53 protein-coding genes (1 of these 53 only partly in view) are annotated in these 55371 nt (G+C 68.0%); 18 read left to right on the forward strand and 35 right to left on the reverse strand.

The window, feature by feature from the left end; all coding sequences use genetic code 11:
* Positions 1 to 331: 331 nt before the first annotated feature.
* Together WMK75_RS04710 and WMK75_RS04715 are read left to right on the forward strand one after the other, a co-directional pair.
* Positions 332 to 1462 (forward strand): HlyD family secretion protein, encoded by a 1131-nt coding sequence (locus tag WMK75_RS04710; protein WP_347266502.1) that lies wholly within the window; start codon positions 332 to 334, stop codon positions 1460 to 1462.
* On the forward strand, positions 1452 to 2513 hold the full coding sequence (locus WMK75_RS04715) for a DUF2955 domain-containing protein (protein WP_347266503.1): 1062 nt from the start codon (positions 1452 to 1454) through the stop codon (positions 2511 to 2513). Before WMK75_RS04710 ends, WMK75_RS04715 begins: the two co-directional genes overlap by 11 nt.
* A gap of 743 nt (positions 2514 to 3256) precedes the next feature.
* Here WMK75_RS04715 and WMK75_RS04720 read toward each other — a convergent pair.
* From WMK75_RS04720 to xdhA, 6 genes are all read right to left on the reverse strand, one after another.
* On the reverse strand, positions 3257 to 4957 hold the full coding sequence (locus WMK75_RS04720; RefSeq protein ID WP_347266586.1) for a Calx-beta domain-containing protein: 1701 nt from the start codon (positions 4955 to 4957) through the stop codon (positions 3257 to 3259).
* On the reverse strand, positions 4908 to 5438 hold the full coding sequence (locus WMK75_RS04725) for a Calx-beta domain-containing protein (protein ID WP_347266504.1): 531 nt from the start codon (positions 5436 to 5438) through the stop codon (positions 4908 to 4910). Before WMK75_RS04725 ends, WMK75_RS04720 begins: the two co-directional genes overlap by 50 nt.
* A gap of 210 nt (positions 5439 to 5648) precedes the next feature.
* The gene (gene guaD / locus WMK75_RS04730) at positions 5649 to 6926 is read right to left on the reverse strand and encodes a guanine deaminase (protein WP_347266505.1); all 1278 of its coding nucleotides are present in this window, start codon (positions 6924 to 6926) and stop codon (positions 5649 to 5651) included.
* Positions 6914 to 7657 carry a xanthine dehydrogenase accessory protein XdhC gene (gene xdhC / locus WMK75_RS04735; protein ID WP_347266506.1) on the reverse strand — a complete coding sequence of 248 codons (744 nt, stop codon included), beginning with the start codon at positions 7655 to 7657 and terminating at the stop codon, positions 6914 to 6916. The genes guaD and xdhC overlap by 13 nt, the downstream gene beginning before the upstream one ends.
* On the reverse strand, positions 7654 to 9948 hold the full coding sequence (xdhB, locus tag WMK75_RS04740) for a xanthine dehydrogenase molybdopterin binding subunit (protein WP_347266507.1): 2295 nt from the start codon (positions 9946 to 9948) through the stop codon (positions 7654 to 7656). The genes xdhC and xdhB overlap by 4 nt, the downstream gene beginning before the upstream one ends.
* Positions 9945 to 11390 carry a xanthine dehydrogenase small subunit gene (gene xdhA / locus WMK75_RS04745; RefSeq protein ID WP_347266508.1) on the reverse strand — a complete coding sequence of 482 codons (1446 nt, stop codon included), beginning with the start codon at positions 11388 to 11390 and terminating at the stop codon, positions 9945 to 9947. Before xdhA ends, xdhB begins: the two co-directional genes overlap by 4 nt.
* A gap of 119 nt (positions 11391 to 11509) precedes the next feature.
* Between xdhA and WMK75_RS04750 the strand changes: the two genes are divergently transcribed.
* Complete coding sequence (locus WMK75_RS04750) at positions 11510 to 12406, forward strand: LysR family transcriptional regulator (RefSeq protein ID WP_347266509.1); 897 nt, start codon at positions 11510 to 11512, stop codon at positions 12404 to 12406.
* 65 nt (positions 12407 to 12471) lie between these two features.
* Here WMK75_RS04750 and WMK75_RS04755 read toward each other — a convergent pair whose 3' ends face one another.
* From WMK75_RS04755 to bhcA, 8 genes are all read right to left on the reverse strand, one after another.
* Complete coding sequence (locus tag WMK75_RS04755; RefSeq protein WP_347266510.1) at positions 12472 to 13719, reverse strand: urate hydroxylase PuuD; 1248 nt, start codon at positions 13717 to 13719, stop codon at positions 12472 to 12474.
* Positions 13720 to 13921: 202 nt separating this feature from the next.
* A complete protein-coding gene (uraH, locus tag WMK75_RS04760) occupies positions 13922 to 14272 on the reverse strand; it encodes a hydroxyisourate hydrolase (RefSeq protein WP_347266511.1) in 351 nt (116 codons plus the stop codon).
* Between the two features lie 20 nt (positions 14273 to 14292).
* Positions 14293 to 15636, reverse strand: a complete 1344-nt coding sequence (locus WMK75_RS04765) for an 8-oxoguanine deaminase (RefSeq protein WP_347266512.1) — start codon at positions 15634 to 15636, stop codon at positions 14293 to 14295.
* Positions 15636 to 17117: a nucleobase:cation symporter-2 family protein gene (locus WMK75_RS04770; protein ID WP_347266513.1), complete on the reverse strand. Its 1482-nt coding sequence runs from the start codon at positions 17115 to 17117 to the stop codon at positions 15636 to 15638. The genes WMK75_RS04765 and WMK75_RS04770 overlap by 1 nt, the downstream gene beginning before the upstream one ends.
* A 40-nt stretch (positions 17118 to 17157) precedes the next feature.
* On the reverse strand, positions 17158 to 18120 hold the full coding sequence (bhcD, locus tag WMK75_RS04775; RefSeq protein ID WP_347266514.1) for an iminosuccinate reductase BhcD: 963 nt from the start codon (positions 18118 to 18120) through the stop codon (positions 17158 to 17160).
* Complete coding sequence (bhcC, locus tag WMK75_RS04780; RefSeq protein ID WP_347266515.1) at positions 18120 to 19283, reverse strand: 3-hydroxy-D-aspartate aldolase BhcC; 1164 nt, start codon at positions 19281 to 19283, stop codon at positions 18120 to 18122. Before bhcC ends, bhcD begins: the two co-directional genes overlap by 1 nt.
* Before the next feature lie 11 nt (positions 19284 to 19294).
* Positions 19295 to 20254 (reverse strand): beta-hydroxyaspartate dehydratase BhcB, encoded by a 960-nt coding sequence (gene bhcB, locus WMK75_RS04785; protein WP_347266516.1) that lies wholly within the window; start codon positions 20252 to 20254, stop codon positions 19295 to 19297.
* Between the two features lies 1 nt (position 20255).
* On the reverse strand, positions 20256 to 21446 hold the full coding sequence (gene bhcA, locus WMK75_RS04790; RefSeq protein ID WP_347266517.1) for an L-aspartate--glyoxylate aminotransferase BhcA: 1191 nt from the start codon (positions 21444 to 21446) through the stop codon (positions 20256 to 20258).
* Between the two features lie 185 nt (positions 21447 to 21631).
* Between bhcA and bhcR the strand changes: the two genes are divergently transcribed.
* The 3 genes from bhcR (at position 21632) to WMK75_RS04805 (ending at position 25102) form a co-directional block, all read left to right on the forward strand.
* Positions 21632 to 22486 carry an HTH-type transcriptional regulator BhcR gene (gene bhcR, locus WMK75_RS04795; protein ID WP_347266518.1) on the forward strand — a complete coding sequence of 285 codons (855 nt, stop codon included), beginning with the start codon at positions 21632 to 21634 and terminating at the stop codon, positions 22484 to 22486.
* A 168-nt stretch (positions 22487 to 22654) separates the two neighbouring features.
* A complete protein-coding gene (locus WMK75_RS04800; RefSeq protein WP_347266519.1) occupies positions 22655 to 24310 on the forward strand; it encodes a DUF6345 domain-containing protein in 1656 nt (551 codons plus the stop codon).
* Between the two features lie 78 nt (positions 24311 to 24388).
* Complete coding sequence (locus WMK75_RS04805; RefSeq protein WP_347266520.1) at positions 24389 to 25102, forward strand: pentapeptide repeat-containing protein; 714 nt, start codon at positions 24389 to 24391, stop codon at positions 25100 to 25102.
* A gap of 5 nt (positions 25103 to 25107) precedes the next feature.
* Here the strand turns inward: WMK75_RS04805 and WMK75_RS04810 are convergent, their stop codons facing one another.
* Positions 25108 to 26685, reverse strand: a complete 1578-nt coding sequence (locus tag WMK75_RS04810; RefSeq protein WP_347266521.1) for an SARP family transcriptional regulator — start codon at positions 26683 to 26685, stop codon at positions 25108 to 25110.
* A 92-nt stretch (positions 26686 to 26777) separates the two neighbouring features.
* Here WMK75_RS04810 and WMK75_RS04815 point away from each other — a divergent pair, with 92 nt between their 5' ends.
* From WMK75_RS04815 to purN, 4 genes are read left to right on the forward strand one after another with little or no spacing between them, the layout of a single operon-like run.
* Positions 26778 to 27851, forward strand: coding sequence for a phosphatase PAP2 family protein (locus tag WMK75_RS04815; RefSeq protein WP_347266522.1), 1074 nt, complete (start codon positions 26778 to 26780; stop codon positions 27849 to 27851).
* On the forward strand, positions 27842 to 29845 hold the full coding sequence (locus tag WMK75_RS04820) for a hypothetical protein (protein ID WP_347266523.1): 2004 nt from the start codon (positions 27842 to 27844) through the stop codon (positions 29843 to 29845). Before WMK75_RS04815 ends, WMK75_RS04820 begins: the two co-directional genes overlap by 10 nt.
* 1 nt (position 29846) lies before the next feature.
* The gene (gene purM, locus WMK75_RS04825; RefSeq protein WP_347266524.1) at positions 29847 to 30893 is read left to right on the forward strand and encodes a phosphoribosylformylglycinamidine cyclo-ligase; all 1047 of its coding nucleotides are present in this window, start codon (positions 29847 to 29849) and stop codon (positions 30891 to 30893) included.
* Complete coding sequence (gene purN / locus WMK75_RS04830; protein ID WP_347266525.1) at positions 30890 to 31486, forward strand: phosphoribosylglycinamide formyltransferase; 597 nt, start codon at positions 30890 to 30892, stop codon at positions 31484 to 31486. Before purM ends, purN begins: the two co-directional genes overlap by 4 nt.
* 27 nt (positions 31487 to 31513) lie before the next feature.
* Here purN and WMK75_RS04835 read toward each other — a convergent pair whose 3' ends face one another.
* From WMK75_RS04835 to WMK75_RS04860, 6 genes are all read right to left on the reverse strand, one after another.
* Positions 31514 to 32854 carry a branched-chain amino acid ABC transporter permease gene (locus WMK75_RS04835; protein WP_347266526.1) on the reverse strand — a complete coding sequence of 447 codons (1341 nt, stop codon included), beginning with the start codon at positions 32852 to 32854 and terminating at the stop codon, positions 31514 to 31516.
* A 14-nt stretch (positions 32855 to 32868) separates the two neighbouring features.
* A complete protein-coding gene (locus WMK75_RS04840) occupies positions 32869 to 33870 on the reverse strand; it encodes a branched-chain amino acid ABC transporter permease (RefSeq protein WP_347266527.1) in 1002 nt (333 codons plus the stop codon).
* A gap of 2 nt (positions 33871 to 33872) precedes the next feature.
* The gene (locus tag WMK75_RS04845) at positions 33873 to 34577 is read right to left on the reverse strand and encodes an ABC transporter ATP-binding protein (RefSeq protein ID WP_347266528.1); all 705 of its coding nucleotides are present in this window, start codon (positions 34575 to 34577) and stop codon (positions 33873 to 33875) included.
* On the reverse strand, positions 34577 to 35455 hold the full coding sequence (locus WMK75_RS04850) for an ABC transporter ATP-binding protein (protein WP_347266529.1): 879 nt from the start codon (positions 35453 to 35455) through the stop codon (positions 34577 to 34579). Before WMK75_RS04850 ends, WMK75_RS04845 begins: the two co-directional genes overlap by 1 nt.
* Before the next feature lie 105 nt (positions 35456 to 35560).
* The gene (locus WMK75_RS04855) at positions 35561 to 36745 is read right to left on the reverse strand and encodes an ABC transporter substrate-binding protein (RefSeq protein ID WP_347266530.1); all 1185 of its coding nucleotides are present in this window, start codon (positions 36743 to 36745) and stop codon (positions 35561 to 35563) included.
* 135 nt (positions 36746 to 36880) lie between these two features.
* On the reverse strand, positions 36881 to 37879 hold the full coding sequence (locus tag WMK75_RS04860) for a GlxA family transcriptional regulator (RefSeq protein WP_347266531.1): 999 nt from the start codon (positions 37877 to 37879) through the stop codon (positions 36881 to 36883).
* Between the two features lie 118 nt (positions 37880 to 37997).
* On the opposite strand from WMK75_RS04860, the gene WMK75_RS04865 reads away from it, so the two are divergent.
* Positions 37998 to 39404, forward strand: coding sequence for a 3-deoxy-7-phosphoheptulonate synthase class II (locus WMK75_RS04865; RefSeq protein WP_347266532.1), 1407 nt, complete (start codon positions 37998 to 38000; stop codon positions 39402 to 39404).
* Between the two features lie 51 nt (positions 39405 to 39455).
* Here the strand turns inward: WMK75_RS04865 and WMK75_RS04870 are convergent, their stop codons facing one another.
* Positions 39456 to 40196, reverse strand: coding sequence for a PAS domain-containing protein (locus tag WMK75_RS04870; protein ID WP_347266533.1), 741 nt, complete (start codon positions 40194 to 40196; stop codon positions 39456 to 39458).
* A gap of 185 nt (positions 40197 to 40381) precedes the next feature.
* Between WMK75_RS04870 and gmk the strand changes: the two genes are divergently transcribed.
* Genes gmk through WMK75_RS04885 form a run of 3 tightly spaced genes read left to right on the forward strand, consistent with a single transcriptional unit; the run spans position 40382 to position 42587 of the window.
* Positions 40382 to 41014, forward strand: a complete 633-nt coding sequence (gene gmk, locus WMK75_RS04875) for a guanylate kinase (protein WP_347266534.1) — start codon at positions 40382 to 40384, stop codon at positions 41012 to 41014.
* Positions 41011 to 41538, forward strand: a complete 528-nt coding sequence (locus WMK75_RS04880; RefSeq protein ID WP_347266535.1) for a gamma carbonic anhydrase family protein — start codon at positions 41011 to 41013, stop codon at positions 41536 to 41538. Before gmk ends, WMK75_RS04880 begins: the two co-directional genes overlap by 4 nt.
* Positions 41535 to 42587 (forward strand): ATP-binding protein, encoded by a 1053-nt coding sequence (locus tag WMK75_RS04885; RefSeq protein WP_347266536.1) that lies wholly within the window; start codon positions 41535 to 41537, stop codon positions 42585 to 42587. The genes WMK75_RS04880 and WMK75_RS04885 overlap by 4 nt, the downstream gene beginning before the upstream one ends.
* 67 nt (positions 42588 to 42654) lie before the next feature.
* Here the strand turns inward: WMK75_RS04885 and purF are convergent, their stop codons facing one another.
* From purF to WMK75_RS04915, 6 genes are all read right to left on the reverse strand, one after another.
* The gene (purF, locus tag WMK75_RS04890) at positions 42655 to 44154 is read right to left on the reverse strand and encodes an amidophosphoribosyltransferase (protein ID WP_347266537.1); all 1500 of its coding nucleotides are present in this window, start codon (positions 44152 to 44154) and stop codon (positions 42655 to 42657) included.
* Positions 44155 to 44287: 133 nt separating this feature from the next.
* Positions 44288 to 44893 (reverse strand): CvpA family protein, encoded by a 606-nt coding sequence (locus WMK75_RS04895; protein ID WP_347266538.1) that lies wholly within the window; start codon positions 44891 to 44893, stop codon positions 44288 to 44290.
* A gap of 53 nt (positions 44894 to 44946) precedes the next feature.
* Positions 44947 to 46311 carry a DNA repair protein RadA gene (gene radA / locus WMK75_RS04900; protein WP_347266539.1) on the reverse strand — a complete coding sequence of 455 codons (1365 nt, stop codon included), beginning with the start codon at positions 46309 to 46311 and terminating at the stop codon, positions 44947 to 44949.
* A gap of 96 nt (positions 46312 to 46407) precedes the next feature.
* Complete coding sequence (locus WMK75_RS04905) at positions 46408 to 47592, reverse strand: UbiH/UbiF family hydroxylase (protein WP_347266540.1); 1185 nt, start codon at positions 47590 to 47592, stop codon at positions 46408 to 46410.
* 15 nt (positions 47593 to 47607) lie between these two features.
* Positions 47608 to 47805, reverse strand: coding sequence for a hypothetical protein (locus tag WMK75_RS04910; protein ID WP_347266541.1), 198 nt, complete (start codon positions 47803 to 47805; stop codon positions 47608 to 47610).
* A 28-nt stretch (positions 47806 to 47833) separates the two neighbouring features.
* Positions 47834 to 48520, reverse strand: coding sequence for a pyrimidine 5'-nucleotidase (locus WMK75_RS04915; RefSeq protein ID WP_347266542.1), 687 nt, complete (start codon positions 48518 to 48520; stop codon positions 47834 to 47836).
* A 65-nt stretch (positions 48521 to 48585) separates the two neighbouring features.
* Here WMK75_RS04915 and WMK75_RS04920 point away from each other — a divergent pair, with 65 nt between their 5' ends.
* Genes WMK75_RS04920 through WMK75_RS04930 form a run of 3 tightly spaced genes read left to right on the forward strand, consistent with a single transcriptional unit; the run spans position 48586 to position 50514 of the window.
* The gene (locus tag WMK75_RS04920; protein ID WP_347266543.1) at positions 48586 to 49221 is read left to right on the forward strand and encodes a GntR family transcriptional regulator; all 636 of its coding nucleotides are present in this window, start codon (positions 48586 to 48588) and stop codon (positions 49219 to 49221) included.
* Entirely contained in the window at positions 49221 to 49877 is a 657-nt protein-coding gene (locus WMK75_RS04925; RefSeq protein WP_347266544.1) for a DNA-3-methyladenine glycosylase 2 family protein, read from the forward strand. Before WMK75_RS04920 ends, WMK75_RS04925 begins: the two co-directional genes overlap by 1 nt.
* Entirely contained in the window at positions 49855 to 50514 is a 660-nt protein-coding gene (locus tag WMK75_RS04930; protein WP_347266545.1) for an alpha/beta fold hydrolase, read from the forward strand. The genes WMK75_RS04925 and WMK75_RS04930 overlap by 23 nt, the downstream gene beginning before the upstream one ends.
* 178 nt (positions 50515 to 50692) lie before the next feature.
* Here the strand turns inward: WMK75_RS04930 and WMK75_RS04935 are convergent, their stop codons facing one another.
* Positions 50693 to 51112 (reverse strand): VOC family protein, encoded by a 420-nt coding sequence (locus tag WMK75_RS04935; RefSeq protein WP_347266546.1) that lies wholly within the window; start codon positions 51110 to 51112, stop codon positions 50693 to 50695.
* 159 nt (positions 51113 to 51271) lie between these two features.
* Here WMK75_RS04935 and WMK75_RS04940 point away from each other — a divergent pair, with 159 nt between their 5' ends.
* Positions 51272 to 51868, forward strand: coding sequence for an HNH endonuclease (locus WMK75_RS04940; RefSeq protein WP_347266547.1), 597 nt, complete (start codon positions 51272 to 51274; stop codon positions 51866 to 51868).
* A 7-nt stretch (positions 51869 to 51875) separates the two neighbouring features.
* On the opposite strand, the gene mnhG is transcribed toward WMK75_RS04940, so the two are convergent.
* The 6 genes in view from mnhG to WMK75_RS04970 are tightly spaced (each overlapping or abutting the next) and all read right to left on the reverse strand, a layout consistent with a single transcriptional unit that may run on beyond the window.
* Complete coding sequence (gene mnhG, locus WMK75_RS04945; RefSeq protein WP_347266548.1) at positions 51876 to 52241, reverse strand: monovalent cation/H(+) antiporter subunit G; 366 nt, start codon at positions 52239 to 52241, stop codon at positions 51876 to 51878.
* On the reverse strand, positions 52238 to 52519 hold the full coding sequence (locus tag WMK75_RS04950) for a K+/H+ antiporter subunit F (RefSeq protein ID WP_347266549.1): 282 nt from the start codon (positions 52517 to 52519) through the stop codon (positions 52238 to 52240). Before WMK75_RS04950 ends, mnhG begins: the two co-directional genes overlap by 4 nt.
* Positions 52516 to 53004, reverse strand: coding sequence for a Na+/H+ antiporter subunit E (locus WMK75_RS04955; protein WP_347266550.1), 489 nt, complete (start codon positions 53002 to 53004; stop codon positions 52516 to 52518). The genes WMK75_RS04950 and WMK75_RS04955 overlap by 4 nt, the downstream gene beginning before the upstream one ends.
* Positions 53001 to 54707: a monovalent cation/H+ antiporter subunit D gene (locus WMK75_RS04960; RefSeq protein ID WP_347266551.1), complete on the reverse strand. Its 1707-nt coding sequence runs from the start codon at positions 54705 to 54707 to the stop codon at positions 53001 to 53003. The genes WMK75_RS04955 and WMK75_RS04960 overlap by 4 nt, the downstream gene beginning before the upstream one ends.
* On the reverse strand, positions 54704 to 55048 hold the full coding sequence (locus tag WMK75_RS04965; RefSeq protein ID WP_347266552.1) for a Na+/H+ antiporter subunit C: 345 nt from the start codon (positions 55046 to 55048) through the stop codon (positions 54704 to 54706). The genes WMK75_RS04960 and WMK75_RS04965 overlap by 4 nt, the downstream gene beginning before the upstream one ends.
* Positions 55048 to 55371 carry the final stretch of a monovalent cation/H+ antiporter subunit A gene (locus WMK75_RS04970; protein WP_347266553.1) on the reverse strand. It continues 2538 nt past the right edge of the window, so 324 of the gene's 2862 nt are visible here — the last part of the coding sequence; its start codon lies beyond the right edge, outside the window; the stop codon is at positions 55048 to 55050. Before WMK75_RS04970 ends, WMK75_RS04965 begins: the two co-directional genes overlap by 1 nt.

Below are 55371 nucleotides of genomic sequence, written 5' to 3' on the forward strand. Positions count from 1 at the left end.
CTCACGCCTCGCCGATCTCGTCGAAGGCGCAAGCATCGTGCAAAGCACGCCAGCATCAACTTGTGGGTAACTGCAAGCCGTTCAATCATGTCGAGGGCATCTGCGAGCTTGCGATTGCGGTGGGTCTCATGGACCTCGAATGTCAGGCTCTGGCGGGTGGTGCCCCCAGCGCCATCAAAACCCGTCTGTATGGTCCTTGCCCTCGATGGATTCAGCAAGCTATCCTCATGCTGGCCAAGTCCTGTCCTCGTTTGTCGCCAAGGGAGGAGGGATATGGCATTGCGAATTTCAGACGACGCCCGGATGGACGCCGCCATTTCAGCGGGAAAGCATGTCGAACCCACATAAAACCGAAGCGACAGCCGAAGCGGGCAACGGATCCGCACCGAAGGCTGCATCCGGCAACCCCTTGCGCCGGATCGCGCTGATCGTGGTCGTGCTGACCGCCAGTCTCTATGTCGTGTCGCTGGTGATGGAGCGGTTCACGCCGACATCATCGCAGGCGGTCGTGCAGGCTTTCGTCGTGCCGATGGCGGCAGAGGTATCGGGCCGCGTCGCCGAGGTCAGCGTCGTCGACAATGCGGCGGTAAAGGCTGGCCAGGTCCTGTTCCGCATCGATCCGCGCCCCTATGAGATCGCCGTGACAGAGGCCGAGTCCCGGCTGGAGCGCATCGGCCAGACCATCGGCGCCAATACCGCGAAGGTGGATGCCGCCCAGGCGCGTCTGGTCGAGGCGCGCGCCAGGGCCGTGAATGTGAGCGAACAGGCCAATCGCAGCTTTCAACTGGTCGAGCGCGGCATCTATGCACAGTCGAAACATGACGAGGCAAAGGCCGCGCTCGCGTCAGCGGAAGCATCCGTGGCCGGGGCCGAGGCCGAGCTCGCCAAGGCTCAGCAGGAGCTCGGGTCCTCTGGTGCGGACAACCCGCAGATCAAGGAGGCGCTGGCCGCCCTGGAGCGGGCCCGGCTGGATCTGATCCGCACCACCGTCACCGCGCCCGCCGACGGCGCCATCACCAACCTGCAGCTGGCCGCCGGTCAATTCGTCGGCGTGGGCCAGCGGGCGCTGACCTTCGTCGATTCCGGGACGATATGGATTGCCGCGGCCTTCAAGGAAAACAGCCTCGAGCACATCAGCTCGGGCGATCCCGTGGAGGTCGTCCTCGACACGCTTCCCGGGCGCATCTTCAAGGCCAGGGTGGAAAGTGTCGGCTGGGGCGCCACCTCATCAAGCCTCAGCGCAGTCGATGCCAACGGCTTGCCGGTCATCCGCAACCGGACCACCTGGGTGCGCGATCCGCAACTTTTCCCGGTGCGCCTGGTGTTCGAGGGGGACTGGCCGCGCGGCAGCCGTCTGGGTTCGCAGGCGGCTGTCGTCATCTACACGGGTGACCGCCCGGTGATGAATGCGATCGCCTCGGCCTGGGTGCGGTTTCTGTCCGTCCTGACCTATGCCACATGACGCGAACCTTTCCGGCGGGGCGCTGGAACGGCTTGCGACCCGCCGCCACGGCCTGAGGATCGCAAGCGCCAGCGCGGTCGGGTTCACGCTCGCGCTGTGGATCAACGACCCGATTCCCTTTCTTCTGCCCGTCTTTGCCTGCCAGCTGCTAACGGCCGGCCGGCGCCCGCTGTCGCTTGTGCAGGGGCTTGTCACCATCGCCCTGGTGCTGGTGGTGGCGCAGGTGCTTGTCGCGACCGTTTCCGTCCTGACCGGCCATCCGTTCGTGCTGGCTGCCCTGCTCTGGCTGCTCTATAGCGCCTGCCTTGGCCTGCAGGCCGAGGGCAAGGGCGGGGCGGCGGCCTTCATCGTCATCGTCATTGCCATCATCGTGCCCCTTCTCGGGATCGAGCAGGTCGATCTTGGCAAGCCGGTCGTGGCGATGTTTGCATGGGCGGCCATCGGCGGCAATCTGCTGGCCTGGGGGGTGCATGCGGTCTGGCCCGACCCGGCGGGCGCCACGCCCCCGTCTCCGGTGACGGCGGCGCTGCCGCCTCCGCGACGACAGGCGCTGATCAGCGGCGCGATCCTGCTGGCCAGCGTCGTTCTCTGCCTGCTCGATTCCCGGCTTTCCTTCGCGCTGCTCATTCCGATGACCGTCGCGACCCTGCTTGGCCAGGCCGATGCCGCAACGACGCGGAGGGCGGCCCTGGGCCTTGTCATCGTCAATCTCTTCGGAGGGATCGTCGCCTCGTTCGCATTCGTCTTCATTTCGTCATGGCCGAACCTGCCGGCCCTGTTTCTTGTCGTGCTGCTTGTCGCGCTCATGTTCGGCGGACAGATCGCGACCGACCCAAAGCTGGGCAAGATCGGCGCCGGGGCGCTGACCACGTTTCTGGTCCTGCTGGGACTCAGCATATCGCCCCTGCCCGGTAGTCCGTCCGAGCTTTTCTCGACGCGCATCGCCTATGTGCTGTTCGCGATCATCTTCACAGTTTGCCTCACGGCGTTGTTCTGGCCGCATGCGCATGGGCGCCGGGCCGGAGACAACCCGGACCTGCCGGCAATGTGACTGACCCCTGACGCGACAGCAGGTTGCCCCGATTTCTGGCCATCGAGCCTGCCCAGCTGGCCCGGGCGTTTCCGCAGGACCCATGACCCGGCCCGGCAGGATGCTGCGGATCGGGGATGGGGGCGGGTCCGGTCTGCAGAGCGTCCAGATGCATTCGAGCGCGCCATGCCTTGCCCAGGCGCGTCCTCCCCGACCAAGCCATTGGCACGCCATTGGTTCGAGAGACAGTGGCGCGGGGCAAGGAGTTCGACCGAGCCACTGTTCAGCCTGCGCCTCCGCGCCCCTTTGCGGGAACCACGACTTTGACCTTCTCTGTGCCGGGTTCGGCATCGAGCATCGCCTTGCGCCGCCGACGCGCCGCAGACCAACGGCCCGGTCGAACGCTTCGATGGATGCATCGAGGATATCCAGAAGCGCCACTTCTTCCTCACTCCGCGATCCGGAATCTGACCGGTGCGTATCCGCCCTCTACAGCAGGAAATCCTGCGCACTCAGACGGGAGACATCTTCCAGCAGGACCTCGAAATCAGCGCGACGGTCGCCATTCACGTCCGCACGCACCAGCACATTCTCGCCCTGCTGCACATACCAGACGGAATAGGCCGCGGATGCCGTGCCGCTGAAGCGGAAATCCTGATTTCCGGCGCCATTCGTCCGTGCATCGATGCCATGCAGGTCGATGTCATCGATGCGCGTGGCAAAATCGGCAATGCGGTCACGCGTGGAACCGGGGCGGCTATCACTTATGGAGGTGAAGACGAAGTCATCCGCCCCAGTCCCGCCATGAAGAAGATCGCTGTTGCCCCACCCGCAAGCCTGTCGGTGCCGACGCCCCCGGACAGGCTGTCGTTCCCGACCCCGCCGGATAGCACGTCATTCCCGGTCAGGCCACGCAAGTTGTTGTTTGCCCCGTTGCCGATCATCCGATTGCCCAGCGCATTGCCCGTGCCGGTCAGATTGCCCGTGCCGGTCAGAGTCAAGGCTTCGACATTGGCAGCCAGCACATGCGAGACATTGGCCCGCACCGTGTCAATCCCCTGACCGGCCAGTTCCCGCACAGTGTCGCCCGCGCCGATCACATAGATGTCGTTGCCCTTGCCGCCCGCCATCTGGTTGCGGCCGGCGTTGCCCTGAAGCACATTCGCCAGATCATTGCCGGTGGCGGTGAAATTCCCCGTCCCGAGCAGGATCAGATTCTCGACATGGGTGGTCAGCCGGTGATTCTGCCCGGCCAGGACCAGATCGATCCCGCCGCCCGCCACCTCGAGGATGCTGTCCTGCGCATCGACCCCATAGGTGTCGTTGCCCTTCCCGCCCGCAAGACGGTCGGCGCCGGTCCCGCCCACCAGCGTATCCTGCCCGGCGCCGCCGACCAGAATGTCATTCGCACCGCCGCCGCTGATGCGGTCGTTGCCGCCAAAGCCCTCGAAACGCTCGGCTGCGTCGCTGCCCTTCAGGATGTCATGTCCGGCGGTACCACGGATGGTGCCGTCATGGATGGTGGCGGTGCCCGTCACCGCCGCCGTACGCGACGAGATCACCGCCGGGAAGGGCGGGGCCACGCGCAGATAGAACTGCTCGGTCGCTTCCAGGGTCAGGTTGTCGTTGACGCGAACCATGATTTCCGTGCGCGTCTGGCCGGCGGCAAAGGTGACCTGGCCAGTCGCCGCGACATAATCGCTGCCGGCAAGGGCAGTGCCGTCAGCGGTCTGATAATTCAGCGTGACCGCCTCGGTCAGGGCGCTTGAGATTTCGACGGTAAAGACGGCCATCCGCCCGCCCGGGCCTTCGCGCAATTCGGCATGCGAGACCGCGACGCTGCGGTTGAGCGCCGGTGCGTTGTCATCGTCCAGCACCCAGCCGATACTGGTCAGGCTAGTGTTGCCGCCGCCGAAACCGGCACCGGAGGGATTGCGCAGCTCCAGAAAGAAGCTCTCGTCGATCTCGTCGCCGGTGTCAGGTTTGACCCGGATGGTAACGGTTTGCACCGTTTCTCCGGGCGCGAAGGTGACAGAGCCCGACTGCGGGTAGTTGTGGAGGTTGTAGAGGTCGAGGCCGCTGTTGGCGGTGCCGCCGCGGGTGGCGAAATCGACGGTGACCGCATCGGCGGAGGCTTCGGACAGGCGCAGGGTAAAGATCGCAAAGTCGTCCTCGAAAGCGGCCCCGCCCTCGATCGAGATGATCGGCGCGGCCGCATCCGAATCGAGGATCGCCGCCGTCCCGACCGCGCCGGTGACGCCATGGCCGCCGTTCACGACCAGGCGGAAGTTCTCGCCCGGCTCGGACAGGTTGTCATTGCCCAGATCGATCGTCACCAGTGCTTCGGTCTGACCGGCCAGGAAGGTGACGGTGCCGCTGCGGGCGGTGTAATCGCTTCCCGCGCGCGCCGACCCGTCAAGCGTCTGATAGGGGGAGCTGCGGTCGGTGTCGAAGGCTTCCGACAGGCTGACGGTGAGGGTCGCGGTTGCGGCGCCCTCTCACCACCGGGTTCGAAACGGCCAGCGCCCGATCGTCACTGGGCGGGTCATCGTCAAGCGCCCAGCCCACCGCCGACAGCGCCGCATTGCCGCCGTCGAAGCTGGCACCAACCGGGTTGCGCAGCTCCAGGAAAAAGCTCTCGTCGGTTTCAGGCGCATAGTCAGGTTTGATCCGGATGGTGACGGTTTTCACTGTCTCGCCGGGCTCGAAAATGACGGTTCCGAACTGCGGGTAAGTGCTGTTGTACAGGTCGAAGCCACGGTCGGCGGTGCGGCCAAAGATGGCGAAATCAACCGATACCGCATCCAGAGAGGACTCGGACAGGCGCAGGGTGAACGAGGCAAATCCGTTCTCGGCTGCACGGCCGCCTTCGATGCTGATGACAGGCTTGGGATTCCTCCGAACCAGAACAATGCAGCTGGGCTGCGGGAATGGTAACCATTCCATGGTCCCAGATGCCCAGGTTTGGGACAAGAAAACCCGCCGGAAGCCTTCCTGTCCTTTTGGTCAGGCAATGCCGTCGGAGGAGCTGCACCGCCAACCGGATCGTCCTCTGCGGCCGCTGATGTAAACACTTGATCTTCTTCCCGTGCCGCTCTTGGGAAGGAGGAACCGCCCATTGGGCGCTCATTTGCCTTTTTGGTACTGACGGCAAGATCACCCCAGCATGGCCTGCCCCGCGACATAGGTTTGCGCCACGGCGCGGTCGTCGCCCAGGATCTGCAGGATGAACAGCTCCTCGGCCAGCGTCTCGGCGCGGTCCATGCGCAGGTCCATTGCGGGCGTGGCGCGGCTGTTCAGGACCACCAGATCGGCATCCGTTCCCACGTCCAGCGTGCCGATCTGATCCGACATGCCAAGCGCCAGCGCATTGCCGCGCGTGGCCCAGTGGAAGGCGGCGAGAGGGTGCAGCTTCTGGCCGCGCAGTTGCAGGATCTTGTAGCCCTCATTCAGGGTCTGCAGCATGGAATAGCTGGTGCCGCCGCCGACATCGGTGGCGATGCCGCTGACCACGCCCGCGGCCCGCAGGCCCGCCTCATCGAACAGGCCCGAGCCGAGGAACAGGTTCGAGGTCGGGCAAAAGACCGCGCGGCTGCCGGTCTCGGCCATCTTCGCGATCTCGCGCTCGCGCAGATGGATGCAATGGCCCAGCAGCATCTTGTCTGAAAGAAGCCCGCAGGTCTCGTAGATATCCAGATAATCCCGAGCCTTGGGATAAAGACTTAGAGTGAATTCGATCTCGGCGAGGTTCTCCGAAAGATGCGTCTGGACATGGCAATCGGGATGTTCGCGCACCAGTTGACCGGCCATCTCCATCTGCTCGGGCGTCGAGGTGATGGCAAAGCGCGGGCTGATCGCATAGCGCTGGCGACCGCGGCCGTGCCATTTTTCGATCAGCGCCTCGCTGTCGTCATAGCCCTGTTGCGGCGTGTCCAGCACGCCCTCGGGGGCGTTGCGGTCCATCATCACCTTGCCGGCGATCATCGCCATGTTGCGCCGTTCGGCCGCCGAAAAGAGCGCCTCGGCCGAGGCCGGATGCACCGAGCAATAGGCCGCCGCCGTGGTGGTGCCGTGCGACACCAGCAGGTCGAGGAACCTCTCGGCCATGGCCGGCGCGTGGCCCTGCTGCGCGTAGCGCGATTCCTCGGGGAAGGTGTAGCTGTTCAGCCAGTCCAGAAGCTGCGCGCCCCAGCTGGCGATCACCTGCACCTGCGGGAAATGAATATGGGTGTCGATGAAGCCCGGCAGGATCAGATGCGGGTGGTGATCGACCTCGGGCAGGCCGTCCGCGCGCAGGCTGGCGTAATCGCCGATCGCAGCGATCTTGCCGTCCTCGATCAGGATCGCGCCGTCCTCATGGTAGGTATAGGCGTTCTCAACCTCGGCCGGGTCGGCGTGAAAGGAAAGGGTGCGTCCCCGGATCAGCTTTCGCATGCATGTTTCCTGTGGCTGGGCGCGGATTGGGTGAGCCGACCGATGATCTCGGCGGCGGTGAAGGCGGCGATGATCTCGGGGCGCTTGTCCGAGGAGAAACCGGCCCCGATCGGGCAGGTCAGGCGGTCGGTGTCCAGCCCCTGGGCGCGGGCAAAGCGGCGGAACTGCGCAAGCTTGGTCTGGCTGCCGATCATGCCGATATAGGGCGCGTCCATGCGCCGCAGCGCCTCGGAGGCGAGCAGGAAGTCCAGCGCGTGGTCATGCGTCAGGATGATGAAGCTGGTGCCAAAGGGGGCGCTGCGGATCTCGGCCTCGGGCAGGGGGGTGAGGCGGGTCTCGCCGCTGGCTTGCGCCAATTCATTTGCGCGCTGGTCGATCAGGATCGGGCGCAGCGGCAAGAGCGCCAGCGCCCGGGCCAGCGCCCGGCCGACATGGCCGGCGCCAAAGATCAGCACCTGCGGATGGTCTGGTGCGGCCGGGACGGCCTGGACGCGGGTCAGCGTCAGCTCCACCCGGCCGCCGCAGCATTGGCCGATTTCCGGGCCGAGCGGCACATCCATCTGGGCGCTGTCCTCGCCGCGCGCCAGCATCTGCCGGGCGCGGTCGATGGCCATGTATTCCAGCTGCCCGCCCCCGATGGTGCCCTGCAGCTGGTCCGGGGCGACGAACATCGCCGCCCCGGCCTCGCGCGGGGAAGACCCCCGCACGCGGGAGATGGTGACCCGGATCATCTGAGCTTCTCGATCGCCATCAGCACGCGCTCGGGCGTGGCGGGCGCGTCGATACGCGGGTTTTCCCGGTAACCGTTGAACGAGGCCACCGCCATGTTCAGCGCCTGAAACACCGAGATGCCGAGGCAGAAGGGCGGCTCGCCCACGGCCTTGGACTTCTTGATCGAGTTCTCGCGGTTGACCGACCATTCCGCCAGATCGACGTTGAAGACCTTGGGCCGGTCCGAGGCCAGCGGGATCTTGTAGGTCGAGGGCGCATGCGTGCGCAGCTGGCCCTTGTCGTCCCACCACAGCTCCTCGCTGGTCAGCCAGCCCGCGCCCTGCACGAAGGCGCCCTCGACCTGGCCCTTGTCCAGCGCCGGGTTCAGGCTGCGGCCCACGTCATGCAGCACGTCGGCGCGTTCGATCACATACTCCCCGGTCAGCGTATCGATCGAGACCTCGGCGCAGGCGGCGCCATAGGCAAAGTAATAGAACGGCCGTCCCCGCCCGGTGGCGCGGTCCCAGTGGATCTTGGGCGTCTTGTAGAACCCCGCCGCTGAGAGCTGCACCCGCGCCATATAGGCGGAATGGATGAAGTCGTCGAAGCCCATCTCGGCGTCGCCGATGCGCACCACCTCGCCGATGGTGACCTGATCGGCGGGCACGCCATGGGTTTCGGCGGCAAAACCGGTCAGGCGCTCCAGCAGCTGCCGGCAGCCGTCCTGCGCCGCCATGCCGTTCAGGTCGGTGCCCGAGGAAGCCGCCGTGGCCGAGGTATTCGGCACTTTCTCGGTGGTGGTCTTGGTGATCTTGATGCGGTCGATCGAGATCCCCAGCGCCTCGGCCACCACCTGCGCCACCTTGGTGTTCAGCCCCTGGCCCATCTCGGTGCCGCCGTGGTTCAGGTGAACCGAGCCGTCGGAGTAGATGTGGATCAGGGCGCCCGCCTGGTTGAACCAGGTCGCGGTAAAGCTGATGCCGAACTTGACCGGCACCATGGCGATGCCCTTGCGGATCACCCCGCCGCGGGCGTTCCAGTCCAGCACCGCCTGACGCCGGGCCTGATAGTCGCTGCTGACCTCGAGCTCGTCGAAGATGCGCGGCATGATCTGGTCCTCGACCTCCTGGTGATAGGGGGTCAGCTGGCCGTTTTCGTAAAGGTTCAGGCGCCGGATCTCCAGCGGGTCGCGGCCAAGCGCATAGGCGATGTCCTCGACGATGCGTTCGGCCATGACGATGCCCTGCGGGCCGCCAAAGCCGCGGAAGGCGGTGTTCGAACAGGTGTTGGTCTTGACCGGATGGCTGCGCAGCTCGACCGCCGGATAGTAATAGGCGTTGTCGGCATGAAACAGCGCCCGGTCCGTCACCGGCCCCGACAGGTCCGAGGAAAAGCCGCAGCGCGCATAGAAATCGGCGTCCACCGCCTGGATGCGGCCGCTGTCGTCATAGCCCACCTTGTAGTCGACGACGAAATCATGGCGCTTGCCGGTGATCTGGAAATCGTCGTCGCGGTCGGGGCGGATCTTGACCGGGCGGCCCAGCTTCTTGGCCGCCACCGCCGCGATGGTGGCGAACAGGTTCATCTGCGATTCCTTGCCGCCAAAGCCGCCGCCCATGCGCCGCACATTGACCACCACCGCGTTCGAGGGCACGCCCAGCGCATGCGAGACCATGTGCTGCACCTCGGTCGGGTGCTGGGTCGAGACATGGATCACCACCTCGTCATCTTCGCCGGGGATGGCGAAGGCGATCTGGCTTTCCAGATAAAAATGTTCCTGCCCGCCCATGGTGACGCGGCCTTCAAGCTGGCGCGGCGCGCGCGCCAGATCCGCCATGTCGCCGCGCGCCAGCTTCATCGGCTTGGTGACATAGCCCATGCCGGCCTGATGCGCGTCCATGACCTCCTTGTGAAAGGGCAGGGATTCGTAGTCGACGCGCGCCAGCTTGCAGGCGCGGCGCGCCTGGTCGCGGGTCTCGGCGATCACCACAAAGATCGGCTGGCCGTGGAACTGCACCTCGGGGAAGGCCAGCACCGGCTCGTCATCCAGGCCGTTGGGGCTGATGTCGTTATGCGCGATGTCCGCGGCGGTCAGCACCGCCTGCACGCCCGGGGCCGCGCGGACCGCATCCAGATCGAGGGTGGTGATGCGGCCGTGCGCCACCGTCGACAGGCCCAGATAGGCGTGCAGCGTGCCGATGGGTTCCAGCAGGTCGTCGGTATATTCGGCCCGGCCGGTGACGTGCTTGATCGCAGAATCGTGGATGATCGAGGTATGGGCCGCGCCCTTCACGATGACGTCCTGTTTCATTCGACTCTCCTCAGGCGATGTTCGACGCCCGACTGTTCCAGCCAGAAGCGGCGGAAGAAGTTGGCGGCAAGTTGCTGACGGTATTCCCTGGTCGCGCGCCAGTCGCTGAGCGGCTGGAAGTCGTTTGCCACGGCAAGCGCTGCGGCCTCGAAGGTCTCGGCGGTAAAGGGCTGGCCCTGCAGCGCCGCCTCGGCATTGGCGGCGCGCTTGGGCACCGCGGCCATGCCGCCAAAGGCCACGCGGGCGCCGGTGATCGTGGTGCCGTCGGTTTCCACCCGGAAGGCGGCGGCCGAGGCGGTGATGTCGGCGTGGTGGCGCTTGCTGACCTTGTAGGCGGCGATGCGCGCCTCGCCCTTCAGCGGCACGGTGATCGATTCCACGAATTCATCGGCGCGGCGATCCTGCTTGCCATAGGCGATGAAGTAATCCTCGACCGGCAGCTCGCGCGTGCCCTGGGTGCTGCGCAGCCGCAGGCTGGCGCCCAGCGCGATCAGCAGCGGCGGGGTTTCCCCGATGGGCGAGCCGTTCGCCACATTGCCGCCGATGGTGCCGGCGTTCCTGACCTGCCAGCCGCCGATGCGCAGCCAGTAATCCAGCGCCTCGGGGAAATGGCGCTGGATGAAGGGCTCGAATTCGGAATAGGTCACGCCGGCGCCGATGGTGATATGCCCGGGGGTGATCTCGATTTTTTTCAGCTCCTGCAGATGGCCGATGAAAACCGCGGGCGAGATGTCGCGCAGGAATTTCGTCACCCAGAGCCCGACATCGGTGGCGCCGGCGACGATGGTGGCCCTAGGGTTCTCGGCCAGCACCTGCGCCAGATCGGCGGCATCCGCCGGCAGGATGGCGCGGTCATCCCCGCGCGCGACATCGACGCGCCCGGCCGGAATGGCCTTCAGCGTCGCGGTGATGCGCTCGCGTTCGACCGACAGCGCGTCCATGTTCTGCCCGCCTGCCTCACTGGCGGCGAAGGCGGCCTTCACGATCGGCTCATAGCCGGTGCAGCGGCACAGGTTGCCTTGCAGCGCGGTCTCGATCGCCAGCATGTCTGGGCGCGGGTTCTGCATCCACAGCCCGTAAAGCGCCATGACAAAGCCCGGGGTGCAAAAGCCGCACTGGCTGCCGTGATGTTCGACCATGGCGGCCTGCACCGGATGCAGCCCGCCGCCCGCGCCCTGCAGATGCTCGATGGTCACCACATGGCAGCCATGGCACGAGGCCAGGAAGCGGATGCAGGCGTTGATCGGCTCATAATGCAGGCGGCCGTGATGCAGCCGCCCGACCAGCACCGTGCAGGCGCCGCAATCGCCCTCGGCGCAGCCTTCCTTGGTGCCCAGCAGGCGGCGGTTCAGCCGCAGGAAATCCAGCAGCGTGTCGCGCGACCCGGCCTCGGTCAGCCGGATCTCTGTGTCATTGAGTAGAAAGCGCAATTCTTGGCCCATGTGCTCCTCGCTCAGCCTGGCTGGGTGTGACAAAAAGCCTAATTGTGAATGAGCCTTTGCGAAATCACCGAATGAGCATAAGACTTTCAGCGATTCCTTGAAAGAGGCGGGGTGGGTCCGTGCCATATCTTGAAAGTCTGCGAGTATTCGTGCGCGTGGTCGAGCTGGGTTCGATCACCGCCGGCGGGCGCGATCTGCGCATGTCCCCGGCCGTGGCCTCGAACCGGATCAAGGACCTCGAGACGCGCTATGGCGTGCGGCTCTTGAACCGCACCACGCGCAAGCTGGTGCCGACCGAGGTGGGCCGCGCCTTCTATGACAATGCCCGCCGCGTGATCGAGACCCTGGACGAGGCCGAGGCGGTGGTCTCGGGGTTTTCCGGCATGCCGCATGGCGCCCTGCGGGTGACGGCGCCGCTGGGCTTGGGAAGGCGGCTGATCGCGCCGCTTGTGCCGCGGTTTTGCGACGAATATCCGGGGATCGAACTGCGGCTGCGGTTGTCGGATCGCAATGTGGACATCATTGCCGACGGCATCGACCTGGCGTTCTTTCTGGGCGAGCCGCAGGATTCGGCGCTGAAATGGCGGCGCATCGCGGAATGCCGGCGGGCGCTGGTGGCGACGCCGGCCTATCTTGAGCGCCACGGCCGGCCCGAACGTCCCGAAGACCTGACGGCGCATAACTGCCTCTTGCTGCGCTATCCGCGCAGCCCGGAATATTACTGGATGCTGCAGACGCCGGAAGGGCCGCAGAAGCTGCTGGTGGCCGGCAAGTTCGATGCCGACGACGGCGACGTTCTGACCGACTGGGCGCTGGAGGGCAGGGGCATCGTCAACCGTCCGCATTACGAGGTGGACGCGCATCTGAAGTCGGGCCGCCTGGTCGAGGTGCTGCCGGCCTGCCCGCCGCTGCCCTCGCAATTCGGGGTGCTGACGCCGCATCGGCGGCTGCAGGATCCCAAGGTGCGGCTGTTCGCGGATTTCGTCGCCCGCGAGACGAAAGGCCTGTTTCAATAGCCGCCCGGCCGCGGCGGCCGCAAGGTGGCAAACGGTCGGGACCCGTGCCCGGCCGTTTCGCCTGTTCAGTTCGACGCGAAGCTGCGCGGCAGGCCGTTGTACCAGTCGATGATCGCCTGGCGTTCCTGCGGTTCCATGAAGCTGACATTGGCCGGCGGCATGGCATTGGTCACCCCGGCCTGCACGAAGATCTCGCGTGCGGCGCGGGTGATGTCGTCGGGGGTCTCAAGCAGGACCCCCTTCGGCGCGGTGTGGATGCCCTCATAGCCGGGTTCGCGGGCGTGGCACATGCTGCAGCGGCCCATGACCGCTGCATATGCATCATCCCAACCGGGCGCCTCGACCATGGCCTGCTGCGTCGGCGTCAGGACACGGGCCTCGGATTCCTCGACCGTCTGGTGGAAGGCCGGCGAATACGAGAGCCACATCACCGCGAAGAACAGCGCGACGGTGACGACCCAGGTCCACCACAGCATGCCCTTGCCCGCATGCATCGAGTTGAAGAAGTGGCGGATGGTCACGCCCATCAGGAACACCAGCCCTGCGATCACCCAGTTGTATTCCGAGGCGAAGGACAGCGGGTAGTGGTTCGACAGCATCAGGAACACGACCGGCAGGGTCAGGTAGTTGTTGTGGGTCGAACGCAGCTTGGCGATCTTGCCGTATTTCGGATCGGGCGCACGGCCGGCCTTGAGGTCCGCCACCACGATGCGCTGGTTCGGCATGATGACGAAGAACACGTTGGCGGTCATGATCGTCGCGGTGAAGGCGCCCAGGTGCAGCATCACGGCGCGGCCGGTGAAGACCTGGTTATAGGCCCAGCCCATGACCAGGAGCAGCACGAACAGCAAGAGCATCAGCAGCGTCGGCGTCTCGCCCAGCTTGGACTTGCACAGGTTCGTATAGACCAACCAGCCGATCGACAGCGAGGCGGCCGAGATCAGGATCGCCTGCCAGGGCGCGAGCTCCATCTTGGCGGGATCGATCAGGAACAGCTCGGAGCCGACCCAGTAGGTGACCATCAGGAGCGCGGCCCCCGAGATCCAGGTCATGTAGCTTTCCCATTTGAACCAGATCAGGTGTTCGGGCATCGAGGCCGGGGCCACGAGGTATTTCTGGATATGGTAGAAACCACCGCCATGGACCTGCCATTCCTCGCCATGGGCACCAGCCGGCAGGCCGGCGTGCTTGCGCAGACCAAGGTCAAGCGCGACGAAATAGAAGGACGAGCCAATCCAGCAGATGGCGGTGACGACATGGGTCCATCTGATGGCAAACGAGAGCCACTCCCAGATGATGGCGAAATTGGACATATTCGGTCTCCTGTCTTGCTGGCGAAAAGTTTACTTTCTGGCGGGCCCCACGACCATTCACGCATTCCCCCTTGCTGTCTTAACGCCTGGTTGAAAATCCTTCGCCCGGCGACGGGGTGGCAAAAATGCAAAGAGGGGGCATTGCCCCCTCACGCCCCGCGGGTTGTCACCCCCGGGGTAGTTCGCAGACGTGCAAGGCGGCTCAGCTGCCGCGATAGGTCGAGAAACCGTAGGGCGAGATCAGCAGCGGCACATGGTAATGGTCCTGTTCCGACATGCCAAAGCGCAGCGGCACCAGGTCGAGGAAACGCGGCTTCGCCGCCTGATGGCCGATGGCGTCAAGCCAGGCGCCGACATGGAAGATCAGCTCGTATTCGCCCAGTTCGAACTGCGCCTCGGGCAGGATGTGGCTGTCGGTGCGGCCGTCGTGGTTGGTGACGGTCTCGGCGATCAGCCGGCGGCCGCCGTCGAGGCGGAAAAGCTCGATCCGCATGCCCTGGGCGGGCGTGCCATTGGCGGTGTCAAGCACATGGGTGGTCAGAAATCCGGGCATCTTCGTGTCCTTTCCTTTGGTCAATCAGCCAGGCGCGCAAGGGCTGCGCGCGCCTGTTCGTTCAGGCGATTCGGGTTGGCGGTCAGCAGGCGATGGTCCTGCACGATGGCGCGGCCCTCGACATAGACGGCGCGGGGGCGCAGGGGCGCGCAGAAGACCAGCGCCGCCACCGGGTCCCATTGTCCCGCCGCCGGCAGGTCCGAGACATCCCACAGCACCAGATCGGCGCGCTTGCCGGGTTCCAGCGCGCCGATATCGCTGCGCCCCAGCACGCGCGCGCCGCCCAGCGTCGCGATCTCGAGCGCCTCGCGCGCCCCCATGGCGGCGGGCCCGTCCCTGAGGCGGGCGACCAGCATGGCCTGTCGCGCCTCAAGGCCAAGATGGCTGCAGTCGTTCGAGGCCGAGCCGTCGACGCCAAGACCGACCGGCACGCCGGCATCGCGCATCCGGCGCACCGGGGCGATGCCCGAGGCGAGGCGCGCGTTCGAGCAGGGGCAATGCGCGACACCGGTGCCGCTGCGGGCGAAGAGGTCGATTTCCTTCTCGGACAGCTTGACGCAATGCGCGTGCCAGACATCCTCGCCGGTCCAGCCGAGGCTTTCGGCATAGTCTCCGGGCAGCATGCCGAAATTTTCCAGCGAATAGGCGATGTCCTCGTCATTCTCGGCCAGGTGGGTGTGCAGGCGCACGCCCTTGTCGCGCGCGAGGATGGCGGCGTCGCGCATCAGTTCGCGGCTGACCGAGAAGGGCGAGCAGGGCGCAAGCCCCACCTGCACCATGGCGCCGGGGTTCGGGTCGTGAAAGGCCGCGACGACGCGTTCGCTGTCGCGCAGGATGGCGGATTCGGATTCGGTCAGCGCGTCCGGCGGCAGGCCGCCCTTGCTTTCGCCGATCGACATGGCGCCGCGGGTGGCGTGAAAGCGGATGCCGATTTCGCTTGCCGCCTCGATGCTGTCGTCAAGCCGCGCGCCGTTCGGGAACAGGTAGAGGTGATCGGACGAGCAGGTGCAGCCCGACAGCGCCAGTTCGGCAAGGCCGATCTGCGTCGAGAGCCGGATGTCGCCTGGCCCCATGCGGCCCCAGATCGGATAGAGCGTCCTGAGCCAGCCAAACAGCGCCGCATCCTGTGCGGCAGGTACGGCGCGGGTCAGGGTCTGGAACAGGTGGTGGTGGGTGTTCACCAGGCCCGGGGTGACGACGCAGCCCCGCGCCGGAACGATTTCCGCGCCCTCGCCGGAAAGGCCCGAACCGACGGCAGAGATCACCCCGCCGTCGATCAGGACATCCCCGCCCGCGATCTCGCGCCGGGCGCCGTCCATGGTCACGACCACGTCGGCGCCCCTGACAAGCAGGCGGCTGGCCATCAATGCGCCTCGGCCGCTTCGGCGGCGACGCGGATCTCTTCCTCGCTCTGGTGCGGGGCGCCGTTGAAGAACCAGTTCAGCAGCACCGCGGCGATCGCGGCCAGAAGGATGCCCGAATGGATCAGCGTATGCACCGAATGGGGCAGCCACTGGTTGAAGTCGGGCGCGATCATCGGCACCATGCCAAGGCCCAGCGACACCGCGACGATGAACAGGTTGTGCTTGTTGCCCTTGAAATCGACGCTGGCCAGGATGCGGATGCCGGTTGCGGCCACCATGCCGAACATCACGAGGCCCGCGCCGCCCAGCACCGTGGTGGGCAGCGATTCGACCAGCGCCCCCATCTTGGGGATCAGCCCCAGCACCACCATGATCGCCCCGCCCATGACGCAGACAAAGCGCGAGCGCACGCCGGTGACACCGACCAGGCCGACGTTCTGGCTGAACGAGGTATAGGGGAAGGTGTTGAACAGCCCGCCGATGGCGGTGCCCAGCCCGTCCACGCGCAGGCCGGCGGTCAGGGTCTTCGGCGTCACCTTGCGACCGCAGATGTCGCCCAGCGCCAGGAACATGCCGGTCGATTCGATCATGGTCACGAACATCACCAGCAGCATGGTCAGCACCATCACCGGATCGAAGATCGGCGTGCCGAAATGCAGCGGCGAGATCGGCTCGAACCAGGCGGCCTTGGCGATGCTGCCGAAATGCATCATGCCCAGCGCCGCGGCCAGGACGCCGCCGATGACGATGCCCAGCAGCACCGCGATATTCGCCACGAAACCCTTGGCATAGCGCGCGATCAGCAGCACCGTGGCCAGCACGACGATGCCGATCAGGATGCGGTCCAGCGAGGCGTATTCGGGGTTCTTCACCGTGGGGGCCAGCGTCAGGCCCTCGGGGACTCCGCCGGCGGCCACGGCGGCTTCGAGCCAGGCCTTGTGCGCGGGATCGACCAGCTGCGGCGCGGTCGGGCCGACCGGCAGGCCGAAGATCCAGTTGATGCCCACCGGCATCAGGCTGACGCCGATCACCAGGATCACCGTGCCGGTGACGACGCTGGGAAAAAAGCGCAGCATCTTGCCGACCACCGGCGCGAACAGGATCGAGATCAGGCCGGCGGCCATGACGGCGCCGAACAGCATGCGCGCGCCCTCCTGGCCCGGATTGCCCGAGGCGATGGCGACCATCGGCCCGACGGCGGCAAAGGTCACGCCCATCATCACCGGCAGGCGGATGCCGAACCATTGCGTGACGCCGAAGGACTGGATGATGGTGACGATGCCGCAGACGAACAGATCGGCGGAAATCAGGAAGGCCACGTCCTTCGGCTCAAGCTGAAGGGCGCGGCCGACGATCAGCGGCACCGCGATGGCGCCGGCATACATGACCAGAACGTGTTGAAGACCCAGTGCCACGAGCCGAGGAGCGGGAATCCGCTCCTCGACCGGATCAAAGCCCGGGCTGGTATCGACTGCTTGCATGCGTCCTTATCCTCCCATGTCAGGACGTTGGCGGCGCCGGTCAGATACTGACTTCCTGCGCCACGCCTTTCTGCTTCGCCAGCTCGACCACGGCTGCCGCGACCGCAAGATCCTGCAGGCCGACGCCGGTGCCGTCAAAGATCGTGACCTCGGCATCCGCGCGGCCCGGATTGTCGCCCGCGACCACCGCGCCCAGCTCGCCGATCGCCTCCTCCGCGATCAGCCCCGCCGCGATGGCGTGCTGGCATTCGCCGATGCTGACCGCCTGCGCGATCTCGTCGGTGAAGACGCGCGCGCGCGCCACCAGCGCCGGGTCGAGCTCCTGCTTGCCTTTGGTGTCGGTGCCCATGGCGGCGATATGCGTCGGCCCCTTGACATGACCATCCATGAGCAGCGGCGCAAAGGACGAGGTGATCGAGATGATCACATCGGCCTCGGTGCCCAGCCGGTCCAGATCGACCGCCTCGAAGGGCAGGCCAAGATCGGCCGCGGTCTCGGCCAGGCGGGCCAGCATCTCGGGATGCGGGTTCCAGCCGATGACCTTTTCGAACCTGTGCACATTCGCCGCGGCGCGCATCTGGAAGGCGGACTGGTGGCCGGCGCCGATCATGCCCAGCACCCTGGCCCCTTTCGGCGCCAGATACTTGATCGACACCGCCGACGCGGCGGCGGTGCGCAGCGCGGTCAGCAGGTTGCCGCCCACCGCCGCCGAGACCCGCCCGGTGTCGGGATCGAACAGGAAGATGGTGGACTGGTGGTTGATCAGATCGTGCTTCTGGTTGTTCGGCCAGTAGCCGCCCGCCTTCAGCCCCAGCGTCAGCCCCGCGGCGTCGAACCCGCCCTTGAAGCCGTAAAGTGCGTCCTCATGGCCGAGGGCCTCGCGCACGACGGGAAAGTTCCACGCCTTGCGACGGGCCATCGAGGCGAAGACCGCCTCGATGGCCTCGAAGGCCGCCTCGGGTGTCATCAGACCGGCGATTTCACTCTCGGCGACGACCAGCATCAGTAGCCCCTTCCGCGCGCCGAGACCGGCCAGACCGATTCGACCTTGCCGTTCCTGACACCCACATACCAGTCGTGGACATTGCAGGTCGGGTCGCAATGGCCGGGAACCAGCTTCAGCTTCTCGTTGACCTTCAGCACGCCGTCCTTGTCCTCGATCACCCCGTGCTCGTCGCTGCACTTGATGTATTTCACATCGGTGCGGCCATAGACAAAGGGCAGGCCGCTGTCGACCGACTGCGCCTTGAGGCCCGCATCGACCACCGCCAGATGCGGCTTCGCGTGGCTCATCACCGAGGTCAGGATGAACAGCGCGTTTTCCCACTCGCCCTGGTCGATGCGCTTGCCGTCCTTGTCGTGGATGCGGCCGTAATCGGCATCCATGAAGGCATAGGAGCCGCATTGCAGCTCGTTGTAGACGCCCGAGTTCGATTCGAAATAATACGACCCCGTGCCGCCGCCCGAGACGAATTCCGGCGCCAGCCCCTCGGCCTTCAGCGCATCGACCGCCTCGGTCACCTGGGCGATGGCGGCGTCCAGCTTGGCCTTGCGGTCCTCGAAACTGTCCATGTGCTGCATGGCGCCCTGATAGGCCTGGATGCCCTTGAAGGTCAGGTTCGGCGCCGCGGCCGCGGCCTTGGCGATCTCGACCACGGCCGGGGCGGTGGTCACGCCGCAGCGCCCGGCGCCGCAGTCGATTTCCACGAAGACGCCCAGTTCGGTGCCGTATTTCTGCGCCGCCGCCGACAGGTCGGCGATATTGGCCACGTCATCGACGCAGACGGTGACGGTGGCGCCGGTGCGGGGCAGGCGGGCCAGGCGGTCGATCTTGGCCGGGTCACGCACCTCGTTCGTCACCAGCACGTCGCGGATGCCGCCGCGGGCAAAGACCTCGGCCTCGGACACTTTCTGGCAGCAGACGCCGACCGAGCCGCCCAGACGTTCCTGCAGCTTCTGGACATCGACGGACTTGTGCATCTTGCCGTGGCTGCGGTGGCGCATGCCATGGGCCTTGGCATAGTCGCCCATCTTCTTGATGTTGCGCTCGAGCGCGTCAAGATCGAGGACCAGACAAGGGGTCTGGATGTCGGCCTCGTCCATCCCGGGCAGGGCGGGGATGTCATAGCCGACCTCATAGCCCGAAAAGTCAGTCTTCGCGTTCATCGCAGCTCTCCTCAGTTCCAGGGCAGCTTGTCGAGATCGACATTGCCGCCGGTGATGATGACGCCGACGCGCTTGCCGGCAAAAACGTCGCGGTTCTTGATGATGGTGGCCAGCGGCACGGCGCTGGAGGGTTCCATCACGATCTTCATGCGCTTCCAGATCAGCTTCATCGCCTCGACGATCTCTTCCTCGGTGGCGGTGAGGATGTCGGTGACGTGATTGCGCACGAAATGCCAGGTCAGGTCCTTGAGCGGCACCTTCAGCCCGTCGGCCACGGTGTTCGGCGCGTCGTCGGCGATGATGTGGCCGGCGCGGAAGCTGCGGGCGGCGTCGTCGGCGTTCAGCGGTTCCGCGGCATAGATCTTGATGCCAGGCGCCAGATTCGACAGCGTCAGGCAGGTGCCCGACACCATGCCGCCGCCGCCGATCGGGGCCACCACGGCATCCAGTCCTTCAACCTGCTCGATCAGCTCGGCCGAGCAGGTGGCCTGACCCGCGATCACCCGCGGGTCGTTGTAGGGGTGCACGAATTCGGCGCCGGTCTCGGCCACGACCTCGGCAAACACCGCCTCGCGCGAGCTGGTCGAGGGTTCGCATTCGACCACGCGACCGCCATAGCCCTTGACCGCATCCTTCTTGGCCTGCGGCGCGGTCCTGGGCATGACCACGGTGCAGGGGATGCCGCGCCGGCCGGCGGCATAGCTCAGGCAGGTGCCGTGGTTGCCGCTGGAATGCGTGGCGACGCCGCGCGCCGCCTGTTCATCGGTCAGCGAGAACACCGCATTCGAGGCGCCGCGGGCCTTGAAGGCCCCGGCTTTCTGCAGGTTCTCGCATTTGAAGAACAGTTCCGCCCCGGTCAGCTCGTTGATCATGCGCGAGGTCAGCACCGGCGTGCGGTGGACATGCGGCGTGATGCGCTCGCGCGCGGCCAGCATGTCGCCCAGAGTGGGGATATACATGATGTCCGTCATCTCAGGCGGCCTTCTTCAGCGCGGTCCTGGTGGTCTGGCGGTAATGTTCCTGCGCGGCGGCGACGCCCGAGCCCAGCTTGATCGGCAGACCCAGATCGACCATGACCATTTCCACGGTGGCAAGACCGGCCAGCGCCATGGCGTCGGTCAGGCTGCCGAGGTGGCCGATGCGGAACACCTTGCCCGCAACCTCGCCCAGGCCGGTGCCAAAGGCCATGTCATAGGTCTCCAGCGCGTGGCTGACGATCAGGTTGGCGTCGAAACCTTCCGGCACGCGGATGGCGCTGACGGTGTCGGAATACAGGTCCGGGCGGACGGCGCACAGTTTCAGCCCCCAGGCATTGACCGCGGCGCGCACGCCGCTGGCGATGCGGTGGTGACGGGCAAAGACGTTCTCCAGCCCCTCGGCCTCGATGCGGGCGCAGGCGGCGTTCAACCCGTTGATCAGGCCGACCGGCGGCGTATAGGGATAGCCGTTGCGGGCATAGCCGGTGGCCATGTCGCGGATGTCGAAGAAGGTGCGCGGCAGACGGGCGCTTTCCACCGCGGCCATGGCCTTGGGCGAGAAGCCGACGATGGCCAGGCCCGGCGGCAGCATGAAGCCCTTCTGGCTGCCGGTCACGGCGATGTCGACGCCCCATTCGTCCATGCGGAAGTCCATCGAGCCGATCGAGGAAACGCCGTCGACATAAAGCAGCGCCGGGTGCTTGGCATTGTCCAGCGCGCGGCGCACGGCGGCGATGTCGGATTTCACCCCGGTCGCGGTCTCGTTATGCGTGGCCAGCACGACGCGGATCTCGTGACCCTTGTCGGCGGTCAGGATCTCTTCGAAACGGTCGGCGGGGACGCCTTCTCCCCAGGGGGTCTCGACGAAGGTGACATCCAGGCTGTGGCGCTGGCACATGTCGATCCAGCGGTGGCTGAACATGCCGTTCCTGGCCGCCAGCACCTTGTCGCCGGGCGACAGCGTATTGGTGATCGCCGTTTCCCAGCCGCCGGTGCCGGTCGAGGGGAACAGGAAGATCTGCGCCTGCGTGGACTTCAGCACCTTCTTGACGCCTTCCAGCGCCGGGTGCAGCATCCGGCCGAACACCGGCGAACGGTGGTCGATGGTGGCCATGTCGACGGCCTTGCGCATCTCCTCGGGGATGTTGGTCGGGCCGGGAATGAAGATCGGGTTCTGACTGGTCATGATAGGGTTCCTTCTCCGCTTGAGATGACATTACGCTTTCGGGTTCAACGGCGCAATTTTTCTGAAAAACATTTCGCAATAGCGGAAAAATACGGTAAAGTTACGTTGAATCAGATGGTTGATCTTTTCCATCCCGGGAAATCGATCTTCAATAAAATCAGAATTCAATCGAAAGGAACCGTTGAATGTCGCAGGAGATCCGCAAGAGGGGTCGTCCGCGCGGACGTGCCGACGGCGCGGGGGCCGAGGATTCGGGCGGGATCAAGGCGCTGGACCGGGCGCTGGACCTTCTGGACCTGATCGCCGGCGCGGGCGGGCTGACCCTGACGGAAATCGCCCATGCGCTGGATCTGGCGCCCTCGACGGTGCATCGGGTGCTGGTGACGCTGGCGGCGCGCGGCGTAGCCGAAAGCGATCCGGTGACCCAGGCCTGGCATGTCGGGCCGACGGCTTTTCGCCACGGCTCGGCCTTCATGCGCCGCTCGGGCCTGGTCGAGCGCGCACGGCCGCTGCTGCGCCGGCTGATGGAGGTCACCGGAGAGACGGCGAACCTTGGCATCCTGAACGGCGATGCGGTGCTGTTTCTGTCCCAGGCCGAAACGCATGAGACCATCCGCGCCTTTTTTCCACCGGGCACGCGCTCGGCGCTGCATGCCTCGGGGATCGGCAAGGCGCTGCTGGCGCATGCGCGGCCCGAGGATCTGCGCCAGATGCTGGCCGGGATGCAGTTGCAGCGCTTCACCGACAAGACCCTGACCGCGCCGCAGGCGCTGATCGAGGATCTGGCACAGATCCGCGCCCGCGGCTATTCGCTGGACAATGAGGAGCGCACCCCCGGCATGCGCTGCATCGCTGCGCCGATCTTCGATCTGGCGGGCGAGGCGGCGGCGGGGATCTCGGTCTCGGGACCGACGCTGCGCATGTCGGACGCGCGGCTTGCCGCCATGTCCGAGGCGGTGATTTCGGCGGCGCGCGAGCTGTCCTTCGGCATGGCGGCGCGGCGCGACACCGATGACGCGAATCAGCCCCCGCCGGGGTGATCAGGCAAGAACGTCGGGGATTCAGTTGGTTAACGCGCAAGCCGGCCGCGCCCTGGCGCCGCCCGGCCCGATTCACGTTCAATTCACGGGCGCCGCCTAGCCTGCGGGCGACATCGTCCAAGGGGGCCCGTCCTTTCCCCGCAGCCGAACCCGCCGAGGAGCCAGCCGATGGAAGATCTCGCCCGCCGTCTGCACCAGGCCCCCTCGCCGCTGCCGCAGCAGGAGTTGCGGATGCCCGACCCGGCCGAGCATGGCGCCGAGGACGAGGCCATGGCCCGGCTCTATGGCGCCTGCAGCGTCGAGACCTATCGCGCCGCCGGGGCGCTGCATGCGGCGCATCGCGATGCCGGCGGGTTCCTCGATGCCGTGGACGGCCATGCCACCCCGGCCTTCTGGCGCCGCGATGGCGCGGTCAAGTCCTGGATCTATGACCGCGGCCAGGTCGCGCATGACGCGGACCGGGACATGGATTCGGTGCGCGTCTTCTATCATGCCGGCCATGGCCGCATGGGTGGCGACGGCGTGTTCCAGTTGCCGATGGGGGCGCTCTGGGCCGGCAATGACGCCTGCCTTGGCGCCGAGCGCATGCGGCTGGGCAGTGGCGCGCTGCGCTATCTGTTCTGGTCGGCCAGCCAGTCCTTGCGCCTTGGCGCGGGCTTCAGCCCACCGCGCAGCTGGGCGGCGGTCAATCACGGGCTGCGGATGCTCTTCGGCTTTGATTCCGTGTGCTGGGATTCGGGGCGCCATGGCGCGAATTTCTGGCGGCACTGGCAGATGGGCAAGACGCTGTCGCAGGCCTGGCTCGACGGCGCCTGGGATGTGGCCCATGATCAGAGCCCGGTCGTCTGCGCCTGCGGCGAAAGCCGCGATGCGGCGCTTGCGACCCTGTTCTCGGAACGCCGCTTCCGTCAGGTCCGCGCCTCGGGCGAATGGTGGGCCTGGCGCTGGCACGCGCCGGCGGCGCTGTTCCGGCGCGAGCCGTTGCTGGTCGAGCCGCCCGCCAGCTTTGCCTCGGCGCGGCTGGTGCCGGTGGCCGAGGACGACGCCCTGGCCCGCGAGGTGCTGGCGCGGCTGGGCCTCGATCCCGGGCAGCTGGTCCGGGACGCGCATGGCGCGCTGTCGCTGCAGCGCGGGCCGGTGCATTTCCTGCGCCGGGCGGATGGCGGCATCCTGCTTGAATTCGCCCCGGACCGGCCCGGCGCCCGCGGGCGGCTGCCGTTGCAGCGGCGCGCCCTGGTCAGCCGGGCGCGCGGCGCGCTCAGGCGCCACGGCTTCATCGCGCGGGACATGGATCTGGTGTTCGACCGCGTGTCGCTGGCGATGTCGGCGACCGCGCGCCGCCGGCAGATGCACGAGCCGCCGGACGAAAGGCTGGATGCGGTGATCGTGCAGTTTCGCCAGGTCATCGACGGCATCGCGGTGCTTGACGCGGATGCCGGCGCCGTGCGGCTGACCATGGACCCCGAGGGCGCGGTGCTGCGCATCGAATCCAGCCTGCGCCGGGTGGCGCGGTTGCTGCCGGCGCGCGCCTATTGCGGCGGCCAGCCGGCGGACCCGGTGCTGGGACCCGGGGCGGTGACGGTGCCCTGCGCCGCGCCGCCGCCGGTCTCGCTGCTGCTGGCGCGGCATTCGGCGCGGCTGATGCGCGATCTGGCGGCGCGCGGCGCGGCGCCTCTTGGCCTTGGCGTCCTGCCGGGCACCACGGAAATCGGATATGGAATCCGCAGCAATACCGCACGGCTCGTCGCCCGCCAGGGCATCGAGATCGAATGCGAGCGCGGATTTCGCAAGCGTTACTGGATCCAGTCCGACCTGGGGGACTGATCCGGTAAACCCGGGGGCGGAGGCAGCCGCCCCCGGGTCCAGAACGACGAGGGGCCACGGTCAGGAGGAGATGCAGCGATGGCCGAATTCACCCGCGCCGAGATCTTGCGGCGCATCGCGACCACGGGCCGCCTGCATCTGGCCGGCGCCGATCTGGCAGGGCTGGATCTGTCGGGACTGACCATGGTCGGGGCCGACCTGTCCTATGCCGACCTGACCGAGACCGATCTCAGCGAGGCGCAGCTTGCCGGCGCCAGCCTGTGGTCGGCGCGCGCGGGGGCGGCGCATTTCGACGGCGCCAACCTGACCGGGGCCTGCCTGGGGCTGGCGGATCTTGCCGGGGCCTCGCTGCGTTCGGCGCAGCTGGAAAAGGCCGATCTGACCGGGGCGCGGCTGGACCGCGCCGATCTGACCGATGCACAGATGCGCGGCGCCTGGCTGGATGCCATGCAGCGGGCGCTGGCCATCGGCGCGCCGCCGATGCGCTACCCGGCCGGGCGGGTGCGCCAGCCCCGGACCCGCATCCTGAACGAGGACCAGCTGATCGCCCCGGTGTCCCTGCGCTGCGGTGACCGGCTTGAGCTGCATCTGCAGCGCCGGGCCGGCCACCGCCGGGGCCTGGTGCGCGTCGAGGGCGCGCCGGTGCTGTCACTGCCCGACCCGCCGGGAACGCAGCCGGGGCCGGCGCATGTGCTGGCATTCAGCGCCGTGGCGCCGGGCCGGGCGCGGCTGGTGCTGGAGCCGGGCGCGGGCGGGGCGCCGATCACGCTTGAGGTGCTGGTCACGCCATGAGGCGATCAAAGCCCCGAGCCGGTGATCCCCATCAGCCCGGCCATGCGCAGGGTCGAGACCGGGTAATCGGGCGCCGCCATCAGCTCCAGGGTGAAATCCGGCTCGATCCGGCGCAGGTGGCCGAGGGCGTCGGCGGCGCCGCTCTCGTCGCCGCGGTGATAGCGCAGCGCCGCCAGAAAGCGCAGCGAGGGGCGGTTGTCGGGCGAAAAGGCAAAGGCCGCGGCGGCCGAGTTCTCGGCATCGCCGAAACGTCCCAGCCGCACCTGCACCACGGCGCGGCGCATCAGCCAGCAGGCCGGGCCAAGCACGGCCAGCGCGCCCCGCGCCCCGCGCTCGGTCGCCTCCAGCGCCTCGGCGTCGCGGCCGACATCGGTCAGCGCCTGCGACAGCGCGTGGCAGGCCAGTTCGTTATCCGCATCCGAGCGGCAGGCGGCCTGGGCCAGTTCCAGCGCGCCAACCGCATCGCGCCGCCACGAGGCCGAAAGCGAGGCCACCGCCAGCACCGCGGGATTGTTCGGCGCCATCTGCCGAGCGCGGCGGGCGAAGGCGTCGGCCTCGTCCGAACATTTGACCGGATCGTCGGTCAGCCGCTCGATGATCAGCGTGTTGCGCAGATAGGACCGCAGCGCCAGGCTGACGGCATTCTGGCGCTCGGCCGGCAACCCCGCCAGCACCCTGTCCGCCGCCTCGAGCCGCTCGCGCGAATAGCTGAACACGTCCCAGATCGGAAAGGCCAGCCAGTCCGGCGAGGCGGTGCGCCGCGCCCGGTCCAGCAGCGCCACGGTGATCTGGGCGATGGCATGGCGCATGGTCGCGGTCTCGTCGGCGCCGCGGATGGTGAAGCGGCGCGTCCAGCTGCGGGTCTGGGTGGCAAGGTCGCGCATCACCACCATCAGCGAACAGTCGTCCCCGGCGGCATAGCAGATCGCCCCGACCTGGGTGCCGGCGCGTGCCCCGGGCGTCGCAAGGTCGTCGGCCAGCGTGGCCGGGATCATCTCGCAGGCGCGGGCGGCGGCCTCGTTGATCACCATCTCGCCGATGACATGGGCGCGGGTGTCATTGCTCTCGAGCGGGGCCAGCGCCACGACATAGCCGGCCATGGCCGCGCCCGGCGCCGCGCCGCGGCCCTGGGCCGGCGCGGGTTGCATCAGGCTGGGGCCATAGGTTTCCGGGGTCAGGCGCAGGCGCATGTCGCGCAGCCAGCTCTCGAACTCGGGGTCGGGAATGTCGATGTCGGCGGCGAATTCCATCGGCGCGCCGCCGGCGTCATAGACCGGGGTCAGGTCGATGCGCAGCCGTTCGCGATCCAGCCCGACCCAGCCCACGCCGGTCAGCAGGATGTCCTTTTCCGGCCCGAGGCTGGCGCGCAATTCCCGCAACATCTGCCGCAGGCTGTCCGAGCCCTGCTGCTTGCTGCGCTCGCTCCACAGCAGGTCCTGCAACCGGGCGCGGTTCAGGCGCAGGTCCGGCGCCGTGCCGATCAGCGCCAGGGCGCCGCGCGCCTTCTGGCTGCGGGGGGTCAGGTCGGCACCGCCGACCCCGCGCAGCAGCACGGTTCCCATCAGGCTGAGCGTGGCAGGCACGGTGATTTGCCGGATCGTTTGTTGCTGTCACATGCTAACATCTACTCCTCCGTCCGGAGGGACGCAATTGCCAGCAGAAGGAGGCGAGACAGGTGGCTTTGACGAACGCGCATAATGCGCATAACGCCCATGCCGCATCGGGCGGGCCGGACGGCGACGGGGCGCTGCTGGCGCAGGCGCTGATCATCGCCCGCGAGGGTATTGCCGATGCCGCGGATCCGGTTGCTGCGCCGCCCGCGCGGCACATTCTGGCCCCCTCAGCCCGGCTTGCCCGCATCGAGCCGGAATTCGCGCATGCGATCCTGCTTTACGAGATGCTGGAATCGCTGGGCGTGACACCCGAGCCGGGTCCCGATCCGGTGGCGCGCGTCGATGTGCTGGCGCGCCTGCCCGACGGGCCGCGGCTGCTCTTGTCGGTGGGCCTGCCCTCGGACGCGGATTTCGCCGCGGAACTGGGGCTGATGATGGGCTATGCCGAGCTGCGCGCCGAACGCCTGGCCGAGATCGAGGTGCAGACCCGCGACATCCTGACTTTTTTCGTCTCGATCCTGCCGGTCAAGCCGGGGCGGGCGCGGTCGCTGCACCGGCTGCTGGCGCTGGCGATGGATCTGTCGACCTTCGTGGTGCAGCGGCTGAAGATCGCGTTTGCCGCGCCGCGCGCCGAGATGCTGAGCGACCAGATCCAGCCGATGATCGCCACACCCTTGCATGGCAGCTATCCCAGCGGCCACGCCACCCAGGCCTTTGCCGTGGCCATGCTGCTGACCATCCTGACGCGCGCGGACCGCTCGGCCCCCGCCGCCATCCGCCCCGAAAGCCAGCTTCTGCGCATGGCGGCGCGGGTGGCGGCGAACCGCACCGTGGCGGGGGTGCATTTCCCGGTGGACAGCGCCGCCGGCGCCATGCTGGGCATCACCCTGGCGCGCTGGATCGCGGCGCGGGCCGGTGCCGCGGGCCAGGACTGCCCGATGCTGGATTTCGACGGCGGGCGCTGGGGGCTGGGCGCGGCAGGCGGCAGCCGCGATTTCCACCTGTCGCGGCTTTGCGCCGTTTTCGCCGGCGATCCCTGCCTTGACATCGGCGCGGCGGTGGCGGCGCCGGTTTCGGATCTGCTGGCAGCGGCCTGGGCCGAGGCGCAGGGCGAATGGGAGGCGAGATGGAGCTGAGCCGCAGCCTGACCTGGCAGCCGGCCCCGAAGGAGGAGGGCGCCCGCCTCGGGCCCGAGGGCTCGCTGCTGCTTGACTGCGTCTGCGGCGATGCGCGCGATGCCCGGGCCCGCCTTGCCGACGGCACGCATGAGGCCCGCTGCGCGGCCCTGCGCGCCCTGATCACGGCGGCCCCCACCCCCCCCGAGACCCTCGCGGCGCTGGAGCGGCTGGGCAGCGTCGCGCCGCCCGACCGGATGCTGCCGCCCGAACCCTGCGCCGGCGACGAGCTGCTGTCCCCCGAGGCGCTGCCGCCCGATGCCGGCGCCGCCGCCGTCGTCGGGGTGATCGACCATGCCATTCCCTTTGCCCACAGCCTGCTGACCGCGGCCGGCGGCCATTCGCGCGTGGCCGCGATCTGGCTGCAAGGGGCGCCGGTCAGCGCGCCGCGCCCCGACATCCCCTTTGGCCAGGAGCTGCGCGGCAGCGACATCGACCGGCTGCGCGGGATCGGGGCCAGGGTCGGGGCCGGGGTCGGGGCTGGTCCGGGGCTGGATGCCGACGATCTTTATCGCCGACTCGGGGTGCTGGACCCCGGCCGGCCCGAGGGGCGGTGGCTGATGCGCGACCGCAGCCATGGCGCTGCGATCGCCTGCATGGCGGCCGGCCATGCCCCCGGGGACTCGCGGGGACTCGCGCATCCGCTGATCGGCGTCAGCCTGCCGGACTGGGCGCTGGCCGACACCTCGGGCGCGGCCATGCCGCTGCTTTTGCAGGCGGGCGTGCTGTTCATTGTCAGCCGCGCGCGGCTGCTGGCGCGCCAGCTTTCGGCGCGCAGCGGTCGGCCGGTGCGCCTGCCGCTGGTGGTCAATCTCTCGCTGGGCATCACCGCCGGGCCGCGCGACGGCAGCTCGGCCGTCGAGCGTCTGCAGGACGCCATCGCCGCCACCCCGCCCGAGGGGCTGGGGCCGGTGCATTTCCTGCTGTCTTGCGGCAATTCCCGGCAGCAGCGGCTGCACGCGCTGCTGTCGCCGGGGCAGGGTATCGGCTGGCAGCTTCTGCCCGATGACCGCACGCGCAGCGAGTTGCAGGTCTGGTCGGCGCCGCAGCCGCCCGGAGAGGCCGCGATCCGGCTTGAACTGACCCTGCCCGACGGGCGCGGCGCCATCACCGCCTTTCATCCGCCCGCGGCCGGCAGCGTCCAGGTCGCGCGCCTGCGCGACGAGCACGGCCGGGAACTGGCGCGGCTGGCGCTGCAGGCGCGCGCCGGGGCAGGGGGCAGCGCAGGGGGCGTCCGCCAGGTGCTGACGGTGATCCTGCCGCCCAGCGCCGCCGACACCGCCGCCCCGGTGCTGACCGCACCCGGCACCTGGAACCTCAGGCTGATGCCGGACAGCCCCGGAGACTGCGAATTTCTGGTCCAGCGCGACGACCGCATCGCCGGCTTTCCCCGCGCCGGGCGGCAGTCGCGCCTGGTCGATCCCGCCTATGCCGCGCGCCTGCCGGGGGGCGGCTGGCCGGGCGCGGATGCATCGGCGCCCGATGCGCGGCTGCGGCGCAACGGCACCTGCAACGCCTATGCCTGGGGGGTGGCGCAGATCCGCATCGGCGCCGCCATCGGCCCGGCAGGGCTGCGGCCGGCGCGCGCCGCATCCTACGGCGGGTTGCTGGCCGATGGCCGGGCGGGCGATCTGCTGGCCCCGGCCGACCGCGGCCCCGCCCGGGCCGGGGTCATCGCGCCGGGGTCGCGCGGCAGGGCCATGCAGGCCGTCGGCGGCACCAGCATCGCCACGCCCATGGCCGCGCGCTGGCTGGCCGCCCGGCTTGCCGGTGGCGCCGGTCCGGGCAACCGCGCCGAGGTCGTGGCGGCGGCGCAGGGCTCCGCCCCGGCCGGCGACATGCCGCCCCGCGTCGACGCCGATCTGCCCTGGACCAGGGCCGGCGCGGCGCCCGCGGATCATTGCCTGTCGCGCGCCGCTGCGCTATCGGGGCGGGAAAGCGAAAGGGGCACCTGAAATGACCAAGCGCGAGAATGGCCTGTCTTACGCCGAGGCCGGAGTGGATATCGATGCCGGCAATGCGCTGGTCGAGCGGATCAAGCCCGCCGCAGCCGCGACCCGGCGCCCGGGGGTGATGGAGGGCCTGGGCGGTTTTGGCGCGCTGTTCGATCCGCGCGCCGCCGGCTATCGCGACCCGGTGCTGGTCGCCGCCACCGATGGCGTCGGCACCAAGCTGCGCATCGGCATCGACACCGGGGAACTGGACGGGCTGGGCATCGACCTCGTGGCCATGTGCGTGAACGATCTGGTCTGCCAGGGCGCCGAGCCGCTGTTCTTTCTCGACTATTTCGCCACCGGCAGGCTTTCGGTCGATGAGGCGGCGCGGGTCATCAACGGCATCGCCGAGGGCTGCCGCCGTTCCGGCTGCGCGCTGATCGGCGGCGAGACCGCCGAGATGCCGGGCATGTATGGCAAGGGCGATTTCGACCTCGCGGGCTTTGCCGTCGGCGCGATGGAGCGCGGCACCGCGCTGCCCGCGGGCGTCGGCGACGGCGACGTGCTGCTGGGGCTTGCCTCGGACGGGGTGCATTCCAACGGGTTTTCGCTGGTGCGCAAGGTCGCGGAACACGCGGGCCTTGGCTGGGACGCGGCCTCGCCCTTCGGGCCCGGCACGCTGGGCCAGGCGCTGCTGGTGCCGACGCGGCTTTATGTCAAGCCGGTGCTGGCCGCGATCCGTCAGGGCGGTGTGCATGCGGCCGCCCATATCACCGGCGGCGGCATCACCGAGAACCTGCCGCGCGTCCTGCCCACGGGGCTTGGCGCCGAGGTCGATCTCGACAGCTTTACCCTGCCGCCGGTCTTTGACTGGCTGGCCGAGGCCGGCAGCATCGCCGATGCCGAGATGCTCAAGACCTTCAACTCGGGCATCGGCATGATCCTGGCCGTGGCCGCCGAACGTGCCGAGGCGATCGAGGCGCTGCTCACCGCCGAGGGCGAACGCGTCATCCGCCTGGGCCATGTCACCCCCGGCGCCGGCGTGCACTACTGCGGCCGCCTGCGGTGAAACGCGTCGCCATCCTGATCTCGGGGGGCGGCTCGAACATGGTCAGGCTGGTCGAATCGATGACCGGCGACCATCCGGCGCGGCCGGTGATCGTCGGCTCGAACGACCCGCAGGCCGCAGGTCTGGCGCGCGCCTCCGCTCTGGGCGTGCCGACCTTCGCGGTCGATCACCGCGCCTACAAGGGCGACCGCGCCGCCTTCGAGACGGCGCTGCTTGAGCCGCTGCTGGCGGCCCAGCCCGACATCCTGTGCCTGGCCGGGTTCATGCGCATCCTGACGCCCGGCTTCGTGCGCGCCTTCGCCGGCCGGATGCTGAACATCCACCCCTCGCTTCTGCCGAAATATCCCGGGCTGAACACGCATCAGCGCGCCATCGACGCCGGCGATGCCGAGGCCGGGGCGACAGTGCATCTGGTCACGCCCGAACTCGATGCCGGCCCGATCCTCGGCCAGGCGCGCGTGCCGGTGCTGCCCGGCGACACCGCAGACAGCCTGGCCGCGCGGGTGCTGGTGCAGGAACACCGGCTTTACCCCGAGGTGCTGCGCCGCTTCGCGCGGGGCGACACGACGCCGGTCACCCTGAGCGCCGCCTGAAAAAAGAGGCCCGCAGGCCCCTTCTTCCTATTTCTCGGGCAGCAGGCCGCGCGGCGCGAAACGCAGCACCAGCAGCAGCACCAGCCCCAGCGCGATAAAGCGCATGTGCGGGGCGCTGCCCAGCAGATGCTCGCGCAGCCCGCCCTCGGGCAGCGGCAGGGTGATCAGCCGCATCAACTCGGGCCCCCAGACCTCGGCCTTGATCCACAGGAACCAGATCAGGATCGAGCCCAGCACCGAGCCCCAGTTGTTGCCCGAGCCGCCCACGATCACCATGACCCAGATCAGGAAGGTATAGCGCAGCGGGTTGAAGCTGTTGGGCGCCAGAAGCCCGTCCAGGGTGACCATCATCGCCCCGGCAAAGCCGATCACCGCGCTGCCGATGACGAAGATCTGCAGATGCCGGTGGGTGACATCCTTGCCCATGGCCCGGGCCGCAGTCTCATTGTCGCGGATGGCGCGCATCATCCGGCCCCAGGGCGATTTCAGCGCCAGTTCCGCGGCCAGGATCAGGATCAGCAGCACCGCGGCAAACAGGCCTGCATAAAGCAGCTTGACCCAGATCCCCGAGGCGGTGGCGGCATCCAGCCCCCATTCCGCCGCCCGCGCCACAAAGGCCGGATCGCCCTGCAGGTCCAGCTCATAGGGCACGGGGCGCGGGATGCCCGACATGTTCTTGACCCCGCGCGCCAGCCAGTCCTCGTTGCGCATGACCGCGACGATGATCTCGCCGATGCCCAGCGTGGCGATGGCCAGATAGTCCGAGCGCAGCCCCAGCGCCACCTTGCCAACGCCCCAGGCTGCGGCGGCGGCAAACAGCGCCCCCACCGGCCAGGACAGGATCACCGGCAGGCCGAGACCGCCGATATTGCCGGCCGCGGCCGAGTTGTTGGCCTCGATCGCCATCACCGCGGGATCGAAGAGATAGCGGTAAAGCACGAAACCCAGCACCAGCGTGGCGACCAGCGCCGGCACGCGCAGCGCGCCATTGCTGCGGCGCCAGACCTGCGCCGCCAGTGCCAGCGTGCCCAGCCCGACGGCCAGCGCCAGGATGATGCGCGGCCCGCCCGCGGACCAGGCCCCGGCGACCGCAGGCGTCGAGACCAGGACCGGCGCCAGCCCGCCCAGGGCGACAAAGCCCACGACACCGGCGTTGAACAGGCCCGCATAGCCCCATTGCATGTTCACGCCCAGGGCCACGATCGCCGAGAGCAGGCCCATGTTCAGGATGGCGAGCGCGGTGTTCCAGCTGCCCGAGAACATGGCGTTGCGCAGCGTCCCCTCCATCAGGAACAGCGCGGCCAGGATCAGAAACAGGATCGGTGCGCGCCAGGGGCTGGTCGCATCGGCTTGACGAGTATTTGACATGATACGGCCCCCCTTCAGACGGACTTGCCACGGAACAGGCCGGTGGGCCGGAACAGCAGGACGACGATCAGGATGACAAAGCTGACCGCGAATTTGTATTCGGTAGACAGAAGCTGCAGCATGCCGTCGGTCTGGAAACCCAGATAGGCGGCGATCTTCTTCCAGGGATAGGTGACGGCCACCTCGGAGAAGGCGACGATGAAGCCGCCCGCGACCGCACCCAACGGGCTGCCGAGACCGCCGACGATGGCCGCGGCAAAGATCGGCAGCAGGATCTGGAAATAGTTGAATGCCTTGAAGCTTTTGTCCAGCCCGTAAAGCGTGCCGGCGATGACCGCAAGGCCGGTGGCGATGATCCAGGTCAGGCGCACCACGCGTTCGGGGTCGATGCCGGAAAGCAGCGCCAGATCCTCGTTGTCGGAATAGGCCCGCATCGCCTTGCCCGCGCGCGAGCGACCCAGAAAGCGAAACAGCGCCCAGCAGCACAGCGCGGTGACGACCAGCGTCAGCGCCTGGCTGACGCGCAGCGACAGCCCTTCGGTCAGCCCGGTCCAGGCCTTGAACTGCTGCACGGAAATCAGAAAGCGCGCGCCGTCGTCAAAGCGGATCTCGTCCACGCCGATCACCAGGCGGGTGAGGCCGTTCATGATGAACATGACCCCGACCGAGGCCATGACCAGGATGATCGGGGCCGAGCGCTTGGTACGGTAGAAACGATAGACCACGCGATCCGTGCCCAGCACGAAAGCCGCGGTCAGCGCGATGCCGAAAGGCAGCGCCAGCAGCGCCGTGGGCAGCGGGCCAAGGCCGATGCCGATGGCCTGCATCCCCCAGGTGACGATGATCACCATCGCGGTGCCGAAGGCCATGGTGTCGCCATGGGCAAAGTTGGAAAAGCGCAAGATGCCATAGATCAGTGTCACCCCCAGCGCGCCCAGCGCCAGCTGCGCCCCATATGAGGCGGCGGGGATCACCACGAAGTTCAGAATGGCCACGAGGGCGTTCAGGATATCCATCTTCAGCCCCCAAGGAAGGTACGGCGGACTTCGGGATCGGCAAGCAGCGCCTGGCCCGTGTCGGTATAGCGGTTCGCGCCCTGCACCAGCACATAGCCAATGTCCGCGATCTCGAGCGCTTGACGGGCGTTCTGCTCGACCATGAGGATCGAGATGCCGGTGCGCGCGACCTCGATGATGCGGTCGAAAAGCTCGTCCATGACGATGGGGCTGACGCCCGCGGTCGGCTCGTCCAGCATCAAAAGGCTCGGGCGCGTCATCAGCGCGCGGCCGACGGCGACCTGCTGGCGCTGGCCGCCGGACAGCTCGCCCGCGTTCTGCTTGCGCTTGTCGGCCACGGCCGGGAACAGTTCATAGACCTGCGCCATGGTGTCGCGGTAATCGTCGGTGCGGATGAAGGCACCCATTTCAAGATTTTCCTCGACCGTCATGGTCGGGAAGATGTTGTGGGTCTGCGGGACAAAGCCCATGCCCTTGTGCACGCGCTCTTGCGGGGTCAGGTGGGTGATGTCCTCGCCGGCCAGGGTGACGCGGCCCTCGCGCAGGTTCAGCATGCCAAAGACCGCCTTCATCGCCGTGGACTTGCCGGCGCCGTTCGGGCCGACGATCACCGCGATCTGGCCCTTGTCCACGGTCAGCGTGCAGCCGTTCAGGATGTCGGCCTTGCCATAGCCGCCGCGCATGTCGGTAGCGGAAAGATAGCTCATCACAGGTTCTCCGCCGGCTGGCCGTCGCCGCCATGGCCCGCCTCGGCGCCAAGGCCGGGCTGGGCGCCATGGCTTTCGCCCAGGCTGCTTTCCTCGGCCACTTCTGCCGCGACCTTGTTCTTCAGCCCGGTGCCCAGATAGGCTTCGATCACCGCCTCGTTCTTCATGATGCTGTCGGCCGAGCCCTGGGCCAGCACGTCGCCGGCGGCCATGACGATCACCGGATCGCAAAGCCGGCCGATGAAATCCATGTCATGCTCGATGACGCAGAAGGTATAGCCGCGTTCCTTGTTCAGCCGCACGATGGCGTCGCCGATCGTGCCCAGAAGCGTGCGGTTCACCCCGGCGCCGACCTCATCGAGAAAGACGATGCGCGCATCGACCATCATGGTGCGGCCCAGTTCCAACAGCTTCTTCTGCCCGCCCGAGATATTGCCGGCCTTCTCGTCGGCGATATGCGAGATGGTCAGGAATTCCAGGACCTCGTCGGCCTTCTTGCGCAGGGCGCGCTCTTCCTCGCGGATGCGGCCGCGGCGGAACCAGGTATTGACCAGGGTCTCGCCGCTTTGATTGGCGGGGACCATCATCAGGTTCTCGCGCACGGTCATCGAGGCGAATTCATGGGCAAGCTGGAAGGTGCGCAGCAGGCCTTTGTGGAACAATTCGTGCGGGGGCAGGCCGGTAATATCCTCGCCCGCCATGGTGACCCGGCCGGATGTCGGTTTCAAAACCCCGGCGATCACGTTGAAAAGAGTTGATTTTCCTGCACCGTTCGGACCAATGAGTCCGGTGATGGATCCGGTCTCGATCGTCAGGTTGGCGCCGTTCACGGCGCGAAACCCTCCAAAATGGCGGTGCAGGTCATGGACCTGGATCATAGCGCTCCCCCACCCCATGCGTTGCATGAAGCTTTTCCGCTAAGGAATTGTTGTATTTATGGAAAGGGCCCGGATGAACCGGACCCTTCCCGGATCGGCGCCGTCTCAGCGGAAGCCGACGACGTTCAGCGTGCCGCCCTTGAAGTCGACTTCGCGATAGACGCCCGAGCTTTCGCCCGGCTCGATCAGTTCGACCGAGGTGGCGCCGACATAGTCGATGTCGGTGCCGGCGGCGAGCAGCTCAAGCCCCTTGGCCAGTTCGCCCGGATAGATCTTTTCGCCCGGCGCGTTGGCGATCTCCATGATCTTGTCCTTGTAGACCTTGGGATCCGAGGATTTCGCCGCCTCCATGGCCAGCAGCATCAGCGCCGTGGCGTCATAGGATTCGCCGGCAAAGGCCGAGGTGCCGTCAAAGCCGGCGGCCTTGGCCAGTTCCGCGAACTTGTCATGCCCGTCGCCCTCGGCCGAGGGGTTCTGGCCGAACGAGGTCTCCAGCTGCGTGCCGAACTTGTCCACCAGGCCCTGGTTCACCATGCCGTCGGGCAGCACGAAGGTCGAGAAGGCGCCGGTGTCCAGCGCGCCCTGGATCACCCCCGAGCCGCCCTGGTCGGAATAGCCGGCCACGACCAGCGCATCGCCGCCGGCGGCGGCCAGCGCCGCGACCTCGGCCGAATAGTCGGCCTTGCCGTCGTCATGGGCGGAAACCACGGTGACCGTGCCGCCCTTCTTCTTGAAGGCGTCGGCAAAGCTGTCGGCCAGGCCCTTGCCGTAGTCGTTGTTGGTATAGGTGACCGCGACGCTCTTGATGCCGTGGTCCAGCACGATGTCGGCCATCACGTCGCCCTGGCGCGCGTCCGAGGGCGATGTGCGGAAGAAGAAGCCCTTGTCCTCGATGGTGGTCAGCGCCGGCGAGGTCGCCGAGGGCGAGATCATCACCACGCCATTCGGCACGCCGACCTTCTCCAGCGAGGCGATGGTTTCGCCCGAGCACATGCCGCCCATGATGCCCTTGACCTTGTCGCTGGTCACCAGCCGTTCGACCGCGGCCACCGAGGCGGCGGCGTCGGCGCAGGTGTTGTCGGCCACGATCGCCTTGATGGTCGTGCCATTCAGCAGCTTGCCGCTGTCCGAGACTTCCTTCATCGCCATTTCGGCGCTTTTCTGCATCGCGGGCGAGATGGACTCCAGCGGGCCGGTCAGGCCCAGCGAGATGCCCATGTTGATTTCCTCGGCACCGGCGGCGCCCACGAAGACGAATCCGGCAACGCTGGCCAGAAGCAGTTTTTTCATTTCTACTCTCCCTGAGTGGAACTAAGTCCTGCTGCGCAAGCTATAAGCCCCCGGATGAAATGAAAAGTGCGCTGAAACGTCAGAATGTCGAACCTAATTGGCAAAGCGCCGGTGAAATGGCCCCGGCGTGGCAGATTATTGCGTGATTGCCGGAAGGCCGCGGTCGCGATAGGGGGTGCTGCCATAGGCGGCGCGGTAGCATTTCGAGAAATGCGCGCTGCTGGCGAATCCGCAGGCCAGGGCGATCTCCATGACCCCCATGCGGGTCTGCGCCAGCAGGTTGCGGGCGCGTTCCAGCCGGATCTCCATATAATAGCGCTTGGGTGAGCAACCGAGATAGCGCGCGAACAGCCGCTCAAGCTGGCGCGGCGACATGCCGGCCTCGGCCGCCAGCTCTGCCGGGCTGACCGGGTCCTCGATGCTGGCCTCCATGCGCGCCACCACCTGCGCCAGGCGCGGATGGCGGCTGCCCAGGCGTTCGGGGACGGAATTGCGCTGGCGATCCTCGCCCGAGCGGATGGCGCCGTGGATCAGCTGTTCGGCGACGCGGCCGGCCAGGTCCGCGCCATGGCTGCGGGCGATCTGGTGCAGCATCATGTCGATGGCGGCGGTGCCGCCGGCGGCGGTCAGCCGGTTGCCATCCTCGGTGAAGACGCTGCGCACCAGCGTGACCTGGGGAAAGCGCTCGCTGAAGCCGTCGTGATTCTCCCAGTGGATGGCGGCGCGGCGGCCATCCAGCAACCCGGCCTCGGCCAGCACCCAGGCGCCGGTGCACAGCGCGCCGATGCGGCTGCCGCGCCGCGCCTCGCGCCTGAGCCAGGCCAGCAGCGGCCGCGTCGCCGCCCGCGCCACGTCGATGCCGCCGCAGACCAGTATGGTGTCGCCATGTCCGGTCTCGGGCAGCGGTCCGTCGAGGGCAAGCCTTGTGCCGTTCGAGCAGGTGGCGCTGGTGCCCTGTTCGGCGCACAGCCGCCAGTCGTAAAGCCTGCGCCCGGACAGGCGGTTGGCAAGGCGCAAGGGCTCGATGGCGGCGGCAAAGCTGATCAGGGTGAACCGCTCGAGCAGCACGAAGACGAAACGCTGCGGTCGCTGGCCGGTGGCATCGGGGGCGGGGGCGGGCAAGGTGTCTGGCATGTCGCTCGTGCAGGTGACGCGCCGGCAGATCAGCAGGCAATCGGGGCGCGCGCAAGGCTTTTCCTTTGGGGATTCAGGCTCTATATGGCAGCTACCGCCATCTGTGGAGGAGAGGATCATGGCACAGACGAAAACCGGTTCCGCGACCCAGGGTCAGGCTTGGGACAAGCGTGGCTGGCGCGCCTATCCGCGCATCCAGATGCCCGACTATCCCGACCAGGCGGCGCTGCAGGCGGTCGAGGCGCGTCTTGCCCAGTTTCCGCCGCTGGTCTTTGCCGGCGAGGCGCGGCGGCTGAGGGCGTCTCTGGGCGAGGTTGCGGCCGGGCGCGCCTTCCTGTTGCAGGGCGGCGACTGCGCCGAAAGCTTCTCGGAATTCTCGGCCGACAATATCCGCGACACGTTCAAGGTCATGTTGCAGATGGCCGTGGTGCTGACCTGGGGGGCGCAGCTGCCGGTGGTCAAGGTCGGCCGCATGGCCGGACAATTCGCCAAGCCGCGCTCGGCCGCAACCGAAAAGCTGGGCGACAGCGAACTTCCCAGCTATCGCGGCGACATCGTCAACGGCTTTGACTTCACCGCCGAGGCGCGCATTCCCGACCCTCAGCGCATGCTGTCGGCCTATACCCAGGCCGCGGCCTCGCTGAACCTGCTGCGCGCCTTTTCGACCGGGGGTTATGCCGACATCCATCGCGTGCAGAGCTGGATCAGCGATTTCACCGGCGCCGAGGAGGCCGCGCGCTATCGCGAGGTTGCCGACCGCATCAGCGATGCCATGGCCTTCATGGCGGCGGCGGGCGTGACCTCCGAGACCGCGCATGGCCTGGGAAAGGTCGATTTCTATACCAGCCACGAGGCATTGCTGCTGGAATACGAGGAAGCGCTGGCGCGCATCGATTCGACCACCGGCCTGCCGGTGGCGGGCTCGGGGCACATGCTGTGGATCGGCGACCGCACCCGTCAGGTCGATGGCGCGCATGTCGAATTCTGCCGCGGCGTGCAAAACCCGATCGGCCTGAAATGCGGCCCGTCCATTTCAGAAAGCGATCTCAAGGCGCTGGTAGCAAAACTTAATCCGGATAATGAGCCGGGCCGCCTGACGCTGATCGCGCGTTTCGGCGCCGGCTCCGTCGCCGAGCATTTGCCGCGCCTGATCCGCGCCGTCACCGAAGAGGGCGCGAACGTGGTCTGGTCCTGCGATCCGATGCACGGCAATACCATCAAGTCGGCCTCGGGCTACAAGACGCGGCCCTTCGATTCGGTGCTGCGCGAGGTGCGCGAGTTCTTCGCCATCCACCGCGCCGAAGGCACGATCCCGGGCGGGGTGCATTTCGAGATGACCGGCAAGGACGTGACCGAATGCACCGGCGGCGTGCGCGCGGTCACCGATGAGGACCTGTCGGACCGCTATCACACCGCCTGCGACCCGCGGCTGAACGCCAGCCAGTCGCTGGAACTGGCCTTCCTCGTGGCCGAGGAGTTGCGCAACCGCCGTATGGACTGCAGCCGCCAGGCCAGGGTCGGCTGATCGCGGTACAGCAGGGAAGTGGGGGCGGCGGGCCGGGGCCTGCCGCCCCTTTCATCTGCGCGGCCGCGGCGGCTCGGTGCGGCTGATCACCTGAAATTGCGCGCGCCTGGCCTCGGGGCTGGCATCAAGCGCGGCGGGCGCGGGTTTCCAGGGCGCGGGCGGCTCGGCAAAGCCTGGGGCCGAGGCCGAGGGCTCCAGCAGTTTGGCGCCGGGGATGACGGCAAAGACCCGATCGGCCAGCAGGTCGAAGCGGCGCGGCGCCTGGCCGATCTCGCCTTCGGTGATCAGGCAGCCAAGCGCGCGGGTGACATCGCCCAGATCCGAGCGCAGCGGCAGCAGCAGCATCCGCCCGGTCAGCAGCGGCCGGCCATATCCCGCCGGCGCCTCGAGGTCGATCTCGGCGATCTGCGGGCCGCGGAACACGGTTTCAAGCACATCCGACAGCCGCCCGCGCGAACTGGTGTTCAGGAAGGAACACAGCGGCATGCCGCGCACCTCCATGCCCATGAGGTCGATCAGGTGCCGCCCGGCAAGGCGAAAGCGCGCCGCGCCCGGCGCGATGCGTTCCAGGATGAAGGCATAGTCAAGCGCGCGCCGGATGCCGCGCGGCTCCACGTCCGAGCGCGCTGGGATGGCGCGCCCCTGGCGCAGCCCTTCCCAATAGCCGCGCATCTCGGCCAGGATGCGGCTGACCTGCGCCGGCTCGTAATCGGCCAGCCGCAGCAGCTTGCCCTTTTCCGGCTGCGGGGCGGGCGCATCATGCCCCTGATCCGGCCCCTGATCCTTTGCCATTTCCGCGGTCCGCCTGCCCAGCCATCGCCCCTGTCCTGGCCGAAATCTAGCCGCTTCCCCGAAAGCTGCCGAGCGAATTCTTTACCGATGGTTAAAATCGCCGGGCGGCAGGGGCGGGGCTTGACCCGGGTCGCGGGCAGCGCCATGCAGGCGGCGGATGGCGCGGCACCGGCATGGGGAAGGTGATGGAACACAGCGGGCTTCTGGTGATCCTGTCCTCGCCCTCGGGGGCGGGGAAATCGACGCTGGCGCGGCGGCTGATGGCCTGGGACCCGACCCTGCGCTTTTCCGTCTCGGCCACCACGCGCCAGCCGCGCCCCGGCGAGGTCGAGGGTGAACATTACTATTTCCGCAGCCCCGAACAGTTCCGCGCCATGGTGGCCGCGGGCGAGATGCTGGAACATGCCGAGGTTTTTGGCAATTCCTACGGCACGCCCCGCGGCCCGGTCGAGGCGGCGATGCATGCCGGGCGCGACACGCTGTTCGACGTGGACTGGCAGGGCGGGCAGCAGATCCGCACATCAAGCCTGGGAAAGCAGGTGGTGTCGATCTTCGTGCTGCCGCCCAGCCTGGCCGAGCTGGAACGGCGGCTGGTCTCGCGCCAGCAGGACACGCCCGAGGTGATCGCCGCGCGCATGCGCAAAAGCCGTGACGAGATCAGCCATTGGGCGGAATATGATTACGTCATCGTCAATGACGATCTTGAGCGCAGCGCCGCGGCGCTGATCACCATTCTGAGCGCCGAGCGCCTGCGCCGCGACCGCCAAGTGGGCCTGGGGCCCTTCGTGCGCAGCCTGATGGAGGAGGAGACCGGATGATCTGGGAACTGGACGGCATCGCGCCGCAAATCGCCGCCGATGCCTTCGTGGCGCCGGATGCGCAGCTGATGGGCCGGGTGGTGCTGGAGGCGGGCGCGAGCGTCTGGTTCGGCGCCGTGCTGCGCGGTGACAATGAGCTGATCCACCTCGGCCGCGGCTCGAACATCCAGGATCTTTGCGTCTGCCATACCGATCCCGGCCGGCCGCTGACCATCGGCGAGGATTGCACCATCGGCCATCGCGCCATCCTGCACGGCTGCAGCATTGGCAACGGCGTGCTGGTCGGCATGGGCGCGATCATCCTGAACGGCGCCCGCATCGGCGACGGCGCGCTGATCGGCGCCGGCGCGCTGGTGGCCGAGAACAAGGAGATCCCGCCCGGCGCGCTGGTCATGGGCGCCCCCGGCCGCGTGATGCGCGAACTGGACGCGGCGGCGCGCGCCGGGCTGCTGGACTCGGCGCGCCGCTATCGGGAAAATGCCGCGCGCTTTGCCCGGGGGCTGAAGCCGATCCCACCGGCATGAGCGAGACGCCGCTGGAGGCGCTCTTGTCGGCGGTTCCCACCGCCATGCTGGTCGTGGACCGCCAGGCGCGCATCCTGGGCGCCAATGCCGTGGCCGAGGCGCTGCTGGGCCCGGTCCCCGCCGCCCGTCCCTTTGTCACCGTGCTGCGTCAGCCGCAGATCAATGCCGCGCTGGATGCGGTTCTGGCCGGGCAGGACCGGGCGCGGCTGGCCGCCACCCTGCCGTCGGGCGCGCGTCGGCTGTCCTGCGAGGTGCTGGTGACGCGGCTGGATGTGCCGGGGCTGCGCGGCGCCGCGATCAGTATCGACGACCGTTCCCGCGACGAGGAAACCGGCCAGATGCGCCGCGACTTCGTCGCCAATGTCAGCCATGAGCTGCGCACGCCGCTGACGGCGCTGACCGGCTTCATCGAGACGCTGCGCGGCCCGGCGCGCGACGATGCCGTGGCGCGCGCGCGCTTTCTGGACATCATGGCGGGTGAGGCCGGGCGCATGAACCGCCTGATCGGCGATCTGCTGTCGCTGAGCCGGGTCGAGCAGGACGCGCGCCGCCGCCCCTCGGGCCGGGTCGATCTGGCGGCGCTGCTGCGCGGGGTCGTGGCGACGCTGGCCCCGGTTGCCGCAGCCGCCGGGGTGTGGCTGGACCTGATCGGAGCGGAGGCAAGGGCAGAGCTTCCGGGCGACGCCGACCAGCTGGTGCAGGTGTTTCACAACCTGATCGAGAACGGAATCAAATACGGCGCCGCGGGCGGCTGCGTCAGCATCCTGCTGAAACGGCTGGCGCATGAGCCGGTGCTGCGTGGCCCAGCCTGGGAAGTCAGCGTTGCCGATCGCGGCGAGGGTATCGAGCCACGCCACCTGCCGCGCCTGACCGAGCGATTCTATCGCGTGGACGCGCATCGCGCGCGCGGGCAGGGCGGCACCGGGCTGGGGCTGGCGATCGTCAAGCATATCGTCAACCGCCACCGCGGTCGGCTGAAGATCGAAAGCACAATCGGTCAGGGCAGCCGCTTTGCCGTCATCCTGCCAGAAAGCCCGGGAGGCGCCTGAGCAGGGGTGAAAAAGCCGGGGGCATCGAACCCCCGGCTTTTTCATCATCGGGCTGCGGATGCCGCGCCTATTCGGCGGCGTGGTCGCTGACCCTGGCGGTTTCCGAACAGGGTTTCATGCGAAAGCCGCGTTCGAGCTGGTCGAAGGGCGCCACCGGATAGTCGCCCGAGAAACAGGCGTCGCAATATTGCGGGCAGGACTTGTCGCGGCCCTTGGCCTCGCCCACGGCGCGATAGAGCCCGTCCAGAGACACGAAGGCCAGACTGTCCACGCCGATCCATTCGCGCATTTCCTCCTCGGACATCTGCGCGGCCAGCAGCTTGCCGCGGTCCGGCGTGTCTACCCCGTAAAAACAGGGCCAGGCGGTCGGCGGGCTGGCGATGCGGAAATGCACCTCGGCGGCGCCGGCGTCGATGATCATGTCCTTGATCTTGCGCGAGGTGGTGCCGCGCACCACGGAATCGTCCACCAGCACCACGCGCTTGCCCCTGACCAGCGCCCGGTTCACGTTCAGCTTCAGCCGCACGCCCATGTTGCGGATCTGTTCCGTGGGTTCGATGAAGGTGCGACCCATATACTGGTTGCGGATGATGCCCATGCCGAAGGGGATGCCGCTTTCATGGGCATAGCCGATGGCCGCCGGGGTGCCGCTGTCGGGCACCGGGCAGACCAGATCGGCCGCGACCGGGGCCTCGCGCGCCAGTTCCACGCCGATCTGGCGGCGGGTCTCATAGACCGAGCGGCCGCCGATGATGGAATCGGGGCGCGAGAAATAGACATGTTCAAAGATGCAGAAGCGGCCCTTCGAGGGGCCGAAGGGGCGCGAGCTCTCGATCTCGCCCTTCGAGATCACCACCATCTCGCCCGGCTCGATCTCGCGCAGGAAGCTGGCGCCGATGATGTCGAGCGCGCAGGTCTCGGAGGACAGCACATAGCCGTCCTCGCCGATCCGGCCCAGCACCAGCGGCCGCACGCCCAGCGGGTCGCGCACGCCGATCAGCTTGGTGCGGGTCATGGCGATGACGCTGAAGGCGCCCTCGACGCGGCGCAGCGCGTCCTTCATCCGCTCGGGGATGTTTTGCTGGATCGAGCGCGCCATCAGATGGATGATGCATTCCGAATCCGAACTGGACTGGAAGATCGAGCCGCGCTCGATCAACTCGCGGCGCAGCGCCATGGCATTGGTGATATTGCCGTTATGGGCAATGGCGCAGCCGCCCATGGCGAATTCGCCAAAGAAGGGCTGCACGTCGCGGATCGCGGTCGCGGCCTTGGTGCCGGTGGTCGAATAGCGCACATGGCCGATGGCCAGCGGACCGGGCAGGGTCTCCATCACCCCCTGCTTGGTGAAATTGTCACGCACATAGCCAAAGCGATGCGCGCTGTTGAAGCCCTGCTCGGGGTGGTGGGCGACGATGCCGCCGGCCTCCTGGCCGCGGTGCTGCAGCGCATGCAGGCCGAGGGCGACGAAATTGGCGGCATCCGCGACGCCGATCACACCGTAGACCCCGCATTCTTCGTGCAGGCGGTCGGAATCGAAAGGATGGGCGAGGAATGGCTGCGTCATCACCGAAACTCTGGGTGCTGTTTAGGGGGCTGGCTCTGTCGTGCTTGCGCGTAATCTAGGGCGTCGGGCCGGCAGAGTCACGCCCCACCGCCACGACGGGGCGCATTTTATGGGCCACAGCCATCACAAGCGCTTAATTTGCCGGAGCGGCAGGGGTGGTGGTGATGGCCTCGGCCGGCTGGCCCGAGGGCGTGCAGTTGCGCACCAGGCGCTCATAACGATTGACCACCCAGCTGGGCGCGTCCTGGGGGATCTGCTCGTCCATCTGGCCGCTGAGCCGCGCAAAGACCTGGGCCGAGCGCGAATTGTCGACCACCGCAACCGGCTGCGTCGCCATCACCCGGTCGTAGACGATGAAGGCCACCGCCACCAGCAGGATGCCGCGCGCCACGCCGAACAAAAATCCCATGCCCTGGTCGATGCCGCCCAGGGCCGAACGCTGCACCACCGAGGCAAAGAGCGGCGTCAGGATCGAGAACAGCACCAGCGCCAGGGCAAAGACCGCGGCAAAGGCGCCGATGGTCGCCAGCTCGCAACTGTCGGCGAGGAACTTGTTCAGCACCGGCACCTGCGCCACCATCGGCCGCACCATCGGCGCGAAGATGAAGGCCAGCACCGCCGCGCCGATCCAGCCGAGGATCGCCAGCGATTCGCGCACGAAGCCGCGCGCATAGGCGAGGATCGCCGAGAGGATGATGACGGCGGCGACGATGCCATCGACAAAGGTGAAACCGTCCATTTCAATGCCCTTTCGCGGATTTCTCCGCATTCTGGGGCCATTACCCCGCGCCGTCAGCCGGCGCCGAAGGTCTCGCCCACGAAACTGGTCAGATCCGGGGTGCGATCGGTCCGCATCCCGGCCACACCCTCGACCTTGGTGGCCGCGGGCAGGATCGACCGTGAAAAACCAAGTTTCTGCGCCTCTTTCAACCTGTTTTCCGCCTGCGATACCGGCCGCAGCGCGCCCGAGAGGCTGATCTCGCCGAAAATGACGCAATCGGCGGGCAGGGCGCTGTCCTCGCGCGCACTGAGCAGCGCTGCGGCGATGGCAAGGTCGGCGGCCGGCTCATTGACCCGCATCCCACCGGCAACATTGAGGAATACGTCAAGCCCGGCAAAGGGGATGGCGCAGCGCGCCTCGAGCACGGCGAGGATGGTCGAGACACGGCCCGAATCCAGCCCGACCACGGTTCGGCGGGGACTTGCCAATGTCGAGGGCGCGACCAGGGCCTGGATCTCGGTCAGCACCGGGCGCGTGCCCTCGATGCCGGCAAAGACCGCCGAGCCGGGGCTGGGCTCGCCGCGCTCTGACAGAAACAGCGCCGAGGGGTTGGCCACCTCGGCCAGCCCGCCGCCGGTCATCTCGAAGACGCCGATCTCATCGGCGGGGCCGAAGCGATTCTTGTGCGCGCGCAGGATGCGGAACTGGTGGCCGCGCTCGCCCTCGAAGTAAAGCACGGTATCGACCATGTGCTCGACCACGCGCGGACCGGCGATCTGGCCCTCCTTGGTGACATGGCCGACGAGGATGACCGAGGTGCCGCGGCGCTTGGCGAAGGTCACCAGCTCATGCGCGGCGGCGCGCACCTGCGCCACCGAACCGGGCGCGGCCTCGATACGGTCCGACCACAGGGTCTGGATCGAATCGATGATCGCCACTTCGGGGCGTTCGGCGTCGAGCGTGGTCAGGATGTCGCGAAGCGCGGTTTCAGCGCCCAGACGCACCGGCGCCTCGCCAAGCCCGAGGCGCTGCGCCCTGAGCCGAACCTGGGCGCTGGCCTCTTCGCCCGAGACATAGATCGCCTGCTGGCCATTGCGCGCGAAGGCGGCGGCGGCCTGCAAAAGCAGGGTCGACTTGCCGATGCCGGGATCGCCGCCCACCAGGATGGCCGAGCCGGGCACCAGCCCGCCGCCCAGCACGCGGTCGAATTCGGCGATGCCCGAGGTGACGCGCGCCGGCGGCAGTTCCCGGGTGGCAAGGTCCGAGAGCGCGATCGCCTTGCCCTTGAGCGTGCCGAGGCCGCGACCGGGGCCCTGGCCCAGCGGCGCCTCTTCGATGATGCTGTTCCAGTCGCCGCAGGCCTCGCAGCGGCCGGCCCATTTGCGGTGGCTGGCACCGCAGGCGGTGCAGGTGAAGGCGGTGATCGGTCTGGCCATGGCGCCTGTCTGGCAGATTGCGCGGCCGGGCGCCATGGGGGCGTTGGCGCTTGAGGTGCGGTCGCGTGAGTATTTGAGGAACGAAGAAGGCGCGGGTCAGCTCATGCCGAGTCCGGCGCGCATCATGATGCGGCGCAGCGGCGCGGCGGCGTAAAGCCCGCCAAGCGTCGCGGCGCGCAGGTCGCGCAAGGGGCGCGACGACAGCATGCTGGCACGGTTCAGCGCATCGATGCCCATGAGTCGCACCAGCGCCTCGGGGCGACGGCGGCGTTCGTAGGCGGCCAGCGATTCGGCACTGCCCGGGTCCTGGGCGGAAAGCGCGACCAGCGCCGCGAGGTCGGCCAGGCTCATGTTCAGGCCCTGCGCGCCGATCGGGGGCACGACATGCGCCGCCTCGGCGACTAGCGCCGTGCGCGGGCCGGTGAAACGGTCGGCGATCTGGCTGATGATCGGCCATTCCGTCAGGCGGGTGACCGGCGTCAGCTGTCCGAGCACCCCGGCCGAGCGGCGGTTCAGTTCGGCGCTGAAGCGGGCAGCGGGCAGGGCGCGCAGGCGCTGCGTCTCTGGGCCGCGCTCCATCCAGATCACCGCCGAGGAGGGCTTGCCGTCGCGATCGGGCAGCGGCACCAGGGTGAAGGGGCCGCCCGAGCGGTGGATCTCGGTCGAGATATTGTCATGGGGCCGTTCGTGGGTGACGACGAAGGCCAGCGCCTTTTGCCCGTAGCGCAGCGTGCGCGTGCCGATGCCGAGCGCCTCGCGCACGGGCGAGTTGCGGCCGTCGGCGCCGATCACCAGCCGGGCGCTGACGCGCGCGCCGTCGCTGAGCGTGACCAGCGCTTCGCTGTCGCGGGCGACAAGGCCCGCGGTGCCGGTTCCGGGCAGGAAGCGCAGGTTCGGCAGGTCCGCGATCCGGGCCGAGATTTCACGCTTGAGCAGCCAGTTCGGCAGGTTCCAGCCGAAGGGCTGGTCCGAAATCTCGGCCGCGTCGAATTCGCGCGTCAGCCGCGCCGTGGGCGTGCTGCCGCCCGCGTCGATGATGCGCATGACCTGCAGCGGCGTCGCGTGCGGGGCAAGGCTTTCCCACAGGCCCGCGCCGGCAAGGACCGCGATTGAGGGCTGCAGGAAGGCGGTGCTGCGCAGGTCCGAGCCGGCATCGGCCTCGGCGGTGACCGGCGGCGCGGGATCGACGCAGATCACCGAATGCCCGGCGCTGCCGAAGGCGGCGGCCGCAATCAGCCCGGCGATGCCACCGCCGGACACCAGCACGTCGATGTCGCTCATCCGCGGGATCGCGCCCTAAAGGCCGGCGGCGTAGGCGGCCAGCATGGCATAGACCAGCACGGTCGCCCCCAGCGCCAGCACGGTCAGCGCGACCAGACCCCAGAGCGCGGCGCCGATCACCGCCGCCGCCACGACCGCGAAGGCAAAGACGAAGAGAAAGGCGGTGGTGCGGGCTTCGGAGCGGGCTTCTTCGGGCGAAAGGGGCTGGGCCATGGCGGGTTCCTTGCAGGCGGGGTTCGGGTCAGATTGTAGCAAGCGCGCGCGTATGGGCAAGCCCGCGCAGGAAGGCGTTCAGGTCGGATGTGCGGTGCTGGACATGCGGTCCGGGGTCGTGATCCTGCGCCAGGTCGTCGGGACCGTGGCGGCCGGGGCCGACCAGCACCGTGCGCATGCCCAGGGCATGGGGCACGGCAAGATTGCGCGGATCGTCCTCGAACATCGCGGCGCTGGCGGGGTCGAAATCCGCGATCCGGCGCACTGCGGCATAAGCGCGCGCATCCGGCTTGGGGTGGAACTGCGCCTCCTCGACGCCCAGCACCGCGTCAAAGACCAGCAGCCCGCGATGTTCCAGCACCCGGCGCGCATAGGTGCTGTCGCCATTCGTGTGCACGATCTTGCGGCCGGGCAGGGCGGCGATCAGCCCGGCCAGTTCCGGGTCCGGGGTCAGTTCGGAAAAGTCGATGTCATGGACCTCGCGCAGATAGGGCAGCGGGTCGATGCCGTGCTCGGCCATCAGCCCGGCCAGCGTCGTGCCGTGCTGGCGCCAGTAATGGCTGCGCAGCCGCGCCGCCTCGGCCTCGGGCACACCCAGTTCGCGCATGACATAGGCGGTCATGCGCCGCTCGATCTGCGGGAACAGCCGCACCGAGGGCGCATAGAGCGTATTGTCCAGATCGAAGATCCAGGTGGTGACGTGCAGAAAATCCATGCTCCCTGCCTAAACCCATGGCCGGGCACTTGCAATCCGGCGCGGCAGCGGGGAACGTGCCGGCCATGAAAGACGCCTATTCGCTGATCCTCTCTGCCATCGACAATGGCACCTACCGTCCGGGCGACCGGCTGGTGGAATCGGAACTGGCCGAGCGCTTCGGCGTGTCGCGCACCCCGGTGCGCGAGGCGCTGCAGCGCCTCGAGACCCAGGCCATGCTGACCCGTGACGGGCGCAGCCTGATCGTGGCGACGCTGGACCACAACCAGCTGGCCGAGCTTTACACCGTGCGCGCCGAACTTGAGGCGCTGGCGGCGCGGCTGGCCGCGCGCCATGCCACCCCCGAGGAGATCCGCGTCCTGGCCGGCATGGTCGAGGACGACCGCGCGATCATGGAGGACCCGCAGGCGCTGGCGCGCGCCAACCGCCGCTTTCACCACCAGATCCACCTGGCCTCGCACAACCGCTATCTGGTGCAGCAGCTGGACCTGGTGCATCGCTCCATGGCGCTGATGGCGCGCACGACGCTGGCGGCCAAGGGCCGGGCCTCGGTCACCCTGGACGAGCATCAGGCCATCGTCACGGCCATTGCCGAGCATGACGGCGCCCGGGCCGAGGCGGCGCTGCGCCGCCATATCTCGATGGCCTTCGAGACCCGCCTCAAGGAAGAGGCGCGCCTCGCCGACGAGCAGCAGCCGTGATGCGCGAGATCCGCGCCGCCGCGGACCTTGAGGAAGGCGCGGCGCATCTGATGCGGGTCTGTCCGGTCTGGCGGCGCGAGTTGCCGGCCCTGCTGCCCTTGCCGCTGCGTCGCTGGCCACCGGGTTTCGGCGCCATCCGCGATGCGGTGGTGGCGCAGCAGATCTCGACCCAGGCCGCGGATGCGATCGGGGCGCGCCTGGCCGCCGCCGGGCTGGCCGAAGAGACGGCGATCGCCGCCGCGACCGAGGAGGCGCTGCGCGCCGCCGGGCTGTCGCGGCCCAAGGCGCGCTATCTGCATGCCATCGCCGGTGCCGGGCTGGACTGGCCGGCGCTGGCCGGCCTGCCCGACGACGAGGTGATCTCCCGCCTGACCGCGCTGCCGGGGATCGGGCGCTGGACCGCGGACATCTATCTGAAATTCGCGCTGGGGCGGCCGGATGCCTTTGCCGCCGGCGACCTGGCGCTGGCCGAGGCGGCACGGCTGCTTTACCGCCTTGACGCCCGGCCCGGCCCCGCCGCGCTGTCGGTCCTGGCCCAGCCGTGGCAACCTTGGCGCGCGGTTGCGGCGCGCGCGCTCTGGGCCTATTACCGCGTGGCAAAGGGGCGCGAGGGCGTCCGTCAAGGAGGACAAGATGCCGCGCGACCTGAAATCTGACCGCAAGGGCCCGGAGGCGGCCGATTCCGTGGTGATCTTTCTGCATGGCTATGGCGCGGATGGCGCCGACCTGCTGGGCCTTGCCGACCCGCTGGCGCCGCATCTGCCGCGCACCGCCTTCTATGCCCCCGACGCGCCCGAGCGCTGTCTGAACAATCCCATGGGCTATCAGTGGTTTCCGATCCCGTGGATGGATGGCTCGGCCGAGGAGCAGGCGCGCGATTCCGCGGCGCAATCCTTTGCCGACATCAACGCCTTCATCGACGCCGTTCTGGCCCGCGAGGGTCTTGCCGCCGACCGGCTGGCGCTGGTCGGATTTTCGCAGGGCACGATGATGGCGCTGGCCGTCGCCCCGGCGCGCGCCGATGAGATCGCCGGCGTGGTCGGCTTTTCCGGCCGTCTGCTTGATGCCGGCCAGGCGGCGCAGGCGCGTTCGCGGCCACCGGTGCTGCTGGCACATGGCGACCAGGACCAGGTGGTGCCCTTTGAAAGCATGGGCATCGCCGGCGAGGCGCTGCAGAAGGCGGGCTTCACCGTCTATGGCCATGTGATGAAGGGCACCGGGCATGGCATCTCGCCCGACGGGCTGTCGGTGGCACTGGCCTTTCTCAGGGACCGGTTCGCCGGCGATTCCTGACGATTGCGGCGCATTTGGGGTTGCGGCCGCGGTATCAGCGCCTAACTTCAATATATGAGGAGACGAGGAGAAAGCCGATGACCCTGTTCTGGACAAGCGCCTTGGCCCTGCTTGCCGCCAGCTTCGCGGTGCTTCGTCGCGCGCCGCAGCCACAGCGCGTCGCGGTGCGCGCGCGCCGCTAGCCCCAGATCGCCGGATCGGCGATCTCGATCGAATTGCCGGCCGGATCGCGGAAGTAAAGCGAACGGCCGCCCTGGGGCCAGATGAAATCCGCTTCGATCTCGACCCCTGCCGCTTGCAGATGCGCGCACCAGGCGGCGATCGTGTCTGGCGGCGCCGAGATGCAGAAATGCCCGGGCCCGCGGCTGCCATGCGGCGGCACAGGCAGGCGGGCGCCGCGCCTTGGCGGCAAAAGCGTCGCCTCGGCGCGAAACACCAGCAGCATCTGTGCACCGCAGCGAAAGAACACATGCCGTCCCGGCACATGGCCGATCTGCGCCAGCCCGATCACCCCGGTCCAGAAACGCGCCGCCGCTTCGAGGTCCTCGGCGTAAAGCGCCGATTCCAGGGTTCCGGTCAGGGCGGGCGGTCTGGTCATGCCCGCCATCCTGCCAGCTTTCGCGCCGCGGGGCCAGCGCGTTGGCGGCGCGGGCCGGGCGTGGATTTCCGGGCACGGAATTCGGGGCTTGCCAGCATTTGGCCGCGACAGATAGTCTGCCGGGCAAGTCGGGACGTGTTCCGGGCAGGGCGAGGGCCGATGCTGGACGACCATGGTGACTTTCGGAGCCATTTCATGCGCGAGCCGGCCGGTCTGCGCCAGCACCCGGCACTGGTCCTGAACGCGGATTTCCGGCCGCTCAGCTATTACCCGCTGTCGCTCTGGCCCTGGCAGGAGGCGGTCAAGGCGGTGTTTCTCGACCGCGTGCAGATCATCGCCAGTTACGACGAGGAGGTGCACAGCCAGCGCCACAGCATGCGCATCCCCTCGGTGGTGGTGCTGCGCGATTTCGTCAGGCCGCAAAGGCGCGTGGCCTTCACCCGCTTCAACCTGTTCCTGCGCGACGGGTTCTGCTGCCAGTATTGCGGCGCCCGGGCGGATCTGACCTTCGATCACGTCGTGCCGCGTTCGCGCGGCGGCGTCACCAGCTGGGAAAATGTCGTCGCCGCCTGTTCGCCCTGCAATCTGCGCAAGGCCAACCGGTCGCTCGCCGACTCGGGGCTGCGGCTGCGCCGCCTGCCGCGCCGGCCCACCGCCGAGGACATGCACGCTGCAGGACGGCGCTTTCCGCCCAATCACCTGCACGACAGCTGGATGGATTTCCTTTACTGGGACGCGGAACTGCTCAGCGGCTGAGCTACCCTCAGGGCGCGGGCGGCCGGCGCGGCGGCACGGGTTCGTCATGGCCAAGCCTTGCGTCGCGGTCGCGGCGCAGGGCGGCGCGGCCCAGCATCAGCAGGGTAATGGGCGCGGTGATCAGGATGAAGATGCCGATCATCAGCTCATGCAGCACCGCCCGCGTCTCGAGCAGGGAAAACATCAGCATCGAGGCCAGGATGATCAGCAGCGTGCCATAGCTGAAGCCAAGCGTGGGCGCATGCAGCCTTTGATAGAAGCTGCGCAACCGCACCAGCCCCAGTCCGCCCAGCAGCGTCAGCGTGGCGCCGATGACGACCAGGACCGCGATGAGGATTGCCGCCCAGGGCGGCAGCAGTTCCAGATGCCTCATTCGATCACCTCACCGCGCATCAGGAACTTGGCGGCGCAGACCGTGGTGACAAAGCCCAGCATGGCGATGACCAGCGCCGCCTCAAAAAAGAAGACATTGCCATTGCCCATGCCCACCACCAGAAACAGCAGCATGGCATTGACGAACATGACATCCAGCGCCAGCACGCGGTCCTGGGCGCGCGGGCCGCGCAAGGCGCGCCATGCGGCGAGCGCCAGCGCCAGCATCAGCGCGATCTCGGCATAGGCCAGGGCAAGTCGCAGGATCTGGGCGCTCATTCAAAGATCTCCAGCAGCAGGGTTTCGTAGCGGTCGTGGATCAGCTTCTGCCAGTCGTCCTCGCTGCGCAGGTCCAGCACATGCAGCAGCAGCTGGCGGTCGGTCTCGTCGAACTCGATCCACGAGGTTCCGGGCGTGGCGGTCACGATCATCGCCAGCACCGCAAGGGCGTTCGGCTCGCTCAGGCGCAGGTCCAAGAGCACGAAGCCCGAATGATAGGCCGGGTGGTTCGGGCCCAGCAGCAGCACCCGCGCCACCGCGATGTTCGAGCGCAGGATGTCCAGCGCCACGATGCCGGCAAGCCGCGGGATCGCCCCCCAGTTGCGGATGCGCGGCTTGGGCGGCTCGAGATGCGCCACCGCCCAGCCGGCGACCAGCGCGATGGCGCTGCCCAGCAGCAGATGGCCCAGCGAGAATGCGGTCAGGATCAGCCACATCAGCACCAGCGCCGCCGACAGCAGCGGATAGGGCAGGATCCGGTTCATTGCCTGCCCCCCGAGGTCACCGGAACATGGCTGGACAGCGGCGCCGAACGCAGGTCGCGGGCGCCCTGCAGCACCGCCTCGCGGTAGATGCCAGGATCAAGCAGCGCCGTGGCGGTCGCGCGGGTATAGCCCAGCAGCGTCTCGGCGCGCAGCGTCTGCAGCGCGATCATCGCCAGCAGCATCAGCACCGGCAGCACCTCAAGCGCGAGGATGCGCGGCGCGACGCCTTCCTCGGCCCAGAAGCGGCGGATACCGAAACGCATCAGCGCGATCAGCGTGCCCAGCCCCGACAGGATCAGCATGGCGGCATATAGCCACAGCATCGGCGGCAGGCCGGGGCTCTGCGGCAGGCTTTCGGCCAGCGCCCCCTGCAAGATGGCCAGCTTGCCGATGAAGCCGGGCAGCGGCGGCAGCCCGGCCAGCATCGCCGCGATCAGGGCAAAGCAGATCGCCATGGTCAGCCAGCTGACCGTGCGGCTGCTTGCCGGCGTCGGCGTGTCCTCGACCGTGTCCAGCCCCATCGGCGCCCAGTGGTGCAGGTCCGGGTCGGGGGCCTCGTCCTCAAAGCGCGCGGCCTCGTCGCCGGCGGGGTCGCGGCTGACCGGCTCGGCCAGCAGGAAGAAGGCCGAGACCGCGGCGGTCGAGCCGACCAGATAGTAAAGCGCGCCCGACAGCATCGCGGGGCCGCTGCCCGCCAGGGCAAAGCCGATCGCCGCCAGCACCGTGCCCGACGAGATGATCGCCAGATAGCCGCCCTTGCGCGCCAGTTCCGGCGTGGCAAGGATGCCGATCATGCCGAAACCCATGGTGGCGATGCCCATGATCGTCAGCACCGGCGCGCCGAAGCCGGCCGAGGCGCCGGCATCCGGCCCCAGGATCAGCAGCGACAGGCGCAGGATCACGTAAAGCCCGACCTTGGTCATGATCGCCATGATTGCCGCCGCCGGCGGCGAGGCGGCGCCGTAGGCCGGCGGCAGCCAGAAGCACAGCGGCCAGGCCGCGGCCTTGATCAGGAAGGCCAGCCCCAGAAAGCCGGCCGCGGCGTGAAACAGCAGCCGGTCCACCGGGTCGAGCAGCGGCAGAGCCCGGCCGATATCGGCCATGTTCAGCGTGCCGGTGGTGCCATAGACCAGCGCGATGCCGATCAGGAACAGCAGCGAAGCCGCAAGGTTCACCGCGATGTAATGCAGCCCCGCCCGAATCCGCGCCGGGCCCGAGCCATGCAGCATCAACCCGTAAGAGGCCGCCAGCATGACCTCGAAGAACACGAAGAGGTTGAACAGGTCCCCGGTCAGGAAGGCGCCGTTCACCCCGGCCAGCAGGAACTGGAACATGCTGTGGTAATGCTGGCCCTTGCCGTGCCAGCCGGCGGCCGAATAGATCAGCGCGGGTGCCGCCAGCAGCGTGCACAGCATTACCATCATCGCCGAGAGCCGGTCCAGCACCAGCACGATGCCGACCGGCACCGGCCAGTCGCCCAGGTGATAGGTGCCGACCACGGTGCCGCCGCGCGCCACTGCGGATTTCACATCCGCCATCAGTTCGACCGAGGCGAGGAAGGTCAGCCCGACCGCAGCGAGCCCGATCAGCAGCTTGGTCTGGCGGCGGCTGTCGCTGTAAAACAGCATGATCGCGCCGGCAAGGATCGGGATCAGGATCGGCGCCACCATCAGGTGGTCGGGGGCAAGGCGGTCAGGGGTCATGGCCGCCGCTCCCGCCCGTCGACATGATCGGTGCCGGTGGCGCCGCGCGCCGCGATCATCACCACCAGAAACAGCGCCGTGGTGGCAAAGCTGATGACGATGGCGGTCAGGACCAGCGCCTGCGGCAGCGGATCGGCATAGGCGGTGGGATCGATGAAGCCGCCCTTGGGCATGATCGGCGCCGCGCCCACGTAAAGCCGGCCCATGGCAAAGATGAACAGGTTCACGCCGTAAGCCAGCAGGCACAGGCCGATGATCACCTGGAAGGTCCGCGGCCGCAGGATCATCCACACGCCCGAGGCGACGAGGATGCCGATGGCAAGGGCAAGGATCAGTTCCATCAGCGTTTCTCCTCGCGCGGGCGGGCTGCGCGCAGCGACTGGTGGGCGATGGCGATCAGCATCAGCACGATCGCGCCCAGCACCAGCGAGAACACCCCCAGATCGAACAGCATCGCGGTCGAGAACGGCACCTTGCCGATCAGCGGCAGGTCAAGATATTGCGCATGCGCGCTGAGAAAGGGATAGCCGAAGATCCATGACCCGGCCCCGACCAGCGCCGCGATGACCAGCCCCGCCCCCATCCAGCGCACCGGCAGCACCACCAGCCGCGCCTCGACCCAGCGCACGTCGGCGGCGACATATTGCAAGAGCAGCCCCACCGC

Origin of the sequence: Paracoccus sp. (in: a-proteobacteria) (assembly GCF_039808215.1) — a bacterium.
Lineage (GTDB): Bacteria > Pseudomonadota > Alphaproteobacteria > Rhodobacterales > Rhodobacteraceae > Paracoccus.

Excerpts from the sequence above, each read along its gene's own strand:
- WMK75_RS04845 (WP_347266528.1), bottom strand. The coding sequence starts at position 34,577 with ATGAGCTATCTTTCCGCTACCGACATGCGCGGCGGCTATGGCAAGGCC.
- WMK75_RS04725 (WP_347266504.1), bottom strand. The coding sequence starts at position 5,438 with ATGGAATGGTTACCATTCCCGCAGCCCAGCTGCATTGTTCTGGTTCGG.
- WMK75_RS04855 (WP_347266530.1), bottom strand. The coding sequence starts at position 36,745 with ATGAAAAAACTGCTTCTGGCCAGCGTTGCCGGATTCGTCTTCGTGGGC.
- xdhA (WP_347266508.1), bottom strand. The coding sequence starts at position 11,390 with ATGGGCCAAGAATTGCGCTTTCTACTCAATGACACAGAGATCCGGCTG.
- WMK75_RS04885 (WP_347266536.1), top strand. The coding sequence starts at position 41,535 with ATGAGCGAGACGCCGCTGGAGGCGCTCTTGTCGGCGGTTCCCACCGCC.
- WMK75_RS04865 (WP_347266532.1), top strand. The coding sequence starts at position 37,998 with ATGGCACAGACGAAAACCGGTTCCGCGACCCAGGGTCAGGCTTGGGAC.
- WMK75_RS04820 (WP_347266523.1), top strand. The coding sequence starts at position 27,842 with ATGGAGCTGAGCCGCAGCCTGACCTGGCAGCCGGCCCCGAAGGAGGAG.
- purM (WP_347266524.1), top strand. The coding sequence starts at position 29,847 with ATGACCAAGCGCGAGAATGGCCTGTCTTACGCCGAGGCCGGAGTGGAT.
- WMK75_RS04895 (WP_347266538.1), bottom strand. The coding sequence starts at position 44,893 with ATGGACGGTTTCACCTTTGTCGATGGCATCGTCGCCGCCGTCATCATC.
- radA (WP_347266539.1), bottom strand. The coding sequence starts at position 46,311 with ATGGCCAGACCGATCACCGCCTTCACCTGCACCGCCTGCGGTGCCAGC.
- bhcD (WP_347266514.1), bottom strand. The coding sequence starts at position 18,120 with ATGCTGGTCGTCGCCGAGAGTGAAATCGCCGGTCTGATGACACCCGAG.
- WMK75_RS04910 (WP_347266541.1), bottom strand. The coding sequence starts at position 47,805 with ATGGCCCAGCCCCTTTCGCCCGAAGAAGCCCGCTCCGAAGCCCGCACC.
- WMK75_RS04880 (WP_347266535.1), top strand. The coding sequence starts at position 41,011 with ATGATCTGGGAACTGGACGGCATCGCGCCGCAAATCGCCGCCGATGCC.
- purF (WP_347266537.1), bottom strand. The coding sequence starts at position 44,154 with ATGACGCAGCCATTCCTCGCCCATCCTTTCGATTCCGACCGCCTGCAC.
- WMK75_RS04850 (WP_347266529.1), bottom strand. The coding sequence starts at position 35,455 with ATGATCCAGGTCCATGACCTGCACCGCCATTTTGGAGGGTTTCGCGCC.
- bhcC (WP_347266515.1), bottom strand. The coding sequence starts at position 19,283 with ATGAACGCGAAGACTGACTTTTCGGGCTATGAGGTCGGCTATGACATC.
- WMK75_RS04955 (WP_347266550.1), bottom strand. The coding sequence starts at position 53,004 with ATGAACCGGATCCTGCCCTATCCGCTGCTGTCGGCGGCGCTGGTGCTG.
- bhcB (WP_347266516.1), bottom strand. The coding sequence starts at position 20,254 with ATGACGGACATCATGTATATCCCCACTCTGGGCGACATGCTGGCCGCG.
- guaD (WP_347266505.1), bottom strand. The coding sequence starts at position 6,926 with ATGCGAAAGCTGATCCGGGGACGCACCCTTTCCTTTCACGCCGACCCG.
- bhcA (WP_347266517.1), bottom strand. The coding sequence starts at position 21,446 with ATGACCAGTCAGAACCCGATCTTCATTCCCGGCCCGACCAACATCCCC.
- WMK75_RS04765 (WP_347266512.1), bottom strand. The coding sequence starts at position 15,636 with ATGGCCAGCCGCCTGCTTGTCAGGGGCGCCGACGTGGTCGTGACCATG.
- WMK75_RS04950 (WP_347266549.1), bottom strand. The coding sequence starts at position 52,519 with ATGAGCGCCCAGATCCTGCGACTTGCCCTGGCCTATGCCGAGATCGCG.
- WMK75_RS04915 (WP_347266542.1), bottom strand. The coding sequence starts at position 48,520 with ATGGATTTTCTGCACGTCACCACCTGGATCTTCGATCTGGACAATACG.
- WMK75_RS04835 (WP_347266526.1), bottom strand. The coding sequence starts at position 32,854 with ATGTCAAATACTCGTCAAGCCGATGCGACCAGCCCCTGGCGCGCACCG.
- WMK75_RS04930 (WP_347266545.1), top strand. The coding sequence starts at position 49,855 with ATGCCGCGCGACCTGAAATCTGACCGCAAGGGCCCGGAGGCGGCCGAT.
- WMK75_RS04770 (WP_347266513.1), bottom strand. The coding sequence starts at position 17,117 with ATGCAAGCAGTCGATACCAGCCCGGGCTTTGATCCGGTCGAGGAGCGG.
- WMK75_RS04870 (WP_347266533.1), bottom strand. The coding sequence starts at position 40,196 with ATGGCAAAGGATCAGGGGCCGGATCAGGGGCATGATGCGCCCGCCCCG.
- WMK75_RS04960 (WP_347266551.1), bottom strand. The coding sequence starts at position 54,707 with ATGACCCCTGACCGCCTTGCCCCCGACCACCTGATGGTGGCGCCGATC.
- mnhG (WP_347266548.1), bottom strand. The coding sequence starts at position 52,241 with ATGAGGCATCTGGAACTGCTGCCGCCCTGGGCGGCAATCCTCATCGCG.
- WMK75_RS04925 (WP_347266544.1), top strand. The coding sequence starts at position 49,221 with ATGCGCGAGATCCGCGCCGCCGCGGACCTTGAGGAAGGCGCGGCGCAT.
- WMK75_RS04965 (WP_347266552.1), bottom strand. The coding sequence starts at position 55,048 with ATGGAACTGATCCTTGCCCTTGCCATCGGCATCCTCGTCGCCTCGGGC.
- WMK75_RS04940 (WP_347266547.1), top strand. The coding sequence starts at position 51,272 with ATGCTGGACGACCATGGTGACTTTCGGAGCCATTTCATGCGCGAGCCG.
- WMK75_RS04805 (WP_347266520.1), top strand. The coding sequence starts at position 24,389 with ATGGCCGAATTCACCCGCGCCGAGATCTTGCGGCGCATCGCGACCACG.
- bhcR (WP_347266518.1), top strand. The coding sequence starts at position 21,632 with ATGTCGCAGGAGATCCGCAAGAGGGGTCGTCCGCGCGGACGTGCCGAC.
- WMK75_RS04905 (WP_347266540.1), bottom strand. The coding sequence starts at position 47,592 with ATGAGCGACATCGACGTGCTGGTGTCCGGCGGTGGCATCGCCGGGCTG.
- uraH (WP_347266511.1), bottom strand. The coding sequence starts at position 14,272 with ATGCCCGGATTTCTGACCACCCATGTGCTTGACACCGCCAATGGCACG.
- xdhB (WP_347266507.1), bottom strand. The coding sequence starts at position 9,948 with ATGAAACAGGACGTCATCGTGAAGGGCGCGGCCCATACCTCGATCATC.
- WMK75_RS04800 (WP_347266519.1), top strand. The coding sequence starts at position 22,655 with ATGGAAGATCTCGCCCGCCGTCTGCACCAGGCCCCCTCGCCGCTGCCG.
- WMK75_RS04840 (WP_347266527.1), bottom strand. The coding sequence starts at position 33,870 with ATGGATATCCTGAACGCCCTCGTGGCCATTCTGAACTTCGTGGTGATC.
- WMK75_RS04755 (WP_347266510.1), bottom strand. The coding sequence starts at position 13,719 with ATGTCCAATTTCGCCATCATCTGGGAGTGGCTCTCGTTTGCCATCAGA.
- WMK75_RS04860 (WP_347266531.1), bottom strand. The coding sequence starts at position 37,879 with ATGCCAGACACCTTGCCCGCCCCCGCCCCCGATGCCACCGGCCAGCGA.
- gmk (WP_347266534.1), top strand. The coding sequence starts at position 40,382 with ATGGAACACAGCGGGCTTCTGGTGATCCTGTCCTCGCCCTCGGGGGCG.
- WMK75_RS04920 (WP_347266543.1), top strand. The coding sequence starts at position 48,586 with ATGAAAGACGCCTATTCGCTGATCCTCTCTGCCATCGACAATGGCACC.
- WMK75_RS04935 (WP_347266546.1), bottom strand. The coding sequence starts at position 51,112 with ATGACCAGACCGCCCGCCCTGACCGGAACCCTGGAATCGGCGCTTTAC.
- WMK75_RS04715 (WP_347266503.1), top strand. The coding sequence starts at position 1,452 with ATGCCACATGACGCGAACCTTTCCGGCGGGGCGCTGGAACGGCTTGCG.
- WMK75_RS04710 (WP_347266502.1), top strand. The coding sequence starts at position 332 with ATGTCGAACCCACATAAAACCGAAGCGACAGCCGAAGCGGGCAACGGA.
- xdhC (WP_347266506.1), bottom strand. The coding sequence starts at position 7,657 with ATGATCCGGGTCACCATCTCCCGCGTGCGGGGGTCTTCCCCGCGCGAG.